Source organism: Micromonospora sp. NPDC047756 (assembly GCF_055587245.1).
In genome coordinates this window covers 182,990-239,559 of the sequence record NZ_JBVJGQ010000006.1, presented here as the reverse complement: position 1 = coordinate 239,559, position 56,570 = coordinate 182,990, and the positions used below count along the sequence as shown (strand labels likewise).

Genomic DNA, 56,570 nt, shown 5'->3' with positions numbered 1-56,570 from the left:
ACCACCGGTCCGCGCAGGTTCCAGCGGGCCGCGAGGTGCCCGGCGACGCTGTTGGGCACGGACTGGAAGAAGAACAGCGGGCCGATCCGCCCGCCCGCCTCGACGGTGGCCCGTACGTGCCGGGCGCTGGTGAGATCACCGCTGGCGCTGACCAGCACGATCCCCGTCCGTACTCCGGCGGGCACTCCCGCCGACCCGTACCCCCGCCGCAGACACCGTTCCGCCACGGCCACCACCACCGGCGCGAAGTCCGAGTGCACGAACCCCGGCACCCCCGCCGCGCCGCTCCCGACGTCCCCACCCTCAGGCCATGCAGCCCTCGCTCTCTCCCCCGGCGATCTTGCACTTTCGGTTGTCGTTTCGGGTGGTTGGTCGTATTCGTCGGGACAGAAACTGCAAGATCGCGGGAGGTTGGGGGCGGTCATCCGACGCCGACCAGGAGCGCGGTGTTGGCGCCACCGAAGGCGGCGTTGAGGGTCAGGGCGTGGGCGGCGTCCGACCGCTGCGGACGGTCGGTCACCACGTTCAGGGGGCAGTTCTCGTCGGCGGCCAGCCAGCCGGCGTTGACCGGCAGCTCGCCGTGGCGCAGCGCGAGCGCGGTGACCACCAGTTCGAGCAACCCGGACGCCTCCAGCGCGTGCCCGTGCAGCGACTTCGTCGAGCTGACCGGGACCTGGGCGGCATGACCACCGAGAGCCCGACGCAGGGCGGCGGCCTCGGCGGCGTCGCTCTGCGCGGTACCGGTGGCGTTGGCGTTGACGTAACCGACGGACCGCGGTGGCAGCCCGGCCCGGCGCAGCGCGCCGCCGATCGCGCGGGCCAGCCCGGTGCCGCCGGGCTCCGGCTGGCAGGGATGGAACGCGTCACCGGCCCGGCCCCAACCGACCACTGTGGCCACCGGCTCGACGCCGCGTCGTCGGACGGCGCTCGACTCCAGCACCACCGCGGCCACACCGTCACCCAGCAGCAGCCCGCGACGGCCAGCGCTGAACGGGCGGACCGCCCCGTCGACGGCGAGGGCGCGACCGGCGTCGAAGAGCGCGAACTGATCCGACTCCACCAGGTAGCCCGCCGCGACCACCACCCGCTCGACATCATCCCGGCTGATCCGGGCGGCGGCGTCGGCCACCGCCGTGCTGGCCGACACGCAGGCGCTGGTGTAGACCCGGGTGTGACCGGACAGTCCGCATCGGGCGGCGAGCTGACCGGCGAGCACGGCCGGCGTCGAGCCTGTGGCCGGGCCGCCGTGCACGGCGAGCAGCAGGGCGCAGCCGGCGCGCTGGGCGCGGTTCAGACCGGCCGCGCGGCAGGCCGCGTCGATCGCGGCGGCCAACTCGTCGGGGAGGGTGGCGACCTCGGGCAGGGTGGCCGCCGTGGTGACCCGGCGGGCGGCGGTGTCGAACCGGTCCACCGGTCGGAACGCCGGCACGCCGGCCAGCTGCGCGTCGGCGCCCCGCCCCAGGGCGCTGACCGCGTACACACCGGTGAGCTGGGCGACGCGCGTCTCAACCATCTGCGGAGGCGGTCAGCGACGCCCGGAACACCACCAGGGCGTCGTCGACGGTGCGGATGCCGGCCAGTTCGTCGTCGGTGAGGTCGAGCCGGCGTTCGAAGCGCTGCTCGACGAGGTGCACCAGCCAGGCGAGCTCCATCGAGCCGATCCGGTCGGACACCTCGGCAGCCGGTTTCGCGGTGAGTTCGGCGAGCATGGTCATCAGGTCAGCTCGCCCCAGATCGGGCTGACCGCCCATCAGCTCTTGTCGCTCGTCGCCTCGGTGACGCGATCGGCGACCATTGTGGTGAACTCGCCGACCGTCATCAGGGCGAGCTGCTCCGACTCGTCGTCGGCGAACGTCAGGCCGTACCGGTCCTCGACCCGGACGGACAGGTCGGCCAGGGCGAGTGACTCCAGGTCGACGCCGGAGGGGCCGAGGGTGGTGTCGTCGTCGAGCCCCTCGACGTCGTAGTTCATGTCGGCGAGCTGCTCGACGACGAAGGCGCGGACCTCGGCTCTCATGGATACCCTCTCTGCGTGGTTCAGCTGACGGTGTCCGGTCGGGACACCGCCTACGTGTGGGTCGGCCGGGACACCGGCGGTCAGCCGGATCCGGCCGCTGTGCTGCTGCGGCGGGCGGGGGCCCTGCTGCTCGGTCGTCCCGACGCCGAGGTGGTGCTGACGCACGACCGCGAGGGACGGCCGGTCGCCCGGGTCGACGCGGTGACCGGGTCGGTCGAGCTGGCGGTCAGCGTCAGCCGCACGGCCGGGCTGGTGGTGGTCGCCGCCCGTCAAGCCGGCCCGGTCGGGGTGGACGTGGAGCGGATCCGCCCCCTGCCGGCGCTCGCCCTGGCCCGCCGCTGGTTCCCGCCCGCCGAGGTGGCCTGGTTGGGCGACCGACCCGAGGCTGGCCGGACGGCGGACTTCCTGCGGCTGTGGACCGCCAAGGAGGCGGTCGGCAAGGCGCTCGGGCGGGGTTTGCGCGGCGGCGGGCTGCGCCGGCTGATGCCGCCGCCGGGGCTGCCGTTGCGGCCGGTGCCCGGCACCGAGCTGCTGCGGGTCGGCCACCCGCCGCTGGGCGGGGACCTCGTCCTGGCCGTCGCCGCGCAGGCGAGCGCGCAGGTCGACGTCGAGGTGGTGCAGCGGCCCGCTCACGGGGTGGCCGCCGAGCGCAGCGCGTCGGTCGAGCGGACCAGCTTGCCGGTGGTGGTACGGGGCAACTGATCGAGCAGGTGCAACGCCCTGGGCCGCTTGTAACCGGCCAACCGTTCGGCGAGGAGCTTGTCCAGCGTCTCCTCCGACAGCGGGCCGTCCGGTTGGACGTACGCGGTGATGCCGTCGTCCCAGACCACCACGGCGGCGGCGACCCCGGTCAGCTCGGCGACGGTGGCCTCCACCTCGGTCAGGTCGACCTTCATCCCGCCGACGGAGACCTGCGAGTCCAGTCGACCGCGCACCGTGACCAGGCCGCTGTCGTCGTCGACGGTCCCGGCGTCGCGGGTGTGCAGCCAGCCGTCGGACCAGCGGGTCGGGTCGCTCAGCCCGACGTACGGCGACGCCGGGCAGGACACCCACAGCTCACCGCCGGACTCGCGGACCTCGATCCCGGGGGCGGGGGCGATCGACGGTCGGTGCGCGCCGTGCAGGTCGGTGCCGATCACCCCGACCTCGGTCATCCCGTACATGTTGCCCAGGGGTACGCCGTACCGGTCGGTGAACGCCCGGGCGACGGCGGCCGGAACCAGCTCGCCCCCGGTGGTCATCCGTCGCAGCTGTGGCAGTGGGCCGCTCGGGCGGGTGGAGGCGAGCAGTCCGATGTGGAACGGCACGCCCAGCACGGTGGCCGGTGTGGCGGCGGCGCTGATCGCGGCCAGCACGGCGTCGCCGCTGAGCCGCTCCGGCGGCACCAGCTCGACCCCGGCGTGCAGCCCGTAGAGCAGGCCGCCGACCAGGCCGAGCACGTGCACCATCGAGGGCAGCAGGATGATCCGCTCGCCGGGCAGCGCCACCCCGTCGATCCGGGTGTAGCGGTGCACCTCGGCGACCAGGTCGGCGGCGCTGCGGCCGATCACCTTGGACGGGCCGGTGGAGCCGGAGCTGAGCTGGATCACGGCGTGGCCGCTGACCGCCGGGCGGTCGGCGTACCGGGTGACGCCCTCGGTGACGTCGACGAAGATCTTCAGCGCGCCGCCACCGGTCCGCACCGGAGCGACCACCACCTGTGGGGTCAACCGGGTCAGCGCCCGGTCCACCTCGTGGTCGGTGAGCCGGTGGTCGAGCAGGATCGCCTGCCCCCCGGCGCGCCACGTGGCGAGCAGGTTCACCACGTACGCCAGCGACGGCGGCAACCTCAGCGCCACGGCGCCACCGGGGCGCAGTCCGGCGGTGGTCAGCCGCTCCTGCGCGGCGGTCACCAGCCGGTGCAGGGTGGCCCGGTCGACGGGCTCGGGCAGCCGAAGACAAACGTCGGTCTGGTGCCCGGCGAAGAGGACTTCGTCCACCCAGCCGGGGTCTGTCGCCGTAGGATCTTCTGCCGTCACTGCCGTTCACCGCCCAGCATGAAAGAGGGCGAATCCGCCCATCACGTACGCTTGTCGGGGTGCTGCGGGGAACCATACGACTCCCACGGTGCCATTGCTAGATGCGAATGGATGGATCAAAAGCAGCGGCCAGCCGGATTGCCGACAGCCCGTTCGGCGGGCAGGATCGGGCGGCTGATTCGGCGGAGCGTCACCGAGGTATGACCCCTCGTACAACCGTCGCGCGTCCCCGGCCGGACGGCCGATGGTGTTGCGGTCAACGGGTGAGACCGACGAGAGTGGCGAGTCGCGCCACGCTGGCGGCTGCCCGGCCGCTGTGGGCGATCTCGGCGACGAGGGTACGGGCGGCAGGCCGGTAGCGGACCTCGGCGGGCGCGACAGTGTCGGCCTCGGCCAGGGCGCGCCCGGCGGCGGTGAGGTCGCCAACGTCGAGGTAGGCGCGGGCGGCGTCGAGAAGGTGGGCGGCCCGATGCTCGGCGGGGAGTCGACGCCAGTCGTCGCCGCGGATGACCTTCTCGTGGCGGTACACGGCCTGGGCGGCGTCGCCGAGGCGCAGGGCGCTGACAAAGCGGGCCAGTCGCACGGCGGTGGGGCCGAACGCGGTGTGGTGCGGGTCGTCGGTGCCCGTACACCGGTCGGCCAATGCGGCGGCATGGTCGATCAGGTCGTCGGCGCGGCGGCCGTCGCCACAGCCGCCAGCGGCCATGGCGGCCTGGAGCAGCAGCGTTCCGCGTACCCCATCGTCGGCGGCCGTGCCCACGGCGGCGACGGACGCGGTGAGGGCGAGGCGGTCGCGGCCCAGGGCGCGCAGCGCCTGCGCCACGGCGATAGTGGCGGTGCCGGTGCGGATGGGGTCGCCGGTGGCGGCGGCCACGGCCCGGTCGGCGGCCAGCCAGGCGAGGTCGGGCTCGCCGAGCTTGACGAGCACCGAGGCGGTGATCCGGTACGCGGGCACCAGCAGGCCCGCGCTGGTGTGGGCGGCGTCGAGCAGGGCGGGCAGCGCCCGCAACAGGTGGGCGTAGTGGGCGTGCTGGTAACTGAGCCAGGCGTGCGCGACGTGCCGCCCCACCTCGGCGGCGGGCACGGTGCGGGCAGGTCGTTGGTGGTAGTGGGCCAGGGCGGCGCGGACCGCGTCGACGCCGTCCAGGGCGATGACCGCCGGCGGTGCTGGTCGGCAGGGGTCGAGCAGCACCGCCGGGTCGAGGCGCAGCACCTCGGCGATCTCCTGGACGACGGAGTAGCGGTCCAGGTTGCGAACGCCGCGCTCGACCTTGTCGACCCAACTCTTCGACTTGCCGAGCCGGTCGGCGAGCATCTGCTGGGTCATCCGACGACGCACCCGCCAACGGGCCACCCGCCGCCCGACAGGCTCTTCACGGTTCACCCCGGGCCGGGTCACCGGTCCCGCCCCTGCGGCAGCGACTGGGTGGGCTGCCCACAGTGGGGACACCACCTCGACTTCACCCGAAACGCCAACAACCCGAGCAGAAACCCGGGTACCAGCCCACCAAAAAGCAACGCCACCACTTCGGAAACCACGAGAACCTTCGCCTTCACAGCTCGCCATCGTGACTCGACCCGCTCGTCCTGACGTGTCCAGTGAACTCCGCGCAGAGGGCCGCGAAGGCAGGTGCGCTCGGTGCCTATCAGTGCCCACGAGTGCCACAGCCACCCGATGTCGGACCCCATCGCTACTGTTCGTGTGGCGGTCGCTACACATGAGGAGGCTCGAGGGTGGCACCCGACGGAGAGGCGTTGACGCGGTTGTTGGCCGAGGCGGGCTGGCAGCCGGAGCAGTTCGCTCGACGTCTCAACGAATGCGCCGAGCGGCACGGGCGTGCTGAGCGGCTACACCTCAAGACGCCGTACAAGTGGAAGAAGGGCGATGTTCCCCGGGCGCCGTGGCCGTCGTTGACCACGGCGCTGCTGTCCGAGCGGTTGCAGCGGACGGTTGGTCTCGATGAGCTGGGTTGGCCGAGCGACGGGTTCGAGGCTGCTTCCGCCTCGGCCGGTCTTGATCTGCCCTGGTCTTCAAGCGGGGCCTTGCGGGCGGGCGAGGTGGTGAACGAACCTGAGGGGATGACGCACCGACGGATGTTCCTCACTCTGCTCGGTTCCGCACTGACATCACCGGCGCACGAGTGGCTGATCGCCCAACCACCGCAGGACATCGCATCGACGGCCGGCCGGCCCGTGTCCGGCGACGTCGTGGACCACCTGGACGCGGTAACCGCCAGCCTTCGACGGATGGACGATCACCTCGGCAGCGGCCAGACCCTGGGCCTGGTCCGGAAGCACCTGAGCACGGTGGTCGAGGTGCTGCGCGACCGCAGCTACACCGACACGGTCGGCCGACGGCTGCACGGCACCGCCGGTGAGCTGCTGCGCCTCGCCGGCTGGCTGTCCTTCGACGACGGCCACCACACCCAGGCGCAACGGTTCTGGATCGCTGGGCTCTATCAGGCCAACGCGGCCGGTGATCGCGGCCTCGGCGCGAACATCCTCGGCTTCATGTCCTGCCAGGCCAAGGATCTCGGTCAGCTCCGCCAGGCCGTGACCCTTGCGGAGACGGCGCGCGCCAGCTACCCGGCTACAAGCCCCAGGGTGGCGACGATCCTCGACCTGCGGGCCGCCGAGGCGTATGCCAACAACCGGGCGATGACCGACACCCGCCGTGCGCTCGACGCCGCATTCGACAGGTTCACCGACAGCCGGCCGGAGCACGGCGACCCCGACTGGTCCTACTGGATCAACGAGGCGCAGGCCCACGCGCAGGCCGGCTACTGCTTCGTCAAGCTCGAAGACTGGCCGCGCGCTCGCGACCACCTGCGGGCGGCGCTGCGGCTACAGAGCAACGAGTACACCCGCGAGGGCGCACTGCGTAACGCGTTGCTCGCGACCACGTACGTCCAACAGGAACACCCCGAACTGGACAAGGCGCTCGCCCTCGGCGACCAGGCCGTGCAGACCCTGACCGGGCAGGTCACCTCTACCAGGTGCATCAAGCACGTTCGCAACCTGGTTGGCGCGCTGAACCCGTACCGGCGCACTCCCACAGTCCGCCGGTTCTGTGAGGATGCCCGGGACCTCATCGCCTCCTGAGTCGTACGGGACAGGCTCGGGGCGTTGAGCAGTTCACGCGTACTAGTTCGGTTTGATGCTGGCGAGTTGGACGAGCAGCTGCACCAGCCGGTACGCCTCGGCGACATCGGCGGCGTGGAAGGCGACCGTCCGGCCGCCGCCGACGCGGGTCACACCCGGGACCAGAACGGCGAGGTCGACCATGTACGGCCCGTACAGATCGACCTCGACGTCAACCGGCCCGGCCATCGTCGCCGGTGGGATCGAGGCGCGCCGGGCGACCGCCTCGGCGGCGGCGTGGCGCAGCCGATCCCGCGCCTCCTGCGGATGCAGGGCCACCGCGGCGGCCTGACCCAGGGTCTGCTTGACGGCGACGGTGACCGCCGAGGGCACCAGCTCACTGAACTCGGCGCAGGCGGTGTCGTCGCCGCTGAGCAGGACGACGGGCGCGTCGAGGTGCCCCGCCATGGCGACGTTGAGGCCGATCTCGCCCAGCGACCGCCCGGCCACCCGTACGTCGAGGATGGCGTCGCTCATCGTGTGGGCCAGTACGGCGGGGCCGGCGCCGGCCCGAGCGTGATAGCCGACGAGCAGGACGGCGTCCGTGTGCTCGTCCAGCCCGGCGAGCATGCCCAGCGGGCGGGGTTTGCCCCGCACCAGGTGAGCACGCCGGTCGAGGTCCTCCGGCAGGATGTTCCGAAACGTCCCGTGTGCGTCGGCGACCCACACCACCGCGTCGGGTTCGGCATCGAGCACCCCGGCGACCGCCGCGTTCGCCTCGGCGGTCATCAACGCCCGACCGCGCTCGTAGTCGTATCGATCGGGATTCGTCTCGGCGGGATGCACGATCCCCGAGATGCCTTCGAGGTCCACCGAGATCAGCACCTTCATGGCTACCGGACCCTACGCGCACTTTCCCCAATGTCGAACCCGAGCGGCGCAGGGCACGGCCCCGCCCCGCCCCGCCCCGCCCCGCCGATCTTGCAGTTTCCGTCGTTGAGACGCGTTAAATGCCCTCTATGTCGCGACAGTAAGTGCAAGATCGCGGGGAGGGTTCGTCGATCATGGAGTGGTGGTGCCTTGCTTGTCCTGGTAAGCAGCACTTTGTCGCCCACCACAACTCCCTGATCGACGAGGGCGGGGCAGCGCGGGGCGGGGCGGGACGGGGCGGGTCCGTCAGGTCAGGGCTGGGGTTTGGGCGTGGATGTGGAAGCGCAGCGAACGGGCGTCGGTGAAGCACTCCCGCATCGGGCGTACGAGGTCCCGGTGCTCGGGGCTGCGTTCCCACTCCTCGAAGTCGGCCAGGCTCGCCCACTCGCTGGTGATCAGCCACTGCTCCGGGTCGGTCGACGACCGGCACACCTGGTCGACCAAGTGCCCCGGCACACCACCGGCGACCAGGTGTCGCACCTGTTCGTACGCGGCGAGGAACGCCTCGGTGCGCGGCACCGGCACCCGCACCAGAAAAACCACCCGGGCCCGTTTGTCGCTCATGACGCCTCTCCCCTCATCGGCGCGGCCCCGCGCAGGACCAGCGCGCTGTTGAACCCGTCGAAACCCCGCGCGCAGATCAGGGCGAGTCGACTGCGCGGTCGGCGGTGCTCGCGCAGGAAATCCAGCTCGCACCCCTCGGCCACCTCGTCCGGTCCCGCCGACGCGGGCAACGTGTCGTGGGCGAAGGCGAGCAGAGCGGTGGCCACGTCCAACGCCGAGCCGCCCTGGTACGCCCGACCGGTCAGCGGTTTCTGCGTGGTCACCGGAGGCGGCCGGTCGGCGAACACGGCCCGCAGCGCCTCGGCCTCGCTGCGGTCGTAGCGAGGCACGCCGAGAGCGTCGGGCAGCACCACGTCGATTCCGGCGGCGGCGACGCCCGCGCGGTCCAGGGCCAGCCGCATCGCCCGCGCGTACTGGGCCGGGTCACCGCTGCTCTCCGCCGTGGTGTGCGCGGCGTCGTGGGTGGAGCCCCAGCCGCTCACCTCGCCGTAGACCCGGGCGCCCCGGGCCAGGGCGTGCCCCAACTCCTCCACCACGAACACCGCCCCGCCCTCGGCCGGCAGGTAGCCGCTGGCGGTGGCGTCGAACGGCCGGTACGCCCGCTCCGGGTCGGCGACGTCACTGAGCAGCCCCGAACGCAGCTGGCAGGCGAGCGCGTACGGGCTCAACGGGCACTCGGTGGCTCCGGCGATCACGACCGGGGTGCCCCGGCGCACCGCGCGGGCGGCGTGCGCCAGGCTGTCCAGCCCACCGGCCGACTCCGCGACCAGCACCCCGCTCGGGCCCTTGAACTGGTGGTGGATGGAGAGCTGCCCGACGCTGGCGGCGTAGAACCAGGCGATCGACTGGTACGCCCCGACCGTCCGGGAGGTGCCGCCCCACAGCCGTTGCAGTTCCCGCTGACCGAACAGGTTCCCCCCGGACGAGCTGGCCAGGGTCACCGCGTAGCCGTACGGGTCGGGGGCCCGGTCGGGCAGGCCGGCGTCGGCCAGCGCCAGCCGGGTGGCGGCGAAGCCGAGGTGCGTCCACCGGTCGGTCTGCACCAACTGTCGACTGTCGGCGTAGGAGTCGGCGGTGAAGCCGGACACCTCCCCGCCGAAGCGGGTCGGATAACCGGCCGGGTCGAACAACGTGATCGGCCCGGTCCGGCGGGTGCCGGCGAGGACCGTGCGCCAGTGCGCGTCCGCGCCGATGCCGCTCGGCGCGACCACCCCGATGCCGGTCACCACCGCACGGGCGACCCCGGCTCGCTCGCTCCGCTCGCTCACACCAGCACTCCGCTTCGCTCCGCGCCGGCGCGAGACGCCACGCTGCTGTACCTGATGGCTCGCTCGCTACGCTCGCTCACGCCGCCACCGCGCCGAGCATCCGACGGAAGACCATCGCCGACTGGAAACCGCCGAAGCCGCTGCCCACCGAGAGGGCCACGTCCACCGGCACCTCCCGTGCCTCATTGGGTACGTAGTCCAGGTCGCACTCCGGGTCCCGGGTGCTCCAGTTCGCCGTCGGCGGCACCACACCGAACTCGATGGCGAGGGCGCACGCGGCCATCTCGATGGACCCGATCGCGCCGAGCGAGTGCCCGACCATCGACTTGATCGAGCTGATCGGGATCCGGTACGCGGCCTGGCCCAGTGCCCGCTTGAACGCGGCCGTCTCGTGTCGGTCGTTCTGCCGAGTGCCCGAGCCGTGGGCGCTGATGTAGGAGACCTGCTCGGGCAGGATCCGGCCCTGCCGGAGCGCGTCGGTGACGGCGAGGCCCATCTCCAGCCCGTCCGGCCGCAGCCCGGTCATGTGGAAGCCGTTGCTGCGGCTGGCGTAGCCGGCCACCTCGCAGTAGATGTGCGCACCCCGACGCCGGGCGTGGCCGGCCTCCTCCAGCACCAGCACCGCCCCGCCCTCGGCCAGCACGAACCCGTGCCGGTCGGCGTCGAACGGGCGGGAGGCGTGCGCCGGGTCGTCGTTGTCCGGGCTGGTCGCCTTGATCGCGTCGAACGAGGCGACAGTGACCGGCGAGATCGGCGAGTCGGACGCACCGGCCAGCATCACGTCCGCCTCACCGTCCACGATCATCTGGTGGGCGTACCCGATGGCGTCGATGCCGGAGGTGCAGCCGGTGGAGACCACCTGCGCCGGGCCGTGCAGCCCGTGCCGGCAGGCCACGTCCGCGGCGAGGCTGCTGGGCACCAGCGCCTGATAGAGGTACGGGCCACCGCGCGTCCCGTCCACCAACCACCGTCGGCCGTGCTCGCTGACGGTGACGTACTCCTGTTCCAACGCCATCGTGCCGCCCACCGCCGTGCCCAGCACCACCCCGGCCCGGTCCCGTTGCGCGTCGGTGAGCGCCAACTGGGCGTCGGCCACCGCCTCGGCGGAGCAGGCCAGCGCGAACTGCACGTACCGGTCGGCCCGGCGTCGCTCGGCCTCGCTCAGCCCCGCCGCGACCGGGTCGAAGTCGCACTCCGCCGCGATCTGCGACCGGAACGCCGACGGGTCGAAGAAACTGATCCGCCGGGTGGCGGTGCGCCCCTCGGTGATGGTCTTCCAGAAGCGGTCCCGGCTGGCGCCGCCCGGGGCAACCACCCCGATCCCGGTCACCACCGTGCGGCGCCCGGTCATGGTGCCTCCACCAGCTCGGTGTCGACGTGGCCCAGTTCGGGCCGGGGGGCGAGCGGGCCCAGGTGGAAGACCACCTCGGCCGGTTCCACGCCGGTGTTGCGCAGCCGGTGCCGCACGTTCACCGGGACGAACAGCCCCTCACCGGCGGCCAGCAGCGTCGGCTGGTCGTCCAGGTCGACGGTGATCGCGCCCCGCACCAGGTACAGAAACTCCTCGCTGTACGGGTGGTAGTGCTCGGCGATCCGCTCCCCCGGCTCGAGCGTGGCCACCCCGAGGAAACCCGAGGTGCTGCCGACGGTGCGGGGGCCGAGCAGCACCCGCAGCTCACCGCCGCGACGGCGGTCGGCGGGTACGTCCCGGGCGGCGATCGGGCGGGTGCTCAGGTCACTCACCGTCGGCTCCCGTCGGTGCGTCGTTGCCGGTCGGCGTGCCCTGGTCGGCGCGCTGCCAGGCGATCCGCTCCACCCGGTCCTTGATCACCGCGAGTTGGATCACGCTGTTGGTGTTGATCCGCTCGGTCATCGCGGCGTTGTCGACCGGCGCGGTCGGCTTCATCGCGAAGTCCTGCGTCCAGGTCATCCGGGTGCCACCGGCCTCCTCGGTGTAGCGCCAGTGGATGCGCATGTACTCGAACGGCCCGGTCTCCACCCGGTGCGCCCGGACCTGCCTGCTCACCGGGTCGGCGGTGCGCTCGCTGACCCAGCTCCAGGACACCCCGTTCTCGTCGGGGTACATGGTGAGGCGGAACCGCACCGTGTGGGCCTCGCGGTGCAGGATCTCCACCACGGCGTACTCGGTGAACAGCTCGGTCCAGTTCGCCACGTCGTTGGTGACCTCCCAGACCAGCCCCAGTGGCGCGTCGATGACCACGCTGTTCTCGGTGTGCCCGGGCGGGTCGGCGCGGCGGGCGACCAGGTCGGCCACCGCCGGGATGCTCAGCTGTCCGGCCTGCTCGGGGATGGCGACCTGCCAGCGGTCGGCGACGACCGCCGACAGTTCCAGCAGGGCGAGCGAGTCCATGCCCAGTTCCTCCAGCGACGCGGCGGGCGCCCGTGCCGCGGCGTCGGCGTCCAGCCCGCAGTGCGCCACCAGGATGTCGGTGATCTCGGCTGTCATCGGTCGACCATGGGTGACGGTCATCGGGTCCTCCTGTGGGTTGCGTCGGGATCTGCGGCGGGCGCGGTGCGCGGTGCGGGGGTGGCCGTCGGCGCGGGCGCGGGCGGGGCGAGCAGACGGTCGACCAGGCCGGTGGTGTAGCGGCCCTTGCGGAACGCGGCGTCGTCGAGCACCCGCCGGACGAACGGGATGGTGGTGTGCACGCCCGGACCGGCGACGTCGAACTCGTCGAGGGCACGTTCCAGTCGGTTGAGGGCCAACTCCCGGTCGGGCGCCCAGACGATCACCTTGGCGAGCAGGGAGTCGTACCAGGGACCGACCAGGTAACCGGCGCTGGCGTGGGTGTCCACCCGGGTGAACGGGCCGCCGGGCGGGGTGAACCGCTCCAACCGGCCGGGGGTGGGGGCGAAGCCGCGCCCGGGGTCCTCGGTGTTGACCCGACACTCCACCGCGACGCCGTGCAGGCGGATCTCCTTCTGCCGCCACCGCAGCGGTACGCCGGCGGCGATGTGGAGTTGCTCGTGCACCAGGTCGATCCCGGTGACCATCTCGGTGACGGGATGCTCCACCTGGATCCGGCAGTTGATCTCCAGGAAGTGGAACTTCTCCTCGGCGTCGACAAGGAACTCCAGCGTGCCGGCGCCAACGAAACCGACCTGGAGCGCACCCCGCAGGGCGGTCTCGGCGATGGTGTCGAGAACGGCGGCGGGCAGCGCCGGCGCGGGCGCCTCCTCGACCAGTTTCTGGTGCCGGCGCTGCACCGAGCAGTCCCGGGTGCCCAGGTGCACCCCGTTGCCGTGGGCGTCGCAGAGCACCTGCACCTCGACGTGCCGCGCCTCGGTGAGGTAACGCTCGACGTACACCCGGTCGTCGCCGAAGGCGGCCTGCGCGGCGGCCCGGGTCCGGGTGTAGGCCCGGCGCAGCTCGCCCGGGGTGCGCACCACCGTCATCCCCCGGCCCCCGCCCCCGGCGGCGGCTTTCACAATCACCGGGTAGCCGACGGCGTCGGCCACCTCCGCCGCTGCGGCGGCGGTCGGTACCGGCGCGACGCTGCCCGGCGACAGCGGCAGGCCGGCGCGGCTCATCAGTGCGCGGGCCGAGGATTTGTCGGCCAGCGTGGCCATCACCGCCGGTGGCGGGCCGATGAACGTCAACCCGTTGTCGGCGCAGATCTCGGCGAAGTCGGCGTCCTCGGAGAGGAAGCCGTAGCCGGGGTGCACGGCCTGCGCCCCCACCTGCCGGGCCGCCTCCACGACGGCGGCGGCGTTGAGGTAGCTGCGCCGACTCGACGCCGGTCCGATCCGCACGGCCTGGTCGGCGAGGCGCACCGCCGCCGAGTCGGCGTCGGCGGCGGAGTAGACCACCGCCGTCCGGACGCCGAGCTCCTTGCAGGCGCGCAGCACCCGCAGCGCGATCTCGCCCCGGTTGGCGATCAGCACGGTCTCGAACATGGTCAGTCACCCCGCGCCGTCATGCCGGGTCCAGTTCGACGAGCGGCTGGTCGTACTCGACCGCCTGACCGTCCTCGACGAGGATCGCGGCCACCCGGCCGGCCCGGTCGGCGGTCACCTCGTTCATGAGCTTCATCGCCTCGACGATGGCCACCGGCTGGCCGGGGCGGACCAGGTCACCCACCGCGACGAACGGACGCGCGCTGGGCTCCGGCGCCCGGTAGAAGGTGCCGACGATCGGTGCCCGCACCGCGGCGCGCCCGGGAACCGGCGGCCGGAGCAGCGCAGGTGCGGCGTCGGTCGTCGGTCCGACCGCCGGCGCCGCCTCGGCCCGGGGCAGGGGTACGTCCGGTCGGGTCGCCTCCTCGGGGTGCCACTCGACCTCCAGCACCGCCGGCCCGCTGCGCAGCCGGATCCGGCGCACCGGCCCGGCCAGCTCGGCGATCAGGTGTTGCGCCTGCCGGCGCAGCCCGGCGAGGGCCTCCTCGCCGTCCACCCCGACATCGTCGGACGCGTCGACTGTCGACAGCCCCCGGTCGCCGGCGGTCATCGCAGGCCCGCCCGAGCGCCGACGCGGTTCGCGCCGAACCGTCGGAAGCGTTGCCGGCGCAGGCGGACCAGCATGGCCGGCGGCACGTCCAGCAGCGGCAGGAGGTTGGCCAGCAGAGCGGCACGCAACCGGTGGGCGGTCTCCGCCGGGTCGTCGTGCGCGGCGCTCGACGGCTCCGACACGACCTCGTCGACCACGCCGAGGCGGCGCAGGTCGGGCGCGGTCAGTCGCAGGGCGCGGGCGGCCTGCGGGGCCGCCGACCGGTCCGGCCAGAGGATCGCCGCACACCCCTCGGGGCTGATCACCGAGTAGACGGCGTTCTCCAGCATCAGCACCCGGTCGGCCACCGCCAGCGCCAACGCGCCGCCGCTGCCGCCCTCGCCGGTGATCACCGCGAGCACGGGGGTCGGCAGCACGGTGAGGGCGAGGATGTTCTCGGCGATGGCCGCCGCCTGGCCGTGCTCCTCGGCGCTCACCCCCGGGTCGGCGCCGGGAGTGTCCACCAGGGTGACCACGGGCAGGCCGAGGCGGGCCGCCAGGCGCATGAGCCGCAGCGCCTTGCGGTGCCCGGCCGGGCTGGCCATGCCGAAGTTGCGGGCGACCAGCTCGGCGGTGGTGTGCCCCTTCTGGTGACCGATGACCATCACGTGCCGGCCGGCCAACCGCGCCACCCCACCCACGATGGCCGGGCAGTCCGCGCCGAGCCGGTCGCCGTGCAGCTCCACGAACCCGTCGAAGACCGAGTCCAGGTAGTCCAGTGTGGTGGGCCGCCCCGGGTGCCGCGCCATCCGGACGGTGTCCCACGCGTCGCGTACCGCCGGGGGGCCGGCGTCTGCCTCGGCCGGCGGGTCCGTCGGCCGCGTCTGGACCGCGCCGTCGTCGGCGAGGCGCTCACGGTGCCACGCCGGATCCTGCCGGGGTACGGGCGGACGCGCCGGACGGCCGACGCGGGTCGCGGCGAGCAGCGCCGTCAGCCGTCCACGCAGCGACCGGCGCTGCACCACCATGTCGACCTGACCGTGTCGGAGCAGGAAGTCGGCGGTCTGGAAGCCCTCCGGCAGGGCCCGTCCGGTGATCTGACGGATCACCCGGGGGCCGGCGAAGCCCATCCGCGCACCACTCTCGGCGATCACCAGATCGGTGTTGGTGGCGAACGAGGCGGCGACTCCGCCGTAGGTCGGGTCGGTGAGGACGCTCACGGTGAGCAGTCCCGCCTCGCGCAACGCGGCGATGGCCTGACTGACGGTCGCCATCTGCATCAACGACAGCGCGCCTTCCTGCATCCGCGCACCGCCGGAGGCGGTGATCAGGACGAGCGGCGTGCGGTCGTCCAGCGCCCGTTCGGCCGCCCGGGTGATCAGTTCGCCGACCGCGCAGCCCAGGCTGCCACCGAGGAAGCGGAAGTCCATCACCGCCAGGGCCACCGGGTGCCCGCCGATGGTGGCCGTGGCGCAGACGACCCCCTCGGCGAGACCCGTGCTGGCCCGCGCGCCGGTGAGCCGGTGCGGGTACGGCAGCACGTCGACGAAGTCGAGCGGGTCCGCCCCCGGCAGCCGGTCGGGCAGCAGGCGCAGTGAACCCGGGTCGACCAGTTGGCGTAGGCGTTCCGGCGCGCCGAGTCGGGCATGCTCCCCGCATTCCGGGCAGACGTCGAGGTTGCGGCGCAGCCGTTTGCGGTAGAGCAGGGTCGCGCAGCCCGCGCAGCGGGACCAGAGCTGCTCTTCGCGCGGCGCGGTGGCCGTCACGACCGCCGCCCGGTGTCCGGGGCGTCGAACCGGTAGAAGCACCGCGCCATGGCGTCGCGCGGTGAGCGCCAGGTCGACAGGTACGGCGACACGTACGGGCGTAGGCGGTCGCTGACCCGGATGAACTCGGGGTGGTCGCGCGCGGCCTCCACCGCCCCCTCCGCCGGCTGTGCGGTCTCGAGCAGGTGCACGTAGAGGTCGTGCAGTCGGTACAGCGAGCGGTGCCGGACACCGACCAGGCGCGGTAGCTCCGTCGCGTCCGACTCGGCGAAGATCTCGGCGACCCGCTCCTCGGCGGTCGGATCGACCTTCGCGATGATCAGCGATCGGTCCATGTTGGGTCCTCCCCCCACGGCGTCCGGCCGGCGACGGGTGGCCCCCGGACGCGCTGGACGACTGCCGACACGATGCGCCGATCCTCGTCACGGCGGCGTCACCGTGCCCGGTCGACCAGCGACGAACGGTGGTGACGCTGCGTTGACGCAACCTGTGTATCAGCTATGTGTCGAGCGAGTTCGACGCGCTACTGTTTATGCAGTTCAGAACCGATCTCGGGTTGGCCGTCGGCAATAGAAGGTCCATCTTGGCGTTGACGCAACGTGACCGTTATTGATAATCTTCAGCGTGGTCAGCCCGCCGGTCTCGGTGGGTGGGGCCGCGCCCGGCCAGGCCGCGATCGGCGGGTCGACAGTGGCGTCGAGGGCAACCGATCCGGGACACAGCAGACAGTCGGGACGAGCGTTCCGCAGGGGGTGCCGCCGTGGCCGCTGATCCGTCCGTGCCGACCGCCGGAGACCCGCCCGAGGAGGGCGTCTCGCTGCACCTGCTCGGAGGTTTCCGACTCCTGCGCGAGGCGGTGCCGGTCGTGGTGCCGCGCGGGCTGCAACGGGTGATCGCGCTGATCGGGCTCCGCCCCGGCGCCACCCGCAGCCAGCTCGCCGGGCTGCTCTGGCCCGACGCGTCGGAGGAACGGGCGCTGTCCTCCCTGCGGACCGCCCTGTGGCGGCTGCGACAGGACCCGTGCTGCCCGATGACAGTGGCCAGCGACACCGTACGCCTCGGCCCGGCCGTCCGGCTCGACGTGGACGACCTGGTCGGCACCGCGGCCCGGGTTCGCGACGGCGACGACCCGCGTACCGCAGCCGGGGCGCTCGCCGCCGGGCGGCACGATCTCCTGCCCGGCTGGTACGACGACTGGGTGCTGCTGGACCGCGAACGCCTGCGCCAACTCCGCCTGCACATGCTGGAGCAGGTGGCCGGGCACCACCTGGCCGCGGGGCGGCACGGCGAGGCCCTCGAAGCCGCGCTGGAGGCGATGGCCGCCGAGCCGTTGCGGGAGACACCACACCGGCTGGTGGTCCGCATCCACCTGGCCGAGGGCAACGCCTTCGAAGCCGTACACGCCTTCTACGTCTACCGGGACCTGCTGCGCCGGGAACTGCGGCTGGAGCCGAGCCCCGCCATGAGCGCCCTGCTCGACGACACCCTCGCCCCGATCCGCCAGGCCAGCCGCGAGGCTGTCGCCGACCGCCCGTCACCCGCCGTTCGGCGTCCGTGACGACGGTGGCCGTCACGGTCCGTTCGGCCTACGTGACGGTGATGTGACAGGCGCTGCGGCACGGTGGGCGCACAGAGCACGTGGCACCGTCCCCGAGGGGTCGGGCAGGCCACCGGCGGAAGGGGCCCCATGAGTCGTCTACTGATCGTCAGCCGGATCATCCCGGGAGCGGAGGGGCGGGTCGCGCAGATCTTCGCCGAGTCCGACGCCACCGAACTGCCCGGCCTGACCGGTGTCACGCACCGATCCCTGTACTGCCTGCACGACCTGTACGTACACCTGCTGGAGACCTCGGACGACGTCGACCCGGACGCGCTCGCCGCGGCCCGCAACCACCCACTCTTCCGACAGGTCAACGAGCGGCTCTCCGCGCACACGTCGCCGTACCTGCCGACCTGGCGTTCCCCCCGGGACGCGGTCGCCGGCTGCTTCTACCGGTGGGACGCGGCCGAGGCGCCCGCAGCGCGACCGACCGGTACCGAGACGCCCGCTCCACGTCCGGCCAGCGCCGAGGCACCCACTCCGCGCCCGGCCGTCACCGAGGCGCCCGCCGCGCACCCGGCCGGCTGACATGTCCGCCGCGCCGCCGCACGTGCTGATCATCGGCGCGGGCACGGGCGGACTGTGCCTGGCGCACGGCCTGCGCCGCGCCGGGATCAGCGTCGCCGTCTACGAACGGCACCGCGACCGCGCCGAGGGGCTGCTCGGCTACCGGGTCGGTATCGGCCCCACCGGTAGCCGGGCGCTGAAAGAGTGCCTGCCTCCGGAGCTGTTCGCCACCTTCCTGGCCACCTGCGCCCGGCCGCCGCACTACTTCAACGTCGTCACCCAGGGGCTGCGCCAGACCGCGTCGTTCGCGCTGCGGCCCAGCGCCGACCCGGTCCGCACCGAACACTCGGTGGCCCGGATGGTGCTGCGCCAGGTGCTGCTGACCGGCCTGGAGGACGTGGTGCACTTCGACAAGACCTTCACCCGGTACGAGCAGCGCGACGACGGCACGGTCACCGCGCACTTCGCCGACGGCACCAGCGCCACCGGCGACCTGCTGGTGGCGGCCGACGGCACCCATTCGGCCGTACGCCGCCAGTACCTGCCAGACGCTGTCACGCGCGACGCCGGGACGATCAACATCGCCACCCGCATCCCGCTGACCCCGCACACCCGCGGTCTTGTTCCGGAGCGGGTCCAGCAGGGCATCTCACTGATCTTCGGCGTCGGCGGGATGATGGGCGTGCTGCACGTCATGGAGTTCAAGTGGGACGCCGATCGCGCGATCAAGCCCGGCGTCGGCGAGCCCGACGCCGCGCTACTCCGAGACTGGCCCGGCCTGGCCCACGACACCACCACCGACAACATCAACCTGATCATCTGGAGTGCGGCGAACCGGTTCCCGACCGACATCATGGAACGCCACGGTGAGGACCTGGTGCAGGTGGCCCTGGACCTCACCGCGAACTGGCACCCGCACCTGCGGGAACTGCTCGCCCACGCGGACCCGGCCAGCGCCCTACCGATCACAGTGTCCACATCCGAGCCGGTGCCGCCCTGGAAGAGCAGCACCGTCACCATGCTCGGCGACGCCATCCACACCATGACCCCGGGCCGGGGCGTGGGTGCGAACACCGCGCTACGCGACGCCCGCCTGCTCTGCGCGCAACTCAGCCGCGCCACCGCCGGGGAAAAGACGCTGGTCCAGGCGGTAGCCGACTACGAGGCCGTGATGGCGCCGTACGGCTTCGCCCGGGTCGCCGAATCGCTGAACCGCAGCGGCACCAGCGGTGACGACCGGATGTACCGGCCGGTGGTGGGTCGACTCGCGTTGCTCGGCGCGCGCGGCTACTTCGGAGTGACCAGCCGGGTACCACGGCTCCGTCGCCGCTTCGTCGACGATTTCCACACCTACGAGGGCGACCGGGACTGAACCCCGCAAGCGCCCGACCCGGGCTCGGCGTTTTACGCCGGGCCCGGGTTCGTCGTTTCCGACGCGGTACGCCCGACTGATCGCCGCCGGGCCCACACCGTGCCGCGTCGGGCCGGTTTCCGGCCTGATCGGGCGACGCTGTGTCACCCGTTGGGTACCGACTGAGGTGGTCATCCCACCCGCGACGCTGACGGCGGATCCTGCCTGTCGTCGGCAATACGCGTGTGCGAAGCTGCGGCGAGTTTTTCTCGTGACTTTTCCAACGACCTGAGAGGGAGGTTCGCCGTGGCGTGGTCTTTCGGACACTCGCTGATAGTGGTACTGGCACTGTTGCTGGGCCTGGCCGCCGGGTGGCTGCTGCGCGGCCGGCGGGGCGTACAGGGCAATTCGATTGTGGATGGTGACCCGGTCGCCGGTCTGGCGGTGATCTCCACGCCCACCCCGGCCGCCACCACCGACGAGGCCCAGCCCGCCGCCGCCGTCGACCCGGCGCCCACCGCGGTCGCCGACGAGCCGGTACCGGTCGACACGGTCAGCGCGCCAGCCGCGGTGACCGGACCGGACGGTCCCACCCCGGTGTCCGTGCCGGCGGACGCCCCGAGCACCGTCGACCCGGCGGACATGGCGCTGACCGAAGACCCGCCGCCCGTACCGGCCACCGAGCAGCCCGACGCCGCCGAGCTGCGGCAGGAGCCGGGCGTCGACCCGACCCCCGAGCCGGGCACTGTCGACGAGCAGCCCGCCCCGGCGGCCGTTGTCGCCCCCCGCCAGCCGGCGGACGACCTCCCGCCCGCCGACAGCGCACCGCTCCACACGACGCCGGCCGACGACGCTGCGATCGACGACGCGCCGGTCGCGGCCAAGCCGGCCGACGACGTGGCGGCCGCCGTCGGCCCGGCCGACGACGTGGAGACCAGGGCCACGGCGGTCGACGCCACCCCGGCAGACGCGTCGGCGAGCCCGGCCGAGCCGGCGCACGCCGATGCCGTGGACGCTGAGCCTGCGGTAGCCGCCGTGGACGCTGAGCCTGCGGTGGCTGCGCCTCCGGTCCGCCCGGCCGTCGCCGCGACCCCTCCGGTCCGTTCGGCCGTCGACACGACGATCAGCAGCGTCGACGCCGACCCGAGCGGCCCGGCCGACGACTTCCGCCGGATCCAGGGGATCGGGCCGAAGATGGCGGCCGCGTTGCAGGACGCCGGCGTGCGCACGTACGACCAGCTCGGCGGGTTGGACGAGCCGGCGCTGCGTGACCTGATCCGGGCAGCCGGTCTGCGCGCCGCACCGGGGCTGGCCAGTTGGCCGCAGCAGGCACGCGTGCTCGCCGGCGCCGGCGACGAGATGGCCGCGGTGCTGCCGAACGGCAACCCGGCCTGACCGACCGCGTTCGAGCCCCCGGCAGCCGTCCTCCGACACGGCTGCCGGGGGCTCGGCCGTCGCGGCGGTGGAGCGTGGGAGTGGACGGGCAGGCTCAGGCGCGCAGCTCGGCCGCCAGGTCGCCGATCGACGCCATGGCGTACCGCTGCATTCCTGGCCCGAAGGTGATGCGTGTGGCGCCGTGGCGGCCCAGTTCGGCCACGGACTCCCGGGTGGGTCCGGCGGCCATGTTGATCGGCCCGGAGATGCCCTCCCGCAACCGCGGGAGCACCTGCGGCGGCGCCAGGATCGGGTAGACGCAGTCGGCGCCGGCGGCCACGTAGAGGCGGGCGCGTTCCACCGCGTCGGCCGGGTCACCCGCTCCGAACAGGAACGTGTCGACGCGGGCGTTGATGAAGAGAGCGTCGCCCGCTTCCGCACGCACCTCGGCCAGCCAGTCGGCGTGCCGCCGGGGGTCCTTGAGGGTGGCGTCGCCCTCCGAGTCCTCCAGGTTGCAACCGACGGCACCGGCCTCCAGCAGCCGTCCGACCAGCTCGCGAGGGGCGAGGCCGTAACCACCCTCGACGTCGGCGGACACCGGAACGGTCACGGCGCGGACGATGCGCGCGACCGCCGCGAACATCTCGTCCGGCGGTGTCGCGCCGTCCTCGTACCCGAGCGAGGCCGCCACACCCGCGCTCGGGGTCGCGAGCGCGGGGTAGCCGGCGTCGGCGAGGACGCGGGCGCTGCCCGCGTCCCAGGGGCCCGGCAGGACGAGCGGGTCACCGACGGCGCGGTCGTGGTGCAGGGCACGGAAGGTGGAGGCTGTCATCGTTGTGGTCTCCCGCCGATGGTGACGATCCGGCCGTTGTCGGGCGGCACCCCCGCGGCCCGGATCGAACCACCCTATGCTTGGTGGACCGTACGGTCAACAATCGCTACGCTGGTCAGATGGCGAGGCCACGGCAGTTCGACGAGGAGCGGGTGATCCGCGCCGTCCGGGACCAGTTCTGGGACGCCGGCTACGCGGCGACCTCCCTGGAGGACCTGGTGCGCGTCAGCGGGCTGGGCAAGGGCAGCCTCTACGGCGCCTTCGGCGACAAGCACCGGCTGTTCCTGCGGGCGCTGCGGGAATACACCGACACCAGCGGCGGCTACCTGCGCGAGCTGCTCGCCTCCGCTCCCCGCGCCCTGGACGCGCTGCGCGCGTTCGTCATGGCACCGGTGAACGATCCGGGTGGTGCCGGCGCCCGGCGCGGCTGCCTCATGGCCAACAGCACGTACGAACTCGCCACCAGCGATCCCGACGTCCTCGCCGAGGCGCGACGCACCTACGAGGCGACGACCGCCCTGGTCGCCGAGAGCGTCGGGCGGGCTCAGGACGAGGGCGATCTGCCGCGCGACGTCGACCCGGTCGAGACGGCGCGCGCGTTGCTCGCCGCACAGCAGGGCCTGGTGTTCATGGGGCGGACGGGGCTGGACATCGACACCCTGACCGCCACGGCCCGCACCCTCGCCGACAAGCTCCTACCGGACGCCTGACACCAGCGGGTTATTTGATCTTGCGGGTGGACCGCACCACGATGCTCTCGTACTCGGGGTGCTTGACCAGCCAGTCGGCGATGAACGGGCAGATCGGCACGACGGTCCGGCCCCTGCCCCGCGCGTCGTCCAGCACGGCCCGCGCCAGCGTCGACCCGACGCCCCTGCCCTCGTGCGCCGCATCGACCTCGGTGTGGGTGTAGGCGATGATCGAGCCGGTCAGCTGGTAGGTGACGAACCCGACGACCGTGCCCGCCTCGTCGCGCGCCTCGAAACGCTCCCGCGCCGGCACGTCTGTCACGGTGAACTGCACCCGACCATCCAACCACCCGGCCCGACGGCGCTCGCTGCGAGGCCGCCCCGCGCGCATTGTCCCGGCCGAAACGGGAAACGCAACGCCGCCGGGCTGACCGTGGGAGGAGACACGCCACCATGACGAATCCATCGACGGACGGCGGCTTCGCCGTCGTCGAGATGTTCACGTCCCAGGGCTGCAACAGTTGCCCTCCCGCGGAGGAGTTGCTCAGCGAGATCGAGCGCGACGCCCGGGACCGGGGCCAGAACGTCTTCGCCCTCGGGTTCCACGTCGACTACTGGGACGACCTGGGCTGGCCCGACCAGTTCGCGGACGCCGCGTACACCGCGCGCCAGGAGGCGTACGCCCGCGCGTTCGGCACCCGGGGTCTCTACACCCCGCAGATGGTCGTCAACGGCAGCGTCGAGTTCGTCGGTTCCGATCGTCGGCGGGCAGCCGCCGCGATCATGTCCGCCATGGCCTCGACCGCCGCCACGCCGCTGGCGCTCTCCATCGCCAACCGAGGCAACGACCGGGTGATGGTGGACTACCGGATTGAACGGCCGCCGGAGCGCGCGGTGATGCACCTGGCGGTCGTGGAACGCGAGCTGACCAGCGAGATCGCCCGGGGGGAGAACGCCGGGCGGACGCTGCGGCAGGACAACGTCGTACGCGCCTTCCGGTCGGTGGGCCTGGACGCCGAGCGGGGGCAGCTGGAGCTGGCGACGCCGCCTGGCCTCGATCCGCGACGCGCCAGCGTGGTCGGCTTCGTCCAGGAGAAAGGCGACCGGGCGATCGTCGGCGCCACGGCCGTCGAGCTGTCCACCGCGTAATCTCAGCCCATGCGGATGGCGCGCGGTGTGAGGGGATTCGGTGGCTGACGCGGACGACGTACGCCGGGTGGCGCTGGCCCTCCCGCACACGGTGGAGAACCCCAGTGACGGCTTCGACTTCCGGGTGGCCGACAAGGGCTTCGTCTGGTCCTATCCGGAACGGACACCGGGCAAGCCGCGGGTGATCCGGCTCGACATCGCGGTGCTGTTCGTCGGCGACGAGGCCGAGAAGCAGGCTCTCCTGCTCGGGGAGCCCGAGATCTTCTTCACCACGCCCGGCTACGACGGCCTGCCCCTGGTGCTGCTGCGCCTGGCGGCGGTCGACCTGGACCGGTTGACCGAGCTGGTGACCGACGCGTGGCGGATGCGCGTACCGGACTCGCTGGTGAGCGACAGCGCGGGCGCCGGCAAATAGCGATATCAGCACGCAACGCGTTGGACACATTGACGGGGATCTCGGTGCTCCATTACCGTGGCCGAGAGAGCGCTCTCTCACCTGACCTTCCCCCCAATTCAGACGCAAAGCGCTGGACCCGGCAAGGGCCGCACCCGGCGCGCGCGATGGAGGCACGATGAAACCTCCCGTCCCCCACCGCCGATGGGCCCTGGCCGCCGCCACCGCGCTGGCCCTGGTCGTCGGCGGCCTCACCATCCCCGTCACCCGCGCGGCCGAGGCCGCGCCCGTCGGCGCCGGCAGCTACACCACCACCCCGGTCGGCGCGCTGCCCAGCGGCTGCGGCGCGATGTCCAGCAACCCCCGGCAGTTCGCCACCGCCAACGCGCCCGCCGGGCCGATCCCCACCAACGACTGGTGGTCCTCGCTGCTGTGGAAGCGCACCGACTGCTCGTTCAGTGAGCCGCTGCACGCCCACCCGATCTCGTACGACACCTTCGGCGACGGCCTCGGCTTCTCCGCCAACTCCACGCCCGCCATCAGCGGCACCGCCACCGGCGTCGGTGAGTTCCACTACCCGTACGTGCAGGACATCCGGGTCGGTCTGGCCGGGCTCGCCGCACCCCTGGTGAAGGTCGACGGCTGGACGGACTGGACGGTCAGCCCGCACTGGAGCGACGGCACGCGCACCATGCGCGCGACCATCGGCCACGGTCTGCCGTTCGCGTACTTCCAGACCACCGGCGGAAACGCGCAGATCAGCACCGCCGGCACCCCCGACGTCTGGTCGAACAGTGGTGCCACCATCGGCTTCCGGGTCAACGGCCACGACTACGTCGGGTTCGCGCCCAGCGGCGCCGCCTGGACCGTGGCGTCCGGCCGGATCACGTCCACCCTGGCCGGCCGCGGCTACTTCTCCGTCGCCCTGCTGCCGCCGACGTCCAGCGCGACGGAGCGCGCCGCGCTGGCCGCGACCTACGGTCAGTACGCACACGCCCACGTCACCGGCACCCAGGTCTCGTACGCCTACAACCCGGCGACCAGCGGCCTGACCACCACGTACGCGTTCACCACCACCGCCCGGGAGGGCACCGCCACGCAGACGGTGGTCAGCCTCTACCCGCACCAGTGGAAGTCGCTGAGCGGTTCCACAGCGATCACGCCGACCTACCCGTCGGCCCGTGGCCGGATGAAGGTGCTCACCGGCGTCAACCAGTTCCGCACCGCGATGAAGTTCCAGGGCATCCTGCCGGAGTTGCCGGCCGTCGGCGACGGCAGCGGCGGTGACCTGTCGACGCTCAGCGGGCACCTGGCCGCCACCCGGGCCAACCCGATGGACCAACGCGGCAACGACACCTACTGGACCGGCAAGGGGCTCGGCCGGGCCGCGCGGATCGCCGAGATCGCCGACCAGGTCAACGACATCACGACGCGCGACAGCGCGCTGAACGCGATCCGCAGCACGCTCACCGACTGGTTCACCGCGTCCAGCGGCAAGACCAGCCGGGTCTTCTACTACGACAACAACTGGGGCACGCTGATCGGCTACCCGGCGTCGTACGGCTCCGACCAGGAGCTCAACGACCACCACTTCCACTACGGCTACTACATCGCCGCCGCCGCGACCCTGGCGAAGTTCGACCCGGCCTGGGCGGCCACCAGCCGCTACGGCGGGATGGTCGACCTGCTGATCCGGGACGCCAACAACTACCGTCGCGACGACACCCGCTTCCCGTACCTGCGGGACTTCGACATCTACGCCGGGCACGACTGGGCGTCCGGGCACGGCTCCTTCGGCTCCGGCAACAACCAGGAGTCCTCGTCGGAGGGGATGAACTTCGCGAGCGCCCTGATCCAGTGGGGGCAGACGACGGGCGACACCGCCGTCCGTGACGCGGGTGTCTTCCTCTACACCACGCAGGCCGCGGCGATCCAGGAGTACTGGTTCGACGTCAGCGACCAGAACTTCCCCGCCGCCTTCGGGCACTCGACGGTCGGCATGGTCTGGGGCGACGGCGGCGCGTACGCCACCTGGTTCAGCGGCGAGCCGGAGATGATCCAGGGCATCAACCTGCTGCCGGTCACCGGCGGGCACCTCTACCTCGGCAACAACCCGGCGTACGTGCGGACCAACTACGCCGAACTCGTCCGCAACAACGGCGGACAACCGACGGTGTGGCAGGACATCCTCTGGCAGTTCCAGGCCCTCGGGGACGCCGACGCCGCGTTGGCGAACCTGCGCGCGAACCCCGGCTACACACCCGAGGAGGGAGAGAGCCGGGCGCACACGTTCCACTGGATCCGTAACCTCGCCGCCCTCGGCACTGTGGACACGACGGTGACCGGCAACCATCCGCTGTCCGCGGTCTTCTCCCGCAACGGGGCCCGGACCTACGTGGCGTCGAACCCGACGGCGACGCCGATCACCGTGACGTTCTCCAACGGCACCACGCTCGCCGTGGGTGCGGGCAAGACGGCCACCACCGGGGCGTACACCTGGAGTGGCGGCAACGCGGCCGGCGGCGTCCCCCCGACGACGCCGACGGACCCCCCGCCGACGACCACCCCGCCGACGACCACTCCGCCGCCGTCCACCGGCGGGCCGACCCGGTACCTGCTGCCCGGAGGCGGGTTGGGCGCCGCCGGCAGCGCGGCCACGACGACGGTCGCGGCGGCGAACGGAAACCACGACGGTACGCCCACCAACGCGCAGGTCTTCACGGCGACCGGCCTCAACCTCACCTACTCGGGCGGGCAGACCGCGTTCGACCTGTTCGTGGACGCCGGGTCGGCGGTCGGCAACGGCGTGCAGGTACGGATCTCCTACGACCTCACCGGCAACGGCAGTTGGGACCGGGTGGAGACGTCGCGTTACTTCGCCACCGACCCGGTCACCGGCTACGAGCACTACACGCAGAACGCCGGCCTGTCGTCGGCCACCGGCACGTTGGGCACGCTGAGCAACGGCAGGGTCCGGGTGGAGGTCTGGTCGGCGATCGGCAACAACCCGAGCACGGTGGGCATCGGCAACCAGTCGGTGCTGCGGCTCCCGTACTCCTGACCGATCCGTCCGCCACGACATGACATCGGCCGGTGTGCGGGACCAGGAACGGTCCCGCACACCGGCCGACGTGTGTGGTCAGTCGGTCAATATCAGGAGGCGGTGCAGGTGGGCGTCATACCGGCCCCGCTGCCCGTGCCCTGGAAGCCGAACTCGGCGACCTGGCCGGCACTGAGCCGGCCGTTGTAGTCGACGTTGGCGAACCGCACCGTGCCGGTGGAGCCGCTGGCTGTCGCACTCCAGGTGCTGGTGACGCTGGCGCCACCGGGAAGCGTGACGCTGACGTTCCACCCGTTGGTGCCGGCGGAGCCGGCGGTCACCTTCAGGTTGGCCACGAACCCGCCGTTCCAGGAGTTGAGCGACACCGACGCCGAGCATCCACCGGTGGTCGGCGGCGGGGTCGTGGGCGGCGGGTCGGTGGGCGGAGGCGTCGTCGGCGGCGGGTTGGTGGGGATGCCCGGGCCGGCGTTGAGGGCGTTCAGGACGCTCGTGTACGCGGCCTTCTTGTTGCCGTTGCAGTCGAACAGCAGCGCGTTGTCCGAGCCACGCCACGAGTCACAGTCCCGCACACCCCACACCGTGATGCCGGTGCAGCGCGAGACGTTCATGCACGCGCGGGTGACGGCGCCGAAGATGTTGGCCTGGTTGCCGCCGGTCATCACGTCCAGCTCGGTGATCTGGACGTCCACGCCGAGGTCGGCGAAGCGCTGCAGGTTGGCCTGGTAGTCACCGGCCAGCGAGGTGCCCAGGTGCGACTGGAAGCCCACGCAGTCGATCGGCACACCACGGGACTTGAAGTCGCGCACCATGTTGTAGATGCCCGTCGACTTCGCGTTGATCCCGTCGGTGTTGTAGTCGTTGTAACACATCTTCGCGCCCGGATCCGCAGCCTTCGCCGCCCGGAACGCCGCCTCGATCCAGTCGTTGCCGGTGCGCTGCATGTTCGAGTCGCGCCGACCACCGCTGCCACCGTCGGCGAACGCCTCGTTCACCACGTCCCACGAGTGAATCTTGCCGCGGTAGTACGTCGCCACCCGGGTGACGTGGTTGATCATCGCGCTGCGCAACGCGCTACCCGACATGCCCTGCGCCCAGCCCGGCTGCTGCGCGTGCCACAACAGCGCGTGGCCCCGCACCCGCATTCCGTTCGCCTGCGCGTGACTGACCAGACGGTCACCACTGGCGAAGGTAAAGGTGTTCTGCTGCGGCTCGGTGGAGCTCCACTTCATCTCGTTCTCGGCCACGACGTCGTTGAACTCACGGTTGAGAATCGTCGTGTAGGTGCTGTTCGAAAGCTTGTTGACCGCGACGGCCGCGCCGAAGTAGCGGCCCTTCTCAGCCGCCGAGGCGCCGAGGGTCGTGCCGGCGCTGGCCGAGGTGGTCAGTGCCATCGTCATGCCGGCAGCGAGGGCACCGGTAACGGCGATGGTCACCGCCGCTCTCAGGGCTCTTCTGTGAATCATGCGGATTCCTTCTCTGTGGTGGTGCAGCGATGGAGACGCACGCCCGGATCCGCCCCAGCGACATGGCAGATGTCAGCAACGATCGCCGTCGCGGCGGCGGGTGCGGGGAGTCCTGACCCGACGTCCGACATGCCCTGGGCGGACGTCGCGGGTCGAGGTGCCACAGCAGGTTCGCCCGGTGAACCACAGGTGCGGCTGCCCTCAACCATCGACTGTGAGCGATAACATGCCGTTCGTCAAGTCGTCACCAACCGCACCGGGAAACCGCCGCTCCGTCGCGGTGATGGGCCTGGCACCGTGCTGCCGGAGCCGCGCCGAGCACGGCTCCGGCAGCACCAGTCACTGGAACGAGGCGTCGTCGACCAGGAGGCTGTCGGTGCCCGCCGCCGTCTCGACGTAGAAGGTAGCGCTGGTCAGCGTGCCGCTCCATGACACGGTCGTGGTGCCGGTGAGCAGGGTCCAGCCGTTGACGTTCACGCCCACCGCCGGCGTCAGCTGAAGGTAGCTCGTCGTGCCGTTCGCGGTCAGCGACAGGGTCGCCTTCGCCGACGGGGTGCCGCTCTGTGCGCGTACCCAGACGTTCGTGGTGTAGCTCCTGCCGTTGGTGAGCCTGGCGGTCACGTCCTGACCGGGGCCGTTCCAGGCGCCGGTCCGGCCGGTGATCGACAGTGACCCACTGCCACCGTGCGCCACGCTGGTGTTGCGGGAGAGCGTGCCACTGCCGTGCACTCCCCAGCCGGTCGTGCCGTTCTCCACGTCGCCGTTGGTGAGCAGGTTGGTGGCGGTGCCGCCGCTACCGCCGAACTGCCACCAGTTGATGTTGAGCAGGTTGCCACTGCCGCCGGCGAAGCGCAGGTAGAGGTCACGGGTACCGGTCGCCCCGCTGATCGCGCAGGTGGTGGTGCTCCAGGTCTGCCAGCCGCCGGTGCCACCCACGGTGCAGGTGCCAACGGTCGGGCCGTTGGCACTGTCGAGGCGTACCTCGATGCGCCCGCCGCTGGTGGCCGACGCGACCCGGGCGCTGAACGAGGTCGCACCCGCGCCGAAGGCGACACCCTTGAGCTTGATGTAGTCGCCGTTCTCGATCCAGCCGACGTTCATCCCGCCCTCGCTGGACACCTCGGTCTCGATCCCCGAGCCCCAGGCGATCGTCTCTGCCTCCTGCCGCACGTACGGGTTCAGGGTGCCCACCTGCGGCGCCCCCGTGGTCGTCATGTTGATCGTCGGGAACATACCGCTGCTGGTGTAGGTGAACTTCTCCACCGCTACCGAACGGGTGTAACCGCTACCGCCGGGCAGTGCCCCGTTGTGATAGAAGAAATACGAGCCGCCCTGAAAGTCGATGACACCCGCGTGATTGGTGAAACTGGCGCCCTGCCGCGGCATGATCGTTCCCCGATATGTCCAGGGCCCCGTCGGTCCGGTCGCCGTGGAGTACGCGATGAATTCGGAGCAGCATTCCGCCGCGAACACGTTGTAGTACAACCCGTTGCGTTTGAACACCCACGGCCCCTCCTCGTACAGCGTCGGCCGACTCGCATTACCGTTGCGGGTACCGAACCCCGCCGTCGTGAGGGGAATGCGGGTCGCGCTGCCCGAGAACGAAATCATGTCCGGGTTCAACTTGACGTACCACAGACCCGGGTTACCCCAGTACAGATACGCCTGCCCGTCGTCGTCGATGAACGCGTGCGGGTCGATTTCGTTGTTGCCGACCAGTGGCCGACCGAGCGCGTCGCGGAACGGCCCGGTCGGGCTGTCGGCCACGCCGACGCCGATCACCATCTGCCCGTTGGAGCGCTGGCGCACCGGCACGTACCAGTAGAACTTTCCGTTACGCGCGACGACCTGCCCGGCCCACGCGTTGGCGTCCGCCCACGCGAACGTCGCCAGATTCATCGGCGAGCCGTGATCGGTCCAGTTCACCATGTCGGCCGACGAGTACACCCGCCATTCGCGCATGGTGAAGTAGGTGGATCCGTCCTCGTCGTGTCCGGTGTAGAGGTAGACCCGACCGTTGTGCACCATCGGCGCCGGGTCGGCGGTGTAGATGTTCTGCACGATGGGGTTGTCGGCCTTGGCCGTACCCGGAATCAGTGCGAAGAGGCAGGCCATGCTGGCCAGCCAGGCGACCGCTCGCCTGGTCCGGCGAGCGGCCCGGGTCGTGGTTCGATTCTTCACGTTCACATTTACTCCCACAGGAAGTGCGCGGTGCTTGACGGGTGGAGCCACCGCTGTGACGGCCGCTCGAACGGGCTTGTGGTTCCCGAGCCGGGCAGCACGACCGGCGGCCGTGTTAGCGCTAACAGCTATTCGCCAATGCCTCCCTCCCCTATCTGGCCTGGATTCTTGGGTGGCGCGGGATGACCGTCGTAACCCCATCGCAGCATTGAGGTATCAACGTAGACATCGAAGATTTACGATGCACGGTACTGAGCGACCGGACGGTCGTCAACGGAGCGGCAGCCACCGGCAACGGTCACTCACGGCAACGCCTCGATGATCGCGAGCCCGGGCAATGTCCGTTTCGGACCACAACCGCCACCGGACCGGGCGAGTCCGGTCCAGGTGGTCGCGGAAATGGGTCGACCAGACACTCCGGGGGGTTGCGGGCATGTTAACAACGAACTATGTTAGCGATCACATCGATGAGCCGCGATAGGCGCAGGGGTGGGCACCCGGCGTCCACGGCGACCCCCGTCCCACCCACCACACCGCACCCGGCGTCGGCCCCCTCTTGCCGCCGACGACCCACCGCCATCGATGGCGGCCCCGACGTACCCGGCCACCTGGAGGTTCCCCATGTCACCCCTGCCCCTCAGCCGTCGCCACCTGCTTCAGGCCGCCGGAGCCACCGTGGTGGTCTCCGCGACCGGCGTCGCCGTCTCCCCCGCGGGCGCGAGCGCCGCCATCGTGCCCCCGGCCCGGTCCGACATCGGCGTCTCGGCGTACGCATTCGACCCCGGGCAGGTGCGACTCACCGCCGGCCGTTGGATGGACAACCAGAACCGGACGCTGAACTACCTGCGGTTCGTCGACGTCGACCGGATGCTCTACAACTTCCGCGCCAACCACCGGCTGTCCACGAACGGCGCTGCCACCAACGGGGGCTGGGACGCGCCGAACTTCCCGTTCCGGACCCACATGCAGGGCCACTTCCTCAGCGCGTGGGCGTACGCGTACGCGGTGCTGGGCGACACCACCTGCCGGGACAAGGCGAACTACATGGTCGCCGAGCTGGCCAAGTGCCAGGCGAACAACGGTGCCGCCGGGTTCGGCGCGGGTTACCTCTCCGGCTTCCCGGAGTCCGACTTCACCGCGCTGGAGGCCCGGACACTGTCCAACGGCAACGTGCCCTACTACTGCATCCACAAGACCCTCGCCGGTCTCCTCGACGTCTGGCGCTACATCGGCAACACGCAGGCCCGTACGGTGCTGCTGTCCCTCGCCGGCTGGGTCGACACCCGGACGGCCCGGCTGAGCTCCAGCCAGATGCAATCGATGCTGGGCACCGAGTTCGGTGGCATGAACGACGTGCTCGCCGACATCTACCAGCAGACCGGCGACTCCCGGTGGCTCGCCACCGCCCAGCGGTTCGACCACGCCGCCGTGTTCAACCCCCTGGCCGCCAACCAGGACCAGCTCAACGGGCTGCACGCCAACACCCAGGTGCCCAAGTGGATCGGTGCCGCCCGGGAGTACAAGGCCACCGGGACCACCCGCTACCGGGACATCGCCAGCAACGCGTGGCGTATCACCGTCGGCGCGCATACCTACGCCATCGGCGGCAACAGTCAGGCGGAGCACTTCCGGGCACCGAACGCGATCGCCGGCTACCTCAGCAACGACACCTGCGAGCAGTGCAACACCCATAACATGCTCAAACTGACCCGGGAGCTGTGGCTGCTCGACCCGAGCCGGGCGGACTACTTCGACTTCTACGAGCGGGCGCTGATCAACCACCTGATCGGCGGGCAGAACCCGGCCGACAGCCACGGCCACATCACCTACTTCACCCCGCTGCGGCCGGGTGGTCGTCGGGGCGTGGGACCGGCGTGGGGTGGCGGCACCTGGAGCACCGACTACAACTCGTTCTGGTGCTGCCAGGGCACCGGCCTGGAAATCAACACGAGGTTGATGGACTCCATCTACTTCTACAACGGGACCACGCTGAGCGTGAACCTGTTCGCGCCGTCGGTGCTGAACTGGACGCAACGCGGCATCACTGTCACCCAGAGCACCAACTTCCCGGTCAGTGACACCAGCACCCTCACCCTGAGCGGCTCGATGAGCGGCTCGTGGAGCATCCGGGTACGGATCCCGTCCTGGACCAGCGGCGCGACGATCGCCGTCAACGGCACCGTGGAGAACGTCACCACCACCCCGGGCAGCTACGCCACTGTCACGCGCACCTGGGCCGCGGGCGACACCATCACCGTACGGCTGCCGATGCAGGTCGCCGTCCGGGCCGCCAACGACAACGCCAGCATCGGCGCGATCACGTACGGCCCGGCGGTGCTGGCCGGCAACTACGGCAACACGGCCCTGAGCACTCCACCGACGATCACCGTCTCCTCGATCACCCGGACCAGCAGCAGCTCACTCGCGTTCACCGCGAGCGCCAACGGATCCACTGTGAACCTCGGCCCCTTCCACGACGCCCACGGCTTCAACTACACGGTCTACTGGAACACCAGCGGAAGCGGCGGCACCGGCGGCAGCTACCGACTGGTCAACGTCGGCACCGGGCTGGTCCTGGGTGTCCAGAACATGTCCACCGCCGACGGCGGTCTGGCCGTGCAGTGGGGCGACAGCGGCACCGCGGACCACAACTGGGTGGTCATCACCGACGGCAACGCCGTCCGGTTCCGCAACGTCAACAGCGGCAAGGTCCTGGGCGTGGAGAACATGTCCACCGCCGACAACGCCCGGGTCCTCCAGTGGGCCGACAACGGCACCGCCGATCACCGGTGGATCCTGGTGGACAACGGCGACGGCACCTACAAGATCCGCAACGTCAACAGCAACAAGCTGCTCGGAATCCTGAACGGGTCGACCGCCTGGGGAGCGCAGGCCGTGCAGGATCCGGACAACGGCAGCGCGGACAACCGGTGGAGGCTGGTCCGCAACGCCTGACCTCCGCCGCTCGACGGGCTCACCGGCGCGGTCACCCGAGGACCGCGCCGGTGACGCCGGGCAGACGCCCGCCAGCGGTCGTACAGTGGGGAGGGTCCTGGCCCCAGTGAACGTGGCGGACGCGTCGGCTCGTGCCGCTTCCGCCCGGAAGGAGCACAGTGAACCGCCCCCTCCGCACCACGATCGGCGGCGCGTTGGCCGCCGTCATGCTGGCCACCGTCGCCGCCGCGCCGGCACAGGCGCACCCCGCGGGGCGGCCGCCGGCCGTCCTCGCCCTCCCCGACGGGTTCCAGCCCGAGGGCATCGCCACCGCCGGTCGGTACGCCTACTTCGGCTCCCGCGCCACCGGCGCGATCCAGCGGGTCGACCTGGTCACCGGCCGGGGCACGACGATCGGCGCGGCCACCGGCACGCCGTCGCTCGGCCTCAAGGTCGACACACGCGGCCGGCTCTTCGTCTCCGGTGGCACAGCTGGCGACGCTCGGGTACTCGACACCCGCACCGGCGAGGTGCTGGCCCGCTACCAGTTCGCCACCGCCCCCACGTTCGTCAACGACGTCGTGCTGACCCGCGACGCGGCATACTTCACCGACTCGAACCGGCCGGTGCTCTACCGGCTGCCGCTCGGTCGCGGTGGCGCGCTGCCGCCCGCCGACGCCTTCACCACGATCACGCTGACCGGCGCGTACGAGCAGGTCGGTACGGGGGTGAACCTCAACGGCATCACCACCACACCCGACGGCCGGGCACTGATCGTCGTCCAGTCCTCCACCGGCACGCTGTTCCGGGTCGACCCGGCGACCGGGGCGAGCACCGTCGTGGACGTGCCGGGCCACACCTTCACCAACGGCGATGGGCTTCTCCTGCTCGGCCGCACCCTCTACGTCGTGCAGAACCGCCTCAACCAGATCGCGGTGGTCCGGCTGAACCACGCCGGCACCACCGGCGCACTCACCGGCACCATCACCGATCCGCACTTCGACGTACCCACCACCGTGGCCAAGGCGCTGGGCCGGCTCTACCTGCCCAACGCCCGGTTCACCACACCGCCGACCCCCACCACGCCCTACACGGCGGTCGCGGTCCGCGCCCACTGAGCGATCCGAGGGGCACCCGCCGCGCGGGTGCCCCTCGGCCCACCGCTGCGGGAATCTCGATCGACGTCTCGGCCGCCAGTAGGATCACTGGCACCCCGGCGACGACTGTCGCCTTGCACCCCGGAGTCCGTGTTGGCCGCCCGTCCGTACCGGTTTCTGCGTCGAACCCTGGCGGTGGGCTGCATCCTCGCCGCCGCCGCACTGCCGGCCAACCGGCCGGCCGCACCGTCGGCAGCGCCCACCGACGTGGCGCAGCCCACGGTCCTGCGGATGCTGCAGATGAACCTCTGCAACAGTGGCCTCGCCGGCTGCTACACCGGCCGCGCGATGGCCAGGGCCGCTGAGGTGATCACCGCCAAGGCGCCCGACCTGGTCACCCTCAACGAGATCTGCGCGGGCGACCTGTCGACCCTGCGCCGGGTGTTCCAAACCGTCCACCCTGGCCAGAGGGTGGTGGCCGCGTTCCAGGCCGCCGGCGACCGCCCGAGCGGCGACGACACCCGCTGCCGCAACGGGCAACGGTTCGGCATCGGGGTACTGGCCCACGTGCCGACGCCGGACACACCGAACACCGTGTACGCCGGAATCCACCCGACGCAGGACCTCGCGGACCCCGAGGAACGCGCCTGGCTCTGCGTCGACGTCGGCGGCGCCGTGCTCGCCTGCACCACGCACCTGTCCGCCACCGGTGGCTACCGCGTCGCGCTCGCCCAGTGCGACCACCTGCTCGGCACCATCCTGCCGACGATCAGCCGCGACGCCGGGGACGAACCGACAGTGCTCGGCGGTGACCTCAACCTGCGCGCCGGCCCCGACTCCGACGTGCGGTCCTGTATCCCGCCGGGCCATCAGCGGGTCGCCGACGGTCGACTGCAACACGTGACGGCGACCGCCGACATCAGCCTCTGCTGTCGCAGCCTGGTGCCCATGAACGGGACGACCGACCACCCCGGGCTGCTGGTCACCCTCACGATCGACAGCAGCCGACGACCGGCCTGACCCGTCTCCGTCCGGGCGCACGGAGACGGCCGGATCCCCGAAGGTCGCCGCGACGCGGCGCGGGCCGGTCGCACGACGTCAGCGCGGCGGCGTGTCCCGGCGGGACGGGAAGGGAGTACCGGGCTGGCCGAGGGTGGAGCGGGCGCGCAACCCGACCGGGTCGGGAGCAGCGGCGGGCGCCGCGGCCGGCGGCTCCGAGATCCGCAGCCCGCTCAGGTACGCGGTGGCGGCCCGGTCCTCGTCGGTCGGAGCGGCCAGCAGCGCGTAGAGCAGACCGACCACCCCGAAGACCACCGCCAGCACGATCGGCACCAGCAGGGTGCCCACCCCGGCGCCGGTCACCTCACCCGCCCGTTCGTGGCGGTGCACCGACAGGGCGCTCATGCCGGTGAAGTGCATCCCGTTGACGGCGATCCCCATGACCAGCGCGGAGGCGAAGATCGCCAACCCCCGCCGGACGGTCATCGCGAGCCACAGCGCGACGGTGGACGCCACCACGGCGATGACCACCGAGAGCACGACCCGGACCGTGTCGTAGCCGAGGGTGCCGTTGAGACGCATGGCGGCCATGCCGGTGTAGTGCATGGAGGCCACGCCGACGCCGGTGAAGACACCGCCGGCGATCAGTCGTACCGGATTCAGCCGGCCGGTGCCCACGATGGCCAGGCCGATACCGACCGCCACCACGGCGATGACCGTGCTGGCCGCGGTCAGCGGCACGTCGTAGCGGATCCGGGTGTTCTCGACGGCGAAGCCGAGCATGGCCATGAAGTGCATCGCCCAGATGGCGGTGCCGCCCAGCGCCCAGGCCGACAGCAGACCCCACCACGCCCGCTGGCCGTTCGTTCGGGCCGTACGGATGCGCCCGGCGCAGACCAGACCGAGGATCGAACCGAGCACCGACAGCGCGTAGCTCAGCGCGGGCGTGATCCACCCGTACTCAAAGTGATTAATCTCCGCCACGGCGGCTTTCTCCCCATTCGTTACCGATGCGTCAACAAGACGCCTCGGCAATGATCAGGGGTGCTGTGATCAGGCGCAATAGCCCCCTTGGGCTATTCGAGGGGTGCCATTCAGGTAACCGTCCGCTGCGTCGATTCACCCGACGAAAGTTACTGGGTGTAACTGTCACGCTGACGTGTGGTACGCGAGAACGCCTCGATTGACGGCCGCTATAGCCTGTCGAGCCGTCGACCGCAGCTCCGTTGTGGCGCCGCCCGAGTCGGCAATCTGACCGAGCAGGTCGACGACCTGCCGGGCCCACCGGACGAAGTCACCGGCGGGCATCTCACCATCGATCTCATGGCCACTGCCGAGCACCTTCGCCAGCGCCTCCCCCCGGGCCCACCGGTAGACGGGCCAGGCGAAACCGAGATCCGGCTCCCTGGTCGCCGTCAGCCCCCGCGCCGCCTCGTCGGCCTCGATCTCCCCCCACAGCTTCAGCGTCTCGTCCACCGCGTCGGCCACCGGCCCGCGCGGCAGCGACGCCCGTTCGTCGACATCGCGGCGCGCCTCGAACACCACCACTGACACCGCGGCGGCCAGCTCGGCCGGGGACAACCCGTTCCACACCCCCCGGCGAAGGCACTCGGCGACCAGCAGGTCCGCCTCGGTCCAGATCCGGCCCAGCATCCGACCGGCGTCGGTGACCGCGCCATCGCGGGCGAGGTAGCCACGCTCGGTCAGCAGCGCCACGATCCGGTCGAACGTTCGCGCGAGGGACCCCGTACGACCGCTGACGCGCTCGCGCAACTCATCGGTGTCGCGCTCCAGCCGCCGACGCCGCTCCGCCCAGCGGGCGTGCTCCTCGCGCTCCGGGCAGGCGTGGCAGGGGTGGTGACGCAGCTCGCTGCGGAGCTGGGTGATCTGGTGGTCCTCGCCGGTCGCCTGCCGGGAACGGCCCCCGCGTCGGCCACCGTGCCGATCCAGGCCGGTGCCGCTGACCTCGGCGGCGAGATCCCGGCGGGCGCCCGGGGACCGGTGGTTGAAGTGTTTGGGCACCCGGATCCGGGCCAGCACCTCGGCCGGAGTGGTGAAGTCGCCGGGGCTGACCCGCCCGGCCCAACGGTCCTGGGTGAGCACCAACGGCCGGGGCTCACCGAACCCACCGGTGGCCGGGTCCAGCACCACGGCCAACCCGGCCCGACGGCCCGACGGCACCCGGATCACGTCGCCGACCCGCAGCCGCTCCAACGACGCCACCGCGGCGGCCTTGCGCTGGGTCTGCCCCTGCCGGGCGATCGCCTTCTCCCGCTCGGCGATCGCCACCCGCAGCGCGAAGTACTCGTCGAAGTCGCCGTGGTGGCAGGCGGCCTCCGCGCCGTACGCCTCGATGGTCTCGGTGTTGCGCTGCACCTGCCGGGCCAGGCCGACCACCGACCGGTCCGCCTGGAACTGCGCGAACGAGGACTCCAGCAGGGCCCGGGCCGGCTCCACGCCGACCGTGCCGACCAGGTTCACCGCCATGTTGTACGACGGCCGGAAGCTGGAGCGCAGCGGATAGGTGCGGGTGGACGCGAGCCCCGCCACGTGCCGTGGGTCGGTCTCCGGGGACCACACCACGACGGCGTGCCCCTCCACATCGATGCCTCGGCGGCCGGCACGCCCGGTGAGCTGGGTGTACTCCCCCGGGGTCAGGTCGACGTGCGCCTCGCCGTTGTACTTGACCAGCCGTTCCAGCACCACGCAGCGGGCCGGCATGTTGATGCCCAACGCCAGCGTCTCGGTGGCGAAGACCGCCTTGACCAGGCCGCGGACGAACAGCTCCTCGACGACCTCCTTGAACACCGGCAGCATGCCGGCGTGGTGGGCGGCCAGGCCGCGTTCCAAGCCGTCGAGCCACTCCCAGTAGCCCAGCACCGACAGGTCCTCGCCCGGAATGGCGGTGACCCGCGACTCGACGACCCGGCGGATCTCAGCCCGTTCCTCCGCCGAGGTGAGCCGCAGCCCGGCGGCGAGGCACTGCTGCACCGCGGCGGCGCAACCGGCCCGGCTGAAGATGAACAGGATCGCCGGTAGCAGACCCTCCCGGTCCAGTCGGTCGACGATGTCCGGGCGCAACGGGCCACGCCAGCGCGGGCCGCGCCGGCCGGCACCGGGCCCGGCGCTGCGCCCCTCACCCAACTCCAGCCGCCGCGCGGTCTCCCGGGTGTAACGCAGCAACTCCGGGTGCACGTCGTGCTTGCGGGCGGCGTCGGCGTCGTGGAACAGGTCGAACATCCGCTTGCCGACCAGCATGTGCTGCCACAACGGCACCGGCCGGTGCTCGCTGACCACCACGGCGGTCTCACCGCGCACGGTGACCAGCCAGTCGGCGAACTCCTCGGCGTTGGAGACGGTCGCCGACAACGAGACCAGGGTGACGGAGGCGGGCAGGTGAATGATCACCTCTTCCCAGACCCCACCGCGGAACCGGTCAGCCAGGTAGTGCACCTCGTCCATCACCACGTACGCGAGGCCCTGGAGGGTGCTGGAGCCCGCGTAGAGCATGTTGCGCAGCACCTCGGTGGTCATCACCACCACCGGCGCGTCGCCGTTGATCGCGTTGTCGCCGGTCAGCAGGCCGACCTGCTCGGCGCCGTACCGGGCGACCAGGTCGTGGTACTTCTGGTTGGACAGCGCCTTGATCGGGGTGGTGTAGAAGCACTTGCGTCGTGCCGGTGGGGCTGTCGCGTCGACGGCGGGCGTCGGGTCGTCGGGCCGACCCCGCAACGCCAGGTGAACGGCGAACTCCCCGACCACCGTCTTACCGGCGCCGGTGGGAGCGCAGACCAGCACACCGCTGCCCCGCTCCAGCGACTGGCAGGCCTCCCGCTGGAAGTCGTCGAGGTCGAACCCCAACTCGAGGGCGAACTCGTCCAGCGCCGGAAACTGTGCGGCTTGTGCGGCCTTGCGGCGCGCCGCTGCGTACCGCTCGGCGGGGCTCGACATGGCACCAAGATTAGTGCGTGCCGCGTCATGTCACCCCACAAGGCCGTCCGGAGGCGCGGTCGGGGGCGGTCGGTAGGGTGCACGGCGTGCCGGACCATGCCGAACCGCCCCAGACCAGTCCGCCGGGCACCACCGAGCGCCGGGCGTCCCGACGCCCGGTCAAGGCGGTGCTCTTCGACTTCCACGGCACCCTGGCCCAGGTGGAGGAGCCCCAGCGGTGGGTGTCGGAGGCCGCGGCGGCGTGCGGCGTCACCCTGGACCGCGTCCGCGCCACCTCGCTGGCCGACCGACTGCTGACCGCCGGCCGTGCCGGCGGACCACTACCGGCACGGGTGCCGCCGCGACTCGCCGAGCTGTGGGCCGACCGGGATCTCTACCAACACGCCCACCGGGGCGCGTACACCGGGCTGGCCGAGACCGTCGACGCCGGCATCGACGGCTTCGCCGACGCGCTCTACGAGCGGCTGCTGACCACCGAGGGCTGGCTACCGTACACCGACACCGCCCCCACGCTGACCGCGTTGCGCGACGCCGGGGTGCCGGTGGCGGTGGTCAGCAACATCGGCTTCGACCTGCGGCCACACTTCGACGCCTGGGGGCTGACCGACCTGGTCGGCGCGTTCGTGCTCTCGTACGAGGTGGGGCGGTGCAAACCCGACCCGGCGATCTTCTGGCGTGCCTGTGGCATGTTGGGCGTCGACCCGGAGCAGACCCTCATGGTCGGCGACACCCCGGCGGACGCGGGCGCGGTGGCCGCCGGTTGCTCGGCGCTGGTGCTCCCGGCAGCCGAGCCGGGCCGGGAGAACGGGCTGGGCGCGGTGCTCGACCTCGCCCTGCCAGGCTGACAAGCCGGACCGGTCCGCGCGGTCAGGGCCACCGAGCGCCACCCGGCGCCTCCTCTCCCCATGGTCAAGTGATGGAAAGTAGGTGTGGGGGGCCTCGGGGACCTGTTTCTCATCACTTGATCATGAGAGACGGGGATGGTTGGCGAGCAGGGCGTCGCGGCGGAGGTCGATCTCGCGTTCGGCCGGGTCGCCGTGGCCGGCCGCTCCCTGCCCGGTGCAACCTCGGCCCAGGGCGACAGATCCGACCTCTCGCCACGAGCCGAACGACAGGGCTCTCGTTTCGGCAGGTGCACACCGCCGAGAGGTAGCCGCAGCTGAGCGCCTACCGTCGTGCCCGTGACCGAGATCCTGCTGCCCACGCCGGCACCCGCGGAAGCGCCACCAGGTCGGCGCGGCGGCGTCGTCGCGGTGGGGCTGGTGCTCGGCGGGGCCCTGTCGGTGCAGTTCGGCTCCGCGGTGGCCGCGTTGCTCTTCCCGCGTACCGGGGTGGCCGGCGCGGTGACCCTGCGGCTGGCCATCTCGGCGGTGCTGCTGCTCGTCGTGTGCCGGCCCCGACTGCGCGGACACGACCGCTCGGCCTGGCTCGCGGCCGGCGCGTTCGGGCTGGCGCTGGCCGGCATGAACTCGCTGTTCTACCAGGCCATCGAACGCATCCCGCTCGGCCCGGCGGTGACGCTCGAGGTGCTCGGCCCCCTCGCGCTGTCGGTGTTCTCCGCCCGCCGACTGGCCAGTTGGGGCTGGGCTGGGCTCGCGCTGGCCGGGGTGGCGCTGCTCGGGCAGGGCGGCTTCGAGCGGCTGGACCCGGTCGGGGTGGGCTTCGCGTTCGGGGCGGGCGCCATGTGGGCCGCGTACATCGTGCTGAGCGCCCGGGTCGGCGGCCGTTTCCCCGGCGCGGACGGGCTGGCCCTGGCGCTGACCGTCGCCGCGCTGGTCACCCTGCCGCTGGGCATCGTCGACGGCGGCGCGGTGCTGCTCGACCCGCCGGTGCTGGCCCTCGGCGCCGCCCTCGCCGTGCTCGCCTCCGGGTTGCCCTACACCCTGGAGCTGATGGCGCTGCGGCGGATGCCGACAGCCACCTTCGCCGTGCTGATGAGCCTCGGCCCGGCCGTCGCCACCCTCGCCGGCTGGCTGGTGCTGCGGCAGGAGCTGACAGTGCTGGAGTGCGTCGCCATCGTGCTGGTGATCGCCGCCAGCATCGGCGCGGTACGGGTCACCGCAGCAGCCGCACGGCGCCCGGAACCGCGCTGATCGTCACCGGCAGCTCCAGGGAGCGTTCCCCGTCGGCGTACGACGTGATGCCCTCGGCCGCCAACTCCACAGTTCGGGCCCGGAAGCTGCGTACCAGCGGGTGGCTGACGTGGGTGCCCTGGTAGATGCGCGGCTTCACCCGGATCAGGGTCCGCCGGTCGACCCGACCCGCCACCACCACGTCGAGCAGCCCGTCGGTCGGGTCCGCGTCGGGGCAGATCCGCATCCCACCGCCGTACGTGGGGCAGTTGCCCACCGCCACGAGCACCGCGTCCAGGTCGTGCGGCACCCCGTCGAGGCGCAGCGTGTAGCGGCGTGGGCGCAGCCGGGCCAGCTCGACCAGGATCGCCAGATCGTATCGGCGCGGGCCGCGGGGCCAGCGCATCCGGTTGGCCCGCTCGTTGACGATCGCGTCGAACCCGGCGGCGAGGACAGCCCCGTACCAGCGCTCGACGCCGTCGACGCCGACCATCCGGGCCAGGTCGACCGGTTGGCTGCGGCCCTCGCGCACCGCCTCGGCGATCACCGCCGCCGCAGCGAGGGGGTCGGCCGGGAAGCCGGTGTCCAGGGCGAAGTCGTTGCCGGTGCCGGCCGGGATCGGACCGAACGGCACGTCGGTCCCGGCGACGGCCTGCAACGCCCGGTGCACGGTGCCGTCGCCACCGACCGCCACCAGCGCACCCGCGCCCTCCGCGACCGCCTGACGACATACCGCCTCCGCCTCCTCCGGGTTGGACGCCGACAGCTTTCGAAGCGGCCGACCCGCGTCGGTGAGCGCGTCCAACAACCGGGGCAGCAGCGCGCTGTACCGTCCCCGGCCGGCGGACGGGTTCGTGAGCAGGGCCACCGGCCCACCGGCGAGCGGGGCGCGGTCGACGGGTTCGCCGGCGACCGGGCCGGGCAGGTGATCGTCTGCGGTCACGGGCAGCACCGTACCGGTCGGACACCCGTCGTTCACCAGGGGCAGGTGCCGTCACCACCAGTTCCGCCGCCGGCGCGGGAGGTGACGCGACGACGCCGCCCCCGCAGCACGGGGACGGCGTCGGCGAACCGGTCGGCGCGAAGCCGTCAGGTCATGTCGTCGTAGCGGCGTTCGATCGGCGCCGGTTTGGCGATCGGCTCGGGTTCGCCGATCGGCGCTGCCGAATCGACCCGCTGCCCGGCCACGACCGGGTCCGCGTCGAACTCCAACGGCGACACCTCGTCGTCGTCGACGCCGGCGTAGATCTCCTTGCCGCGCCCACGTCGCTTGTCGTTGAGGAAGGCGATGCCCACCGCGCCGAAGTACAGCGCCGAGAGGCAGAGGGCCAGAGCGGTCATCCCGAACGGGTCCGGGGTGGGGGTGACCACGGCGGAGAAGGCGAAGAACACGAAGATCGCCACCCGCCACCAGCTGAGCAGCCGCTTCGCGCTGGCGATGCCCACGAAGTTGAGCATCAGCACGATCAGCGGGAACTCGAAGGCCACCCCGAACAGCAGGATCAGGTTGGTGACGAAGGAGATGTACTTGGTGATCTCCAGTGTCGTGCTGATCTCGCTGGCCGAGATGCTGAGCAGGAACTCCAGACCCTTGGCCGTGACGAAGTACGCCAGCACCGCACCGGCCGCGAACAGCGGCGCCGCCAGGGCGGTGAAGAAGTACGCGTAGCGCCGCTCGTGCCGGTGCAGGCCCGGCGCGATGAACGCCCAGAGCTGGTAGAGCCAGATCGGCGCGGCCACGATCAACCCGACCCAGAGCGCGACCTTGAGGTTGAGCAGGAACAGGTCGGCCGGACCGAGCTGGACGAACTCACACTTGCCCTCGACATACCTGGCCTGCGGCAGGTCGCAGTAGGGCTTCTGGAGCAGGTGCAGCACCCGCTCGGCCATCCAGAAACCGAAGCCGAACCCGACGAGGATCGCCACGGACGCGCGGAACAGACGGTTGCGCAGTTCGCGCACATGCTCAATGAGCGTCATCGAGCCGTCGGCGGCCCGTTCGAAGGTGCTCGGGCCGCGTTTACGCAGTGCGAAGGCCACGGGAGTGGGCCCCTTCGGTCAGTTGTCGCGGACGCGGTGCACCGGGTCGACAACCGGCTGCTGCGGCGGGGCCTGCTGGTACGGGGCCTGCTGCGGCTGGCCGGTGTACGGCGCCTGCTGCCCGGCGTGCGGCGGCAGCGGCTGGTAGCCGGCCTGCGCGTCGGCCTTCTCGGCGAGGTCGCGGTCGTCATCCTGCAGGCTCTTGGTCTCGGCCTTGATGATCCGCAGCGAGCGACCCAGCGAACGGGCCGCGTCAGGGAGCCGCTTCGCACCGAAGAGGAGGATCAGCACAACCACGAGAACAGCGATGTGCCACGGCTTGAGGGCACCCATGAGAAGCTCCAGTCGCTCTGTGTCCGGGGGGTGGTACGCAGCCCATCGTACGTCCGGATCGGCTGCCCGCCACCCGCTGGGTGGTGGTGGTCTGGGCGGGAGGGTGAAGTCTTGACCAACCCGCGATGATCCGTCAACCACCGCCGGGCGCGTAGCCGATCAGCCGCGCTTGGCCTTGATCACCGCGAGTCGCCGGGATGTGGTGTCGAGCCGACGTTGGACGTCCTCGGCACGCTGTTGCAGCGCCTCGGCGGTGTCCCGCAGCGCCTCGGCCTCGGCGGCACGCCGCTGCAACGCCACGGCGGCGCGGCGCAGTCGGGGCAGCCGGGCCAGCACCGGGCGCACGGCCAACGCGAGCGCGACGAGGGGTAGCAGCACCACCGCGAGCACGATCCAGATCAGCACGGCGGTCAGCCTACTGGGTGCGGCCGGCCACCGCCGGGTCACCCGACGGCGCGCGCTCCGCGTCGACCTCGGGCAGCCGGGGCAGGGCCGCGGGCACGGCGTACGCGTCCAGCGCGGCGGCCGCCGTCGCCCGCACCTGCTCGGCCAACTCCGTTGGGGCGACAACCGTCACCTCCGGGCCGAGGCCCAGCACGAACCGGCGGGCCCACCCCAGGTCGGTGACCCGCAGGGAGACGAGCCACTGGTCGCCGTCGCCGGCCTGCACCCGCTCGCAGGGGTAGTACTCGGTGATCCACCGTTCGCCCCGACCGATGCGCAGGGTGATCAACGGAAGCTCGGCCGAAGGGCGGAAGACGCCCTCGGTGAGGTCGTGCGGGACGGCCTGCGGCGGCACCGTCGCCGGCTCGTCCAACTCGGTGACCGCGTCGATCCGGTCGGCGCGGAACAGCCGGACGGCCTCCGCACGGCGACACCAGGCCTCCACGTACGCCCGCCCGCCGACCATCAGCATCCGCAGCGGGTCGATGACCCGCTCGGTGGTCTCGTCCCGGGCAGCCGTGTAGTAGGTGATCCGCAGGGCCCTGCCGCCCTCCACGGCGGCGCGCAGCGCCTCGACCCGCGGGGCGTCCCCGGGCAACCGGACCGCCACCGGCGCGCCCACCAGGTCACCCGCGGCCTCGATCTTGGCGAGGGCCCGTTCGACGGCCTCCCGGTTGGCCACCCCGGGCGTCTCGGCCAACATCCGCAGCGCCACCACGAGGGCCAGGGCCTCGTCGGGGGTCAGCCGCAACGGCCGGTCGATGCCGGCGTCGTAGGTGATGGTCACCCGGTCACCGTCGAACGCCATGTCGATCAGGTCACCGGGGCCGTACCCGGGGAGCCCGCACACCCAGAGCAGCTCCAGATCCTCCCGGAGCTGACGGTCGGTGACGCCCAGGTCGCCGGCCGCCTCGGCGATCTCGATGCCGGGCCGGGCCAGCAGGTAGGGCACCAGGTTGAGCAGTCGCGCCAGCCGGTCGGCGGACGCGCGGGAGCCGTTGCGGGCGGCCGGGCGGGTCACCGGGCACCCCCGCCGACGGCCAGCTCGTCGTGGCGCACGGCGATCTCCTTGAGTCGTTGGATGACCGCCTCGCGGACCTCCGGTGGGTCGATGACCCGCACATCCGGGCCGTAGCCGACGAGATGACCGGCCAGCCCGTCCGGGTCGGCGTACGGCAGGACCAACCAGTCGCCGTCCGGCCCGGCGGTCACCTGCACCGCCCAGCGGCGCAGCCCGGCGGCCCGCCCGGGCGCGGCCAGCACGGTGGCCCGACCGGTGCGTTCCGCCGGACCCGACGAGCGGGCCACGTGGCTGATCAGGTCGACGTTGGCCGGCGGCTCGTACGCGCCGGGGGCGCCGGTCACCCGGACCGCGCCGACGACCCGGGACAGCCGGAAGCAGCGGGTCGCCTCCCGGTCCTGGTCGTGGCCGACCACATACCACCGGCCGCGCCAGCAGACCACGCCCCACGGTTGCAACCGTCGCCGGCTGGGCGCGTCGCGATCGGGCACCCGGTAGTCGAACCCCACCTCGCGACGGTCCCGGGCGGCGGCGGTCAGCGGCGCGAACGCCGGGTCGACAGTGACCATCGGCTCCAGGCCGAGGGTCGCCTGCGGGTCCACGTCCACCCCGGCGGCGCGCAGCTTGGCCAACCCCGACGACGCGGCGGCGGCCAACCCGGCGTGCTGCCACAGTCGGGCGGCGATGCCGACCGCGGCGGCCTCGTCCGGTTCGAGGAGGATGTCGGGCAGCGCGTATTTGCGGTGGGCGATCCGGTAGCCGGGCTCGGCGTCGAAGGCGCTCGCCGTGCCGGTCTCCAGTGGCACACCCAGCTCGCGCAGCTCGGCCTTGTCCCGCTCGAACTTGCGTTGGAACGCCTCATGGTCGCGCGCGTCGTCCGGATCGTGCTCGTAACCGGGCACGGTCGCGGCGATCTGCGCGGCGGTCAGGAACCGTCGCGTGGACAGCAGGCAGATCACCAGGTTGACCAGGCGTTCGGTGCGGGTCCGCGACACGCGGTAGACGCTAGCAGCCGACCCGCCCACAGCGCGCACCCACGCGGGCGTGCCGCACACTTGTTCGGATCGGGCCTCCCCCGGCGCGTCGCCGTCCGCGGTCATAGGGTGATCCTCATGTCGCAAGCGGAGGCCCGACCCGAGAGCGAGAGCGTCGGCACCGTCGTCGTCGCCGGTGCCGCCAACCTCGCCATCGCGGTCGCCAAGCTGATCGCCGGGCTGATCTCCGGATCGGCCGCGATGCTCTCCGAGGCAGCGCACTCGATCGCCGACACCACCACCGAGGTGCTGCTCTTCCAGGCGCTGCGCCGCGGCGCGCGCCCGGCCGACCAGCGACACCCCTTCGGGTACGGCAAGGAAAGCTACGTCTGGGCGTTCTTCGCCGCCATGTTCACGTTCGTCGCGGGCGCCGGTTTCGCCGTCACCCACGGCGTCACCACGATCCTGGTGCACGAGCACAGCGGCGACTACCTGATCTCGTACGTCGTGCTCGTGGTGTCGTTCGTCATTGAGTCGATCTCGCTGGCCCGGGCCGTGCGGCAGGTGCGTCGCGAGTCGCGGCGCTGGCGGACCACGCCTCGGCGGTTCCTGCGGTTGACCGCCGACACCACCGTCAAGGCGGTCTTCCTGGAGGACAGCGCGGCCCTGATCGGTCTGGTGCTGGCCGGGCTCGGCGTCGGTCTGTCGCACGCCACCGGCGACGAGGTGTGGGACGGCATCGCGTCGATCCTGATCGGGCTCCTGCTGCTGACCGTCGCCGGGATCCTCGCCGGCAACAACCTGTCGCTGCTGGTCGGCCGGGCCGTCCCGGAGCGGCTGCGTCACGAGATCGAGCAGGATCTGGCCGGGCTGCCCGAGGTGGAGCGCATCGACACCCTGCTGACCATGCAGCTCGGCCCGCAGGACATCCTGGTCGCCGCGAAGGTCGACTTCCGCGACGAGGCCACCGGCGCGCAGATCGAGGCCAGCGCCGACGAGGCCGAGCGGCGGCTCACCAACCGGTACCCGGAGATCCGCTTCGTCTTCCTCGACCCGACCCGTTCGATGCCAGGCGCCACCGGCACCGCCCGGCACACCCAGGCCGGGCCGAGCCGGGACGCCGCCGGCCCCGAGCCGACCTGACCCACACCCGGGCGCGGGCCACCACGCCCGCGCGGCTAGCGTGCCCGTCATGGTGCGATGGCGTACGGGGACGGTGGCGACGCTGCGACGGCAGTGGACCGGGGCGGTGGAGCTGGACGTCGACCTGCCCGACGGCACGCGGATGCGGGCCCTCGCGTACCCGGAGCTGGTCGGCACGCCCCAGCCCGGCGATCGGGTTCTGCTCAACGCCGGCGCGCTGCTGATGGGGCTGGGCACCGGCGGGTACGCCCTGGTGGTCGCCCTGCCCGACCGACTGCCGCCGGACCCGCCGGAGGTCGTCGACACCCGCGACGCCGGGCATCTGGTCAAGGCCCGCTACACGCCGTTGCAGCCGATCCTCCTCGGCGTCGACGAGGAGGCCTCCCCGCACCGCGACGTGCTGGCCGACGCGGACGACCTGGGTGGCCTGCCGGTGGTCACCGCCGACCTGCACTCGGCGCTCCCGGCGATCCTGGCCGGCATCCGGGCCGACGCCCCGCAGGCGCGGGTGGCGTACCTGCTCACCGACGGTGGGGCGCTGCCCGCCTGGTTCTCCCGGACCCTCGCCGGGCTGCGGGCCGAGTTGGCCGGCACGATCACCGTCGGGCAGGCGTTCGGTGGCGACCTGGAGGCCACCACCCTGCACGGCGGTCTGCTCGCCGCCCGACACGTGCTCGACGCGGACGTGGCGATCGTGGCCCAGGGGCCCGGCAACCTGGGCACCGGAACCCGGTGGGGCTTCTCCGGCGTCGCCGTCGGCGAGGCGGTCAACGCGATCGCCACGCTGGGCGGCAAGCCGGTCGGCTCGCTGCGCATCTCCGACGCCGACCCCCGCCCCCGACACCGGGGCGTGTCACACCACAGCCTCACCGCGTACGGCCGGGTGGCGCTCGCCGCGGCGGAGCTGGTGGTGCCCGACGACCTGGACCCGGCCCTCGCCACCGACGTGGACGCGGCGCTGGCGCCCCTGGCGACCCGGCACCGGATCGTCCGGGTGCGCACCGACGGTCTGGACGCCGCGCTGCGGGCCAGCGCGGTGCCGCTGTCCACGATGGGTCGGAGCCTCGACGCCGACCACGCCTACTTCCTGGCAGCAGCCGCCGCCGGCCGCCACGCGACAACCCTGCTCCCCTGACCCACCCCCACCCCCACCCCCGGCCCCCGGCCGACCCCGGTTGATCATGAAGTTATTGCCCGCCGCCTCGGCGAGTCGCGACAATAACTTCATGATCAACGCAGGCGAGGGCGAACGTGAGGGTGCACCCCGGTCAGGCCAGGAAAATCAGGGCCAGCCAGCCGCCCACGATGAGCGCCAACGCCAGGGCCAGCACCCACGTCGGCACCGTGTAGTCACCGCGCCGGTTACGGTCGATCTCGGCGCGGATCTTCTCCCGCCGGCGTTCGATCCAGTTCTGCCGCTCGGTGCCGCGCTCGGAGCGCTCGGAAGGTCCAGAAGTCGTCATGGCGCGCTCAGCTTAACCGCTCAGCGCGCCGGGCTGAGCGGGCCCGTCGACGCAGCGCGTCGACGGGCCCGGCAACCGGTCACATGCTGGCGATCAGCCGCTCCACCCGCTCGTCGTACGCGCGGAACGGGTCCTTGCAGAGCACGGTGCGCTGCGCCTGGTCGTTGAGCTTCAGGTGCACCCAGTCGACGGTGAAGTCCCGACGCTTCTCCTGGGCGTGCCGAATGAACTCGCCACGCAGCCGGGCCCGGGTGGTCTGCGGTGGGGTCTCCTTGGCCTCGAAGATCTCCGGGTCGGTGGCCACCCGGTCGACGTCGCCGCGGCGCTCCAGGAGCCCGTAGAGGCCCCGGCCCCGGCGCACGTCGTGGTAGGCCAGATCCATCTGCGCCACCCGCGGGTGCGACAGCGGCAGGTCGTGCTTGCGCTGGTAGCGCTCGATCAGCCGCAGCTTACTGACCCAGTCGATCTCCCGGGAGACCGGCTCCAGGTCGCCGGTCTCCACCGCGTTGAGCACCCGGCCCCACAGCTCGACGACCCGCTTGGCGGCCTGGTCACCGCCGCGTCGCTCGACGAACTCGGTGGCCTTGGCCAGGTATTCCTGCTGGATGTCCAGGGCGCTGACCTCCTTGCCGTTGGCCAACCGCACCTTGCGCCGACCGGTTATGTCGTGCGACACCTCCCGGATGGCCCGGATCGGGTTCTCCAGGGACAGGTCGCGCATCACCACCCCGGCCTCGATCATCCGCAGCACGATGTCGGCGGTGCCGACCTTGAGCAGCGTGGTGACCTCGTTCATGTTGGAGTCGCCGACGATCACGTGCAGCCGCCGGTAGCGCTCGGCGTCGGCGTGCGGCTCGTCGCGCGTGTTGATGATCGGACGGCTGCGGGTGGTCGCCGAGGAGACGCCCTCCCAGATGTGCTCGGCCCGCTGCGAGAGGCAGTAGACCGCGCCGCGCGGGGTTTGCAGGACCTTGCCGGCCCCACAGATCAACTGCCGGGTGACCAGGAACGGGATGAGCACGTCGGCGAGCCGGCCGAACTCGCCGTGTCGGGAGACCAGGTAGTTCTCGTGGCAGCCGTACGAGTTGCCGGCCGAATCGGTGTTGTTCTTGAACAGGTAGATCTCACCCGCGATGCCCTCGTCGTGCAGCCGCTTCTCCGCGTCGACGAGCAGGCCCTCCAGGATCCGCTCGCCGGCCCGGTCGTGGGCGACGAGATCGGTCACCGAGTCGCACTCCGGTGTCGCGTACTCCGGATGCGACCCGACGTCCAGGTAGAGCCGGGCCCCGTTGCGTAGGAAGACATTGCTCGACCGACCCCAGGACACCACGCGACGGAACAGATACCGCGCGACCTCGTCCGGGGACAGCCGCCGCTGCCCGCGATAGGTGCAGGTGACGCCGTACTCGGTCTCGAGGCCGAAGATTCGCCGCTCCATGGTGTGACATTAGCCGCCCGGAGGCCCGGTTCGTCACTGTCAGACCACAGGTCGTGCCCCGAGCGCGGTCACATACCGGTTGAGTGCGACATTCCGTCCGCTCCGAGGCTCGCCACGAACTGCCGGCACCTGTCGTACTCCGGAAGCAGACCCCGCTCGCGGACCTGCGCCAGAGTCGGCGCCGCGTCGTCGCGCGCGGACAGCAGCGGAACGTCGGCGGGCCACTCGATGCCCAACTCCTCGTCCAGCGGGTGCACACCGTGCTCGCCGGTCGGGTTGTAGGTGGTCGAGCAGAGGTAGCTCAACGTGGCGTCGTCGGTCAACGCGCAGAACCCGTGCCCCAGCCCCTCGCTCAGGTAGACCGCCCGACGGTCGGTGTCGTCCAGCCGGACGCCCTCCCACCGACCGAAGGTCGGCGAGCCGACCCGCAGGTCCACGACCACGTCGAGGACGGCGCCGCGCACGCACGAGACGTACTTGGCCTGCCCGGGCGGGACGTCGGCGAAGTGGACGCCACGGACCACGCCACGCGCGGAGACCGACAGGTTGGCCTGGGCCAGCCGCAGCGGATGCCCCACCACCTCGGCGAGCTTGTCGAAGCGGTACCACTCCATGAACATGCCGCGCGGGTCGCCGTGCTGCTGGGGGGTGATCTCCCAGGCGCCCTCGATGCTCAGCTCCCGGATCTTCACCAGGCGCCCCCGTCGTTGCCGGCCTGGTCGCTGAGCAGACCGAGCAGGTAGGTGCCGTAGCCGCTCTTGGTCAACGGCTCGGCGAGCGCGCGCAGCTGCGCGTCGTCGATCAGGCCGGCCCGCCAGGCGACCTCCTCGATGCAACCGATCTTGAGACCCTGCCGCTCCTCGACCACCCGGACGAACTCGGCGGCCTGCATCATCGAGCTGAACGTGCCGGTGTCCAGCCACGCGGTGCCCCGATCCAGCACCGTCACCGCCAGCTCCCCGGTCTCCCGGTACACCTCGTTGACCGCCGTGATCTCCAGTTCGCCACGGGCGCTCGGGGTGAGTTTGCGGGCGATGTCCACCACCCGGTTGTCGTAGAAGTAGAGGCCGGGAACCGCGTAGCGGGACTTCGGCCGGGCCGGCTTCTCCTCGATCGAGAGCACTCGACCGTCGGCGTCGAAGTCGACCACGCCGTACTCCTGCGGGTTGGCCACCTGATAGGCGAAGACCCGCCCGCCGACCAGGTCACTGTGATCGGCGAGCTGCCCACCCAGACCCACGCCGTGGAAGATGTTGTCGCCGAGGACCAACGCCACCGACTCGGCGCCGATGAAGTCCGCACCGAGGATGAACGCCTGCGCGATGCCCTCCGGGCGCTCCTGGCTGACGTACTCCAGCCGCAGCCCGAACTGGCTGCCGTCGCCGAGCAGCCGACGGAACTGGTCCTGGTCCTCCGGAGTCGTGATCACCAGGATCTCCCGGACTCCGGCCATCACCAGGGTGGAGAGCGGGTAATAGATCATCGGCTTGTCGAAGACCGGCATCAGCTGCTTCGAGACCGCCCGGGTGATCGGCCAGAGCCGGGACCCGGTGCCGCCGGCAAGTAGGATTCCGCGCATCGGGGAAGCCTAGCCGCACCCCGACCCGTCCTGCGGGGGTCACACACCGGGAGTCGCCCCGCCCGTCGCGTATACTTCCGGACCCGTGAGGATCCTCGTCACCGGCGGAGCCGGATTCATCGGGTCGGAGTACGTTCGCCTGCTGCTGGGCAAGCCCCTCGGCAGCGCGGAAGGCGTGCCGACGCTCGAGCCGGCCGTCGTGACCGTGCTGGACAAGCTGACCTACTCGGGCAACCTGGCCAACCTCGAGCCAGTCCGCGACGACCCGCGACTGCGCTTCGTGCAGGGCGACATCTGCGACCCGGTGGTCGTCGACGAGACGGTGGCCGAGCACGACGTGATCGTGCACTTCGCCGCCGAGTCACACGTCGACCGTTCCATCGCCGGCGCCGCGCCCTTCGTCACCACCAACGTGCTGGGCACCCAGACGCTGCTCGACGCGGCGCTGCGCCACGGCACCCGACGATTCGTGCACGTCTCCACCGACGAGGTCTACGGCTCGATCGACGAGGGCTCCTGGACCGAGACCTGGCCCCTCGCCCCCAACTCGCCGTACTCGGCGTCCAAGGCCGGCTCCGACCTGCTCGCGCTGTCGTACCACCGCACCCACGGCATGGACGTGGTCGTCACCCGCTGCTCCAACAACTACGGCCCGTACCAGTTCCCCGAGAAGGTCATCCCGCTGTTCGTCACCAACCTGCTCGACGGTGGCACCGTCCCCCTCTACGGCGACGGCGGCAACATCCGTGACTGGCTGCACGTGCACGACCACTGTCGGGGCATCGCCCTCGCACAGCAGAAGGGCCGCGCGGGCGAGGTCTACAACATTGGCGGCGGCACCGAGTTGACCAACAAGGAACTCACCGGCCTGCTCCTGGACGCCTGCGGCGCCGGGTGGGACCGGGTCGTCCCGGTCACCGACCGCAAGGGTCACGACCGCCGGTACTCCCTCGACATCAGCAAGATCAGCGAGGAGCTCGGCTACCGCCCCAGCATCACCCTCGACCAGGGCCTCGCCGACACCGTCCGCTGGTACCGGGACAACCGCACCTGGTGGGAGCCCCTCAAGTCCGCGCCGACCGCATGACCCGACTCCTCGTCACCGGAGCGGGCGGGATGCTCGGCCGGGACCTGGTCACCGTGCTGGGTGCGCGACCCGACCTCAAGGTGACCGCCGCCACCCGCGCCGACCTGGACATCACCGACTCCGCTGCGGTCCGCACCGCCGTCGCCGGGCACGACCTGGTGATCAACGCGGCCGCGTGGACCAACGTCGACGCCGCCGAGGCCGACGAGGCGGCGGCGACCGCCGTCAACGGCGACGCCGTGGCCAACCTGGCCGCGGCCTGCGCCACCGACGACACCCCGCTGATCACGGTCTCCACCGACTACGTGCTCGCCGGCAATGCCGACACCCCCTACCCGGAGGACGCACCCACCGCCCCGGTCAACGCCTACGGCCGCAGCAAGCTGGTCGGCGAAGAGGCCGTCGCGCGGCTGCTGCCGGACACCGGGTACGTGGTGCGCACCGCCTGGCTCTACGGCGCGCACGGCCCGAACTTCGTGGCCACCATGCTCCGACTCGCCACCCAGCACGAACACCTCGACGTGGTCGACGACCAACACGGCCAACCCACCTGGTCGTACGCGCTCGCCGAGCGGCTCGTCGCGCTCGCCGACGCGGCGCTGGCCGGCCACGCCCCGCCCGGCGTCTACCACGGCACCTGCGCCGGGCAGACGACCTGGTACGGGTTGGCGCGCGCCGCGTTCACGCTGGCCGGACTGGACCCGGACCGGATCCGACCCACCACCAGCGACCGGTATCCGCGTCCCGCCCCACGGCCTGCGTACAGTGTGCTAGGGCACAGCCGTTGGGCAGCCGTGGGTCTACCCCCGCTTCCAGACTGGCACAGCGCCCTGGTTGACGCGTTCCACTCCCCCGCTCCACCCGCCCCGTGGAAGGTCGCATGAAGCTCACCCTCGTCACCGGCCTGACCGGCCTGCTGCTCCTCGGCACCATCGTCGAGCTGTTGCGCCGCCGTCAGCTGCGCGAGAAGTACGGCATGCTCTGGCTCGCCGTACTGATCATCGTGATTCCGCTGTCCCTCTTTCCCCGGCTGCTCGACAACGTCGCCGAACTCCTCGGCGTCGCCTCCGGTGTCAGCCTGGTGCTCTTCCTCGGCATCGTCTTCCTGCTGCTGGTGTGCGTGCACCTGAGCTGGGAGGTCAGCGCCCTGGAAGAAGAGACCCGCACCCTGGCCGAAGACTTCGCCCTGCTCCGCGCTGAGATCGACGCGGACCGGGCAGCCCGAGACGAACTGGTGTCGACCGATGGTTAACGGCAAGCGCACATTGATCATCATTCCGGCTCTCAACGAGTCGGGCTCGATCGCCGACGTCGTCGGTGAGGTCCGCGGCGAACTGCCCGGCGTCGACGTGCTCGTCGTCGACGACGGCTCCACCGATCGCACCGCCGCCGTCGCCGCCGCCGCCGGTGCCCTGGTCGCCAAACTGCCGTACAACCTCGGCGTCGGTGGGGCCATGCGCCTCGGCTACCGCTACGCCCGTGACCACGACTACGACGTCGCCATCCAGATCGACGCCGACGGCCAGCACGACCCCCGGTACGTGCCGAAGCTCGTCGACCTGCTCGACGACAACGACCTCGTCATCGGCGCCCGCTTCGCCGGTGAGGGCGACTACAACGTCCGCGGCCCCCGCCGCTGGGCGATGGTCATGCTCTCCGGCGTGCTGTCCCGGGTCGCCCGCACCAAGCTGACCGACACCACCTCCGGCTTCCGGGCCGCCAACCGGCGGGTCATCGAGATGTTCGCCGGCTGGTACCCGGCCGAGTACCTCGGCGACACCGTTGAGACCCTGGTGCACACCGCCCGCCGCGGGTTCCGCATCCGCCAGGTGCCGGTCGCCATGCGCAAGCGGATGGCCGGCACGCCCAGCCACTCCCCCGCCAAGGCGATGGTCTACCTCGGCCGCGCATTCGCCGTTCTCACGCTGGCGCTCATCCGCCGGTGATCCGACGGCTACTGAGCCTGGTCCCGCCCGGCACCGTCGCTGTCGGTGCCGGGCTGGCCCTTCTCGGGCTCGCCTCCTACGTTCACCTCGCCGTCGCCGGCCACAGCCTCAGCCAGGCCGACTACTCGTCCCTGTCGGTGCTCTGGTCGATCGTGTTCACCCTCGGCATCGGCGTGTTCATGCCGATCGAGCAGGAAGTCGCCCGGGTCGTCGCCGCCCGACACAGCCAGGGGCTGCCGCCCGGGCCGGTGCTGGCCCGCGGCGTCACCGTCGCCGCCGTGATGCTCGCGGTGCTGGTGTTGGCCGTCACCATCGGCCGTCAGCCGCTCGCCGACAAGCTCTTCGCCGGTGACGGCAACCTGGTCACCGTACTGATCGGCGCGCTCGCCGCGATGGCCGTCGCCTACGCCACCCGTGGCGTCCTCTCCGGCCTGCAACTGTTCCCCTGGTACGGCGCTCAACTCGGGATCGACGGCGGCCTGCGGATCATCATGGTGGCCCTGCTCGGGCTCGCCGGAGTGACGTCGCCCGTCTGGTACGGGCTCGTGCTCGTCGCCGCCCCACTGGTCAGCGTCCTGCTCACCCTGCCACCGGTGCTGCGCGCCATCGGCGCAGGCCCGCCGGTGGCCTGGGCCACGCTGCTCCGCGGGCTCGGCCTGCTCACCGCCTCCAGCCTGCTCTCCCAGGTCGTGGTGAACATCGGCGTGATCAACGTTCAGCTACTCTCCCCCTCCGACGCGGCAGCCGCCGGCGCACTGCTCTCCGCCCTCGTGCTGGTCCGCATCCCCCTGTTCGTCTTCGGCTCCCTCCAGGCGTCACTGCTGCCCGGCCTGGCCACCACCGCCACCACCGGCGACCAGGCCGGCTTCCACAGCCTGCTGCGACGGGCGCTCGGCATCGTCACCGCGCTCGGCCTCACCGGCGCCCTCGGCGCCGTACTGCTCGGCCCATGGTTGGTCGGCACCCTCTTCGACGCACCCGGTGTTCTCGGCCACGGCGACTTCGCCTGGCTGGGAGCCGCCACGCTCGCCTACCTGTGGGCGATGGTGCTCGGTCAGGCCCTGCTCGCCCTCGACCGGCACCGCGCCCAGGCCCTCGCCTGGACCGCCGGCGTCGCCGCCCTGATCGCCGTGACGCTGATCCCGGCTCCGGTCACCCTGCGAGTCGAACTGGCGTACACCGTCGGCTCCGTCATCGTGGCCGCCACCATGGCGATGCTGCTGCGCGGCGGCTTCAGCCGACCCACCACCCCCGCCCGGCCGCTCGCCGAGGCCGTCGCCCCTGCCGCATCCGGAGGCATCCGATGACCCGACCCCGGGTGAGCGCCGTCATGCTCGCCTACGGCCCGGAGCCCTAC

The 56,570-nt window shown here is 71.8% G+C and carries 54 protein-coding genes and 1 pseudogene (2 of these 55 running past the window's edge); 23 read left to right on the top strand and 32 right to left on the bottom strand.

The genetic code is table 11. The annotated features are described in order from the left end of the window. From ACZ6NZ_RS21115 to ACZ6NZ_RS21100, 4 genes are all read right to left on the bottom strand, one after another. Positions 1–272: the 5' portion of a beta-ketoacyl synthase chain length factor gene (locus ACZ6NZ_RS21115; RefSeq protein ID WP_366612592.1), read on the bottom strand. It extends 166 nt beyond the left edge of the window; only the first 272 of its 438 coding nucleotides appear in the window; its start codon is at positions 270–272; its stop codon lies beyond the left edge, outside the window. 149 nt (positions 273–421) lie between these two features. Then, positions 422–1,513: a beta-ketoacyl synthase N-terminal-like domain-containing protein gene (locus ACZ6NZ_RS21110; RefSeq protein ID WP_465859717.1), complete on the bottom strand. Its 1,092-nt coding sequence runs from the start codon at positions 1,511–1,513 to the stop codon at positions 422–424. Next, positions 1,506–1,751 carry an acyl carrier protein gene (locus ACZ6NZ_RS21105; protein ID WP_366612594.1) on the bottom strand — a complete coding sequence of 82 codons (246 nt, stop codon included), beginning with the start codon at positions 1,749–1,751 and terminating at the stop codon, positions 1,506–1,508. The genes ACZ6NZ_RS21110 and ACZ6NZ_RS21105 overlap by 8 nt, the downstream gene beginning before the upstream one ends. Beyond that, positions 1,751–2,017, bottom strand: coding sequence for an acyl carrier protein (locus ACZ6NZ_RS21100; RefSeq protein WP_355007995.1), 267 nt, complete (start codon positions 2,015–2,017; stop codon positions 1,751–1,753). The genes ACZ6NZ_RS21105 and ACZ6NZ_RS21100 overlap by 1 nt, the downstream gene beginning before the upstream one ends. Before the next feature lie 15 nt (positions 2,018–2,032). Between ACZ6NZ_RS21100 and ACZ6NZ_RS21095 the strand changes: the two genes are divergently transcribed. Further along, a complete protein-coding gene (locus tag ACZ6NZ_RS21095; protein ID WP_465859714.1) occupies positions 2,033–2,719 on the top strand; it encodes a 4'-phosphopantetheinyl transferase family protein in 687 nt (228 codons plus the stop codon). Here ACZ6NZ_RS21095 and ACZ6NZ_RS21090 read toward each other — a convergent pair. Together ACZ6NZ_RS21090 and ACZ6NZ_RS21085 are read right to left on the bottom strand one after the other, a co-directional pair. After that, a complete protein-coding gene (locus ACZ6NZ_RS21090) occupies positions 2,647–3,996 on the bottom strand; it encodes a class I adenylate-forming enzyme family protein (protein ID WP_465859712.1) in 1,350 nt (449 codons plus the stop codon). The two genes, ACZ6NZ_RS21095 and ACZ6NZ_RS21090, sit on opposite strands and share 73 nt — an antisense overlap. A gap of 295 nt (positions 3,997–4,291) precedes the next feature. Next, positions 4,292–5,389 (bottom strand): helix-turn-helix domain-containing protein, encoded by a 1,098-nt coding sequence (locus tag ACZ6NZ_RS21085; RefSeq protein ID WP_465860111.1) that lies wholly within the window; start codon positions 5,387–5,389, stop codon positions 4,292–4,294. A 380-nt stretch (positions 5,390–5,769) separates the two neighbouring features. Here ACZ6NZ_RS21085 and ACZ6NZ_RS21080 point away from each other — a divergent pair, with 380 nt between their 5' ends. Further along, positions 5,770–7,137, top strand: a complete 1,368-nt coding sequence (locus ACZ6NZ_RS21080; protein WP_465859710.1) for a hypothetical protein — start codon at positions 5,770–5,772, stop codon at positions 7,135–7,137. A gap of 42 nt (positions 7,138–7,179) precedes the next feature. Here the strand turns inward: ACZ6NZ_RS21080 and ACZ6NZ_RS21075 are convergent, their stop codons facing one another. The 10 genes from ACZ6NZ_RS21075 to ACZ6NZ_RS21030 all read right to left on the bottom strand — a co-directional run bounded on the left by ACZ6NZ_RS21075 (position 7,180) and on the right by ACZ6NZ_RS21030 (position 16,426). Next, positions 7,180–8,007, bottom strand: a complete 828-nt coding sequence (locus ACZ6NZ_RS21075; protein WP_465859708.1) for a M55 family metallopeptidase — start codon at positions 8,005–8,007, stop codon at positions 7,180–7,182. 285 nt (positions 8,008–8,292) lie between these two features. Continuing rightward, on the bottom strand, positions 8,293–8,610 hold the full coding sequence (locus tag ACZ6NZ_RS21070) for an antibiotic biosynthesis monooxygenase family protein (RefSeq protein ID WP_465859706.1): 318 nt from the start codon (positions 8,608–8,610) through the stop codon (positions 8,293–8,295). Next, entirely contained in the window at positions 8,607–9,878 is a 1,272-nt protein-coding gene (locus ACZ6NZ_RS21065) for a beta-ketoacyl synthase N-terminal-like domain-containing protein (RefSeq protein ID WP_465859704.1), read from the bottom strand. Before ACZ6NZ_RS21065 ends, ACZ6NZ_RS21070 begins: the two co-directional genes overlap by 4 nt. Before the next feature lie 76 nt (positions 9,879–9,954). Further along, positions 9,955–11,229 carry a beta-ketoacyl-[acyl-carrier-protein] synthase family protein gene (locus tag ACZ6NZ_RS21060; RefSeq protein WP_465859702.1) on the bottom strand — a complete coding sequence of 425 codons (1,275 nt, stop codon included), beginning with the start codon at positions 11,227–11,229 and terminating at the stop codon, positions 9,955–9,957. Then, on the bottom strand, positions 11,226–11,621 hold the full coding sequence (locus ACZ6NZ_RS21055; protein ID WP_355007988.1) for a cupin domain-containing protein: 396 nt from the start codon (positions 11,619–11,621) through the stop codon (positions 11,226–11,228). Before ACZ6NZ_RS21055 ends, ACZ6NZ_RS21060 begins: the two co-directional genes overlap by 4 nt. Further along, positions 11,614–12,369: an SRPBCC family protein gene (locus ACZ6NZ_RS21050; RefSeq protein WP_465859700.1), complete on the bottom strand. Its 756-nt coding sequence runs from the start codon at positions 12,367–12,369 to the stop codon at positions 11,614–11,616. The genes ACZ6NZ_RS21055 and ACZ6NZ_RS21050 overlap by 8 nt, the downstream gene beginning before the upstream one ends. Next, positions 12,366–13,796: an acetyl-CoA carboxylase biotin carboxylase subunit gene (locus ACZ6NZ_RS21045; RefSeq protein ID WP_366612602.1), complete on the bottom strand. Its 1,431-nt coding sequence runs from the start codon at positions 13,794–13,796 to the stop codon at positions 12,366–12,368. The genes ACZ6NZ_RS21050 and ACZ6NZ_RS21045 overlap by 4 nt, the downstream gene beginning before the upstream one ends. 19 nt (positions 13,797–13,815) lie before the next feature. Further along, positions 13,816–14,346 carry an acetyl-CoA carboxylase biotin carboxyl carrier protein gene (locus ACZ6NZ_RS21040; protein WP_465859698.1) on the bottom strand — a complete coding sequence of 177 codons (531 nt, stop codon included), beginning with the start codon at positions 14,344–14,346 and terminating at the stop codon, positions 13,816–13,818. Next, the gene (locus ACZ6NZ_RS21035) at positions 14,343–16,091 is read right to left on the bottom strand and encodes an acetyl-CoA carboxylase carboxyltransferase subunit alpha (protein ID WP_465859696.1); all 1,749 of its coding nucleotides are present in this window, start codon (positions 16,089–16,091) and stop codon (positions 14,343–14,345) included. Before ACZ6NZ_RS21035 ends, ACZ6NZ_RS21040 begins: the two co-directional genes overlap by 4 nt. Next, positions 16,088–16,426, bottom strand: a complete 339-nt coding sequence (locus tag ACZ6NZ_RS21030) for a TcmI family type II polyketide cyclase (RefSeq protein WP_465859694.1) — start codon at positions 16,424–16,426, stop codon at positions 16,088–16,090. The genes ACZ6NZ_RS21035 and ACZ6NZ_RS21030 overlap by 4 nt, the downstream gene beginning before the upstream one ends. Positions 16,427–16,851: 425 nt before the next feature. Here ACZ6NZ_RS21030 and ACZ6NZ_RS21025 point away from each other — a divergent pair, with 425 nt between their 5' ends. The 4 genes and pseudogenes from ACZ6NZ_RS21025 to ACZ6NZ_RS21010 all read left to right on the top strand — a co-directional run bounded on the left by ACZ6NZ_RS21025 (position 16,852) and on the right by ACZ6NZ_RS21010 (position 20,944). After that, positions 16,852–17,649, top strand: coding sequence for an AfsR/SARP family transcriptional regulator (locus tag ACZ6NZ_RS21025; RefSeq protein ID WP_366612606.1), 798 nt, complete (start codon positions 16,852–16,854; stop codon positions 17,647–17,649). A gap of 129 nt (positions 17,650–17,778) precedes the next feature. Further along, positions 17,779–18,126, top strand: a pseudogene (locus tag ACZ6NZ_RS21020) (TcmI family type II polyketide cyclase); the annotation flags it as partial. Between the two features lie 94 nt (positions 18,127–18,220). After that, positions 18,221–19,570 (top strand): FAD-dependent oxidoreductase, encoded by a 1,350-nt coding sequence (locus ACZ6NZ_RS21015; protein ID WP_465859692.1) that lies wholly within the window; start codon positions 18,221–18,223, stop codon positions 19,568–19,570. A gap of 315 nt (positions 19,571–19,885) precedes the next feature. After that, a complete protein-coding gene (locus ACZ6NZ_RS21010) occupies positions 19,886–20,944 on the top strand; it encodes a helix-hairpin-helix domain-containing protein (protein WP_465859690.1) in 1,059 nt (352 codons plus the stop codon). Between the two features lie 94 nt (positions 20,945–21,038). On the opposite strand, the gene ACZ6NZ_RS21005 is transcribed toward ACZ6NZ_RS21010, so the two are convergent. Further along, positions 21,039–21,755, bottom strand: a complete 717-nt coding sequence (locus ACZ6NZ_RS21005; protein WP_465859689.1) for an isocitrate lyase/PEP mutase family protein — start codon at positions 21,753–21,755, stop codon at positions 21,039–21,041. A gap of 119 nt (positions 21,756–21,874) precedes the next feature. On the opposite strand from ACZ6NZ_RS21005, the gene ACZ6NZ_RS21000 reads away from it, so the two are divergent. Next, on the top strand, positions 21,875–22,465 hold the full coding sequence (locus tag ACZ6NZ_RS21000; protein WP_465859687.1) for a TetR/AcrR family transcriptional regulator: 591 nt from the start codon (positions 21,875–21,877) through the stop codon (positions 22,463–22,465). 10 nt (positions 22,466–22,475) lie between these two features. Here ACZ6NZ_RS21000 and ACZ6NZ_RS20995 read toward each other — a convergent pair whose 3' ends face one another. Continuing rightward, complete coding sequence (locus tag ACZ6NZ_RS20995; protein WP_465859685.1) at positions 22,476–22,778, bottom strand: GNAT family N-acetyltransferase; 303 nt, start codon at positions 22,776–22,778, stop codon at positions 22,476–22,478. Between the two features lie 119 nt (positions 22,779–22,897). On the opposite strand from ACZ6NZ_RS20995, the gene ACZ6NZ_RS20990 reads away from it, so the two are divergent. The 3 genes from ACZ6NZ_RS20990 (at position 22,898) to ACZ6NZ_RS20980 (ending at position 27,048) form a co-directional block, all read left to right on the top strand. Beyond that, on the top strand, positions 22,898–23,593 hold the full coding sequence (locus ACZ6NZ_RS20990) for a DUF1223 domain-containing protein (RefSeq protein WP_465859683.1): 696 nt from the start codon (positions 22,898–22,900) through the stop codon (positions 23,591–23,593). Positions 23,594–23,633: 40 nt separating this feature from the next. Further along, positions 23,634–24,008, top strand: coding sequence for an MmcQ/YjbR family DNA-binding protein (locus ACZ6NZ_RS20985; RefSeq protein WP_465859681.1), 375 nt, complete (start codon positions 23,634–23,636; stop codon positions 24,006–24,008). A 157-nt stretch (positions 24,009–24,165) separates the two neighbouring features. Further along, the gene (locus ACZ6NZ_RS20980; protein WP_465859679.1) at positions 24,166–27,048 is read left to right on the top strand and encodes a glycosyl hydrolase; all 2,883 of its coding nucleotides are present in this window, start codon (positions 24,166–24,168) and stop codon (positions 27,046–27,048) included. A 92-nt stretch (positions 27,049–27,140) separates the two neighbouring features. On the opposite strand, the gene ACZ6NZ_RS20975 is transcribed toward ACZ6NZ_RS20980, so the two are convergent. After that, entirely contained in the window at positions 27,141–28,511 is a 1,371-nt protein-coding gene (locus ACZ6NZ_RS20975) for an endo-1,4-beta-xylanase (RefSeq protein WP_465859677.1), read from the bottom strand. A gap of 339 nt (positions 28,512–28,850) precedes the next feature. After that, positions 28,851–30,692, bottom strand: coding sequence for a family 43 glycosylhydrolase (locus ACZ6NZ_RS20970; RefSeq protein WP_465859675.1), 1,842 nt, complete (start codon positions 30,690–30,692; stop codon positions 28,851–28,853). A gap of 621 nt (positions 30,693–31,313) precedes the next feature. Here ACZ6NZ_RS20970 and ACZ6NZ_RS20965 point away from each other — a divergent pair. The 3 genes from ACZ6NZ_RS20965 (at position 31,314) to ACZ6NZ_RS20955 (ending at position 35,743) form a co-directional block, all read left to right on the top strand. Then, on the top strand, positions 31,314–33,647 hold the full coding sequence (locus tag ACZ6NZ_RS20965) for a beta-L-arabinofuranosidase domain-containing protein (protein ID WP_465859673.1): 2,334 nt from the start codon (positions 31,314–31,316) through the stop codon (positions 33,645–33,647). Positions 33,648–33,805: 158 nt separating this feature from the next. Further along, entirely contained in the window at positions 33,806–34,744 is a 939-nt protein-coding gene (locus tag ACZ6NZ_RS20960; protein ID WP_465859671.1) for an NHL repeat-containing protein, read from the top strand. A 129-nt stretch (positions 34,745–34,873) separates the two neighbouring features. Beyond that, entirely contained in the window at positions 34,874–35,743 is an 870-nt protein-coding gene (locus ACZ6NZ_RS20955) for an endonuclease/exonuclease/phosphatase family protein (protein WP_465859669.1), read from the top strand. A 78-nt stretch (positions 35,744–35,821) separates the two neighbouring features. Here the strand turns inward: ACZ6NZ_RS20955 and ACZ6NZ_RS20950 are convergent, their stop codons facing one another. Next, the gene (locus tag ACZ6NZ_RS20950; protein WP_465859667.1) at positions 35,822–36,706 is read right to left on the bottom strand and encodes an MHYT domain-containing protein; all 885 of its coding nucleotides are present in this window, start codon (positions 36,704–36,706) and stop codon (positions 35,822–35,824) included. Positions 36,707–36,871: 165 nt separating this feature from the next. Then, positions 36,872–39,673 carry a DEAD/DEAH box helicase gene (locus ACZ6NZ_RS20945; protein ID WP_465859666.1) on the bottom strand — a complete coding sequence of 934 codons (2,802 nt, stop codon included), beginning with the start codon at positions 39,671–39,673 and terminating at the stop codon, positions 36,872–36,874. Between the two features lie 86 nt (positions 39,674–39,759). On the opposite strand from ACZ6NZ_RS20945, the gene ACZ6NZ_RS20940 reads away from it, so the two are divergent. Together ACZ6NZ_RS20940 and ACZ6NZ_RS20935 are read left to right on the top strand one after the other, a co-directional pair. Next, entirely contained in the window at positions 39,760–40,518 is a 759-nt protein-coding gene (locus ACZ6NZ_RS20940) for an HAD family hydrolase (protein WP_366611301.1), read from the top strand. 336 nt (positions 40,519–40,854) lie between these two features. Then, a complete protein-coding gene (locus tag ACZ6NZ_RS20935; RefSeq protein ID WP_465859663.1) occupies positions 40,855–41,766 on the top strand; it encodes an EamA family transporter in 912 nt (303 codons plus the stop codon). On the opposite strand, the gene ACZ6NZ_RS20930 is transcribed toward ACZ6NZ_RS20935, so the two are convergent. The 6 genes from ACZ6NZ_RS20930 to ACZ6NZ_RS20905 form a co-directional block, all read right to left on the bottom strand. Further along, complete coding sequence (locus ACZ6NZ_RS20930; RefSeq protein WP_465860110.1) at positions 41,729–42,670, bottom strand: diacylglycerol kinase; 942 nt, start codon at positions 42,668–42,670, stop codon at positions 41,729–41,731. The two genes, ACZ6NZ_RS20935 and ACZ6NZ_RS20930, sit on opposite strands and share 38 nt — an antisense overlap. Positions 42,671–42,834: 164 nt before the next feature. After that, positions 42,835–43,785 (bottom strand): twin-arginine translocase subunit TatC, encoded by a 951-nt coding sequence (tatC, locus tag ACZ6NZ_RS20925; RefSeq protein WP_366611299.1) that lies wholly within the window; start codon positions 43,783–43,785, stop codon positions 42,835–42,837. 18 nt (positions 43,786–43,803) lie between these two features. Then, a complete protein-coding gene (gene tatA / locus ACZ6NZ_RS20920; RefSeq protein WP_124776013.1) occupies positions 43,804–44,118 on the bottom strand; it encodes a Sec-independent protein translocase subunit TatA in 315 nt (104 codons plus the stop codon). Positions 44,119–44,277: 159 nt separating this feature from the next. Then, a complete protein-coding gene (locus ACZ6NZ_RS20915; protein ID WP_366611297.1) occupies positions 44,278–44,523 on the bottom strand; it encodes a hypothetical protein in 246 nt (81 codons plus the stop codon). A gap of 10 nt (positions 44,524–44,533) precedes the next feature. Beyond that, complete coding sequence (locus tag ACZ6NZ_RS20910; RefSeq protein WP_465859661.1) at positions 44,534–45,583, bottom strand: helix-turn-helix transcriptional regulator; 1,050 nt, start codon at positions 45,581–45,583, stop codon at positions 44,534–44,536. Further along, a complete protein-coding gene (locus tag ACZ6NZ_RS20905) occupies positions 45,580–46,578 on the bottom strand; it encodes a helix-turn-helix transcriptional regulator (RefSeq protein WP_465859659.1) in 999 nt (332 codons plus the stop codon). The genes ACZ6NZ_RS20910 and ACZ6NZ_RS20905 overlap by 4 nt, the downstream gene beginning before the upstream one ends. A gap of 117 nt (positions 46,579–46,695) precedes the next feature. Between ACZ6NZ_RS20905 and ACZ6NZ_RS20900 the strand changes: the two genes are divergently transcribed. Next, entirely contained in the window at positions 46,696–47,700 is a 1,005-nt protein-coding gene (locus ACZ6NZ_RS20900) for a cation diffusion facilitator family transporter (protein WP_465859658.1), read from the top strand. 49 nt (positions 47,701–47,749) lie between these two features. Further along, complete coding sequence (locus tag ACZ6NZ_RS20895) at positions 47,750–48,835, top strand: DUF3866 family protein (protein WP_465859656.1); 1,086 nt, start codon at positions 47,750–47,752, stop codon at positions 48,833–48,835. Between the two features lie 133 nt (positions 48,836–48,968). Here the strand turns inward: ACZ6NZ_RS20895 and ACZ6NZ_RS20890 are convergent, their stop codons facing one another. The 4 genes from ACZ6NZ_RS20890 to rfbA form a co-directional block, all read right to left on the bottom strand. Then, on the bottom strand, positions 48,969–49,163 hold the full coding sequence (locus tag ACZ6NZ_RS20890; protein ID WP_465859654.1) for a hypothetical protein: 195 nt from the start codon (positions 49,161–49,163) through the stop codon (positions 48,969–48,971). 79 nt (positions 49,164–49,242) lie between these two features. Next, a complete protein-coding gene (pafA, locus tag ACZ6NZ_RS20885; protein WP_030332925.1) occupies positions 49,243–50,601 on the bottom strand; it encodes a Pup--protein ligase in 1,359 nt (452 codons plus the stop codon). Between the two features lie 68 nt (positions 50,602–50,669). Then, entirely contained in the window at positions 50,670–51,293 is a 624-nt protein-coding gene (gene rfbC, locus ACZ6NZ_RS20880) for a dTDP-4-dehydrorhamnose 3,5-epimerase (RefSeq protein ID WP_366611290.1), read from the bottom strand. Continuing rightward, positions 51,290–52,180 (bottom strand): glucose-1-phosphate thymidylyltransferase RfbA, encoded by an 891-nt coding sequence (rfbA, locus tag ACZ6NZ_RS20875; protein WP_465859652.1) that lies wholly within the window; start codon positions 52,178–52,180, stop codon positions 51,290–51,292. Before rfbA ends, rfbC begins: the two co-directional genes overlap by 4 nt. An 85-nt stretch (positions 52,181–52,265) precedes the next feature. Here rfbA and rfbB point away from each other — a divergent pair, with 85 nt between their 5' ends. The 6 genes in view from rfbB to ACZ6NZ_RS20845 are tightly spaced (each overlapping or abutting the next) and all read left to right on the top strand, a layout consistent with a single transcriptional unit that may run on beyond the window. Next, positions 52,266–53,267: a dTDP-glucose 4,6-dehydratase gene (gene rfbB / locus ACZ6NZ_RS20870; RefSeq protein WP_366611288.1), complete on the top strand. Its 1,002-nt coding sequence runs from the start codon at positions 52,266–52,268 to the stop codon at positions 53,265–53,267. Continuing rightward, positions 53,264–54,151 (top strand): dTDP-4-dehydrorhamnose reductase, encoded by an 888-nt coding sequence (gene rfbD / locus ACZ6NZ_RS20865; RefSeq protein WP_465859649.1) that lies wholly within the window; start codon positions 53,264–53,266, stop codon positions 54,149–54,151. Before rfbB ends, rfbD begins: the two co-directional genes overlap by 4 nt. Further along, positions 54,148–54,519: a DUF2304 domain-containing protein gene (locus ACZ6NZ_RS20860; protein ID WP_112587313.1), complete on the top strand. Its 372-nt coding sequence runs from the start codon at positions 54,148–54,150 to the stop codon at positions 54,517–54,519. Before rfbD ends, ACZ6NZ_RS20860 begins: the two co-directional genes overlap by 4 nt. Next, a complete protein-coding gene (locus ACZ6NZ_RS20855; protein WP_366611284.1) occupies positions 54,512–55,213 on the top strand; it encodes a glycosyltransferase family 2 protein in 702 nt (233 codons plus the stop codon). Before ACZ6NZ_RS20860 ends, ACZ6NZ_RS20855 begins: the two co-directional genes overlap by 8 nt. Continuing rightward, positions 55,210–56,520 carry a lipopolysaccharide biosynthesis protein gene (locus tag ACZ6NZ_RS20850; RefSeq protein ID WP_465859647.1) on the top strand — a complete coding sequence of 437 codons (1,311 nt, stop codon included), beginning with the start codon at positions 55,210–55,212 and terminating at the stop codon, positions 56,518–56,520. Before ACZ6NZ_RS20855 ends, ACZ6NZ_RS20850 begins: the two co-directional genes overlap by 4 nt. Further along, a protein-coding gene (locus tag ACZ6NZ_RS20845) for a glycosyltransferase family 2 protein (protein WP_465859645.1) crosses the window boundary here: on the top strand, positions 56,517–56,570 show its start. Its footprint extends 975 nt past the window's final position; 54 of the gene's 1,029 nt are visible here — the first part of the coding sequence; it begins with the start codon at positions 56,517–56,519; the stop codon falls past the right edge of the window. Before ACZ6NZ_RS20850 ends, ACZ6NZ_RS20845 begins: the two co-directional genes overlap by 4 nt.

What these genes read in the sequence shown, in the direction of transcription:
- ACZ6NZ_RS21110 (WP_465859717.1), bottom strand. Translation starts at nt 1,513, where the DNA reads ATGGTTGAGACGCGCGTCGCCCAGCTCACCGGTGTGTACGCGGTCAGC.
- ACZ6NZ_RS21105 (WP_366612594.1), bottom strand. Translation starts at nt 1,751, where the DNA reads ATGGGCGGTCAGCCCGATCTGGGGCGAGCTGACCTGATGACCATGCTC.
- ACZ6NZ_RS21100 (WP_355007995.1), bottom strand. Translation starts at nt 2,017, where the DNA reads ATGAGAGCCGAGGTCCGCGCCTTCGTCGTCGAGCAGCTCGCCGACATG.
- ACZ6NZ_RS21075 (WP_465859708.1), bottom strand. Translation starts at nt 8,007, where the DNA reads ATGAAGGTGCTGATCTCGGTGGACCTCGAAGGCATCTCGGGGATCGTG.
- ACZ6NZ_RS21070 (WP_465859706.1), bottom strand. Translation starts at nt 8,610, where the DNA reads ATGAGCGACAAACGGGCCCGGGTGGTTTTTCTGGTGCGGGTGCCGGTG.
- ACZ6NZ_RS21060 (WP_465859702.1), bottom strand. Translation starts at nt 11,229, where the DNA reads ATGACCGGGCGCCGCACGGTGGTGACCGGGATCGGGGTGGTTGCCCCG.
- ACZ6NZ_RS21050 (WP_465859700.1), bottom strand. Translation starts at nt 12,369, where the DNA reads ATGACCGTCACCCATGGTCGACCGATGACAGCCGAGATCACCGACATC.
- ACZ6NZ_RS21045 (WP_366612602.1), bottom strand. Translation starts at nt 13,796, where the DNA reads ATGTTCGAGACCGTGCTGATCGCCAACCGGGGCGAGATCGCGCTGCGG.
- ACZ6NZ_RS21040 (WP_465859698.1), bottom strand. Translation starts at nt 14,346, where the DNA reads ATGACCGCCGGCGACCGGGGGCTGTCGACAGTCGACGCGTCCGACGAT.
- ACZ6NZ_RS21030 (WP_465859694.1), bottom strand. Translation starts at nt 16,426, where the DNA reads ATGGACCGATCGCTGATCATCGCGAAGGTCGATCCGACCGCCGAGGAG.
- ACZ6NZ_RS21015 (WP_465859692.1), top strand. Translation starts at nt 18,221, where the DNA reads ATGTCCGCCGCGCCGCCGCACGTGCTGATCATCGGCGCGGGCACGGGC.
- ACZ6NZ_RS21005 (WP_465859689.1), bottom strand. Translation starts at nt 21,755, where the DNA reads ATGACAGCCTCCACCTTCCGTGCCCTGCACCACGACCGCGCCGTCGGT.
- ACZ6NZ_RS21000 (WP_465859687.1), top strand. Translation starts at nt 21,875, where the DNA reads ATGGCGAGGCCACGGCAGTTCGACGAGGAGCGGGTGATCCGCGCCGTC.
- ACZ6NZ_RS20990 (WP_465859683.1), top strand. Translation starts at nt 22,898, where the DNA reads ATGACGAATCCATCGACGGACGGCGGCTTCGCCGTCGTCGAGATGTTC.
- ACZ6NZ_RS20980 (WP_465859679.1), top strand. Translation starts at nt 24,166, where the DNA reads ATGAAACCTCCCGTCCCCCACCGCCGATGGGCCCTGGCCGCCGCCACC.
- ACZ6NZ_RS20975 (WP_465859677.1), bottom strand. Translation starts at nt 28,511, where the DNA reads ATGATTCACAGAAGAGCCCTGAGAGCGGCGGTGACCATCGCCGTTACC.
- ACZ6NZ_RS20965 (WP_465859673.1), top strand. Translation starts at nt 31,314, where the DNA reads ATGTCACCCCTGCCCCTCAGCCGTCGCCACCTGCTTCAGGCCGCCGGA.
- ACZ6NZ_RS20945 (WP_465859666.1), bottom strand. Translation starts at nt 39,673, where the DNA reads ATGTCGAGCCCCGCCGAGCGGTACGCAGCGGCGCGCCGCAAGGCCGCA.
- tatA (WP_124776013.1), bottom strand. Translation starts at nt 44,118, where the DNA reads ATGGGTGCCCTCAAGCCGTGGCACATCGCTGTTCTCGTGGTTGTGCTG.
- ACZ6NZ_RS20900 (WP_465859658.1), top strand. Translation starts at nt 46,696, where the DNA reads ATGTCGCAAGCGGAGGCCCGACCCGAGAGCGAGAGCGTCGGCACCGTC.
- ACZ6NZ_RS20895 (WP_465859656.1), top strand. Translation starts at nt 47,750, where the DNA reads ATGGTGCGATGGCGTACGGGGACGGTGGCGACGCTGCGACGGCAGTGG.
- ACZ6NZ_RS20890 (WP_465859654.1), bottom strand. Translation starts at nt 49,163, where the DNA reads ATGACGACTTCTGGACCTTCCGAGCGCTCCGAGCGCGGCACCGAGCGG.
- pafA (WP_030332925.1), bottom strand. Translation starts at nt 50,601, where the DNA reads ATGGAGCGGCGAATCTTCGGCCTCGAGACCGAGTACGGCGTCACCTGC.
- rfbA (WP_465859652.1), bottom strand. Translation starts at nt 52,180, where the DNA reads ATGCGCGGAATCCTACTTGCCGGCGGCACCGGGTCCCGGCTCTGGCCG.
- rfbD (WP_465859649.1), top strand. Translation starts at nt 53,264, where the DNA reads ATGACCCGACTCCTCGTCACCGGAGCGGGCGGGATGCTCGGCCGGGAC.
- ACZ6NZ_RS20860 (WP_112587313.1), top strand. Translation starts at nt 54,148, where the DNA reads ATGAAGCTCACCCTCGTCACCGGCCTGACCGGCCTGCTGCTCCTCGGC.
- ACZ6NZ_RS20855 (WP_366611284.1), top strand. Translation starts at nt 54,512, where the DNA reads ATGGTTAACGGCAAGCGCACATTGATCATCATTCCGGCTCTCAACGAG.